Source organism: Pseudomonas sp. L13, assembly GCF_009935965.1.
Classification (GTDB): Bacteria; Pseudomonadota; Gammaproteobacteria; order Pseudomonadales; family Pseudomonadaceae; genus Aquipseudomonas; species Aquipseudomonas lactis.
In genome coordinates, this window is record NZ_QODJ01000001.1 from 56,431 (window position 1) to 114,101 (window position 57,671).

At 61.4% G+C, this 57,671-nt stretch carries 46 protein-coding genes and 4 pseudogenes (2 of these 50 only partly in view); 32 read left to right on the forward strand and 18 right to left on the reverse strand.

Annotated features, from left to right (window positions below; genetic code table 11):
- Together DK871_RS00280 and argB are read left to right on the forward strand one after the other, a co-directional pair.
- Positions 1–962, forward strand: a pseudogene (locus DK871_RS00280) (phosphomannomutase/phosphoglucomutase); its annotated part reaches 445 nt to the left of the window's first position; the annotation flags it as partial.
- A gap of 20 nt (positions 963–982) precedes the next feature.
- The gene (argB, locus tag DK871_RS00285; RefSeq protein WP_003195487.1) at positions 983–1,888 is read left to right on the forward strand and encodes an acetylglutamate kinase; all 906 of its coding nucleotides are present in this window, start codon (positions 983–985) and stop codon (positions 1,886–1,888) included.
- Positions 1,889–2,054: 166 nt separating this feature from the next.
- Here the strand turns inward: argB and pyrE are convergent, their stop codons facing one another.
- Entirely contained in the window at positions 2,055–2,699 is a 645-nt protein-coding gene (gene pyrE, locus DK871_RS00290) for an orotate phosphoribosyltransferase (RefSeq protein ID WP_003195489.1), read from the reverse strand.
- Positions 2,700–2,781: 82 nt separating this feature from the next.
- On the opposite strand from pyrE, the gene DK871_RS00295 reads away from it, so the two are divergent.
- Entirely contained in the window at positions 2,782–3,561 is a 780-nt protein-coding gene (locus DK871_RS00295) for an exodeoxyribonuclease III (protein WP_003195493.1), read from the forward strand.
- Positions 3,562–3,620: 59 nt separating this feature from the next.
- Here the strand turns inward: DK871_RS00295 and DK871_RS00300 are convergent, their stop codons facing one another.
- Both DK871_RS00300 and rph read right to left on the reverse strand, forming a co-directional pair.
- On the reverse strand, positions 3,621–3,989 hold the full coding sequence (locus tag DK871_RS00300; protein WP_032894534.1) for a DUF4870 domain-containing protein: 369 nt from the start codon (positions 3,987–3,989) through the stop codon (positions 3,621–3,623).
- 22 nt (positions 3,990–4,011) lie between these two features.
- A complete protein-coding gene (rph, locus tag DK871_RS00305; protein WP_003195497.1) occupies positions 4,012–4,734 on the reverse strand; it encodes a ribonuclease PH in 723 nt (240 codons plus the stop codon).
- A gap of 287 nt (positions 4,735–5,021) precedes the next feature.
- On the opposite strand from rph, the gene DK871_RS00310 reads away from it, so the two are divergent.
- The 6 genes from DK871_RS00310 (at position 5,022) to DK871_RS00335 (ending at position 10,315) form a co-directional block, all read left to right on the forward strand.
- A complete protein-coding gene (locus DK871_RS00310; protein ID WP_003195504.1) occupies positions 5,022–5,885 on the forward strand; it encodes a YicC/YloC family endoribonuclease in 864 nt (287 codons plus the stop codon).
- A gap of 10 nt (positions 5,886–5,895) precedes the next feature.
- A complete protein-coding gene (gene gmk / locus DK871_RS00315) occupies positions 5,896–6,516 on the forward strand; it encodes a guanylate kinase (RefSeq protein ID WP_161903615.1) in 621 nt (206 codons plus the stop codon).
- 167 nt (positions 6,517–6,683) lie between these two features.
- Positions 6,684–6,947: a DNA-directed RNA polymerase subunit omega gene (gene rpoZ, locus DK871_RS00320; protein WP_003195508.1), complete on the forward strand. Its 264-nt coding sequence runs from the start codon at positions 6,684–6,686 to the stop codon at positions 6,945–6,947.
- 60 nt (positions 6,948–7,007) lie between these two features.
- Positions 7,008–9,113, forward strand: coding sequence for a bifunctional GTP diphosphokinase/guanosine-3',5'-bis pyrophosphate 3'-pyrophosphohydrolase (spoT, locus tag DK871_RS00325; protein ID WP_003195510.1), 2,106 nt, complete (start codon positions 7,008–7,010; stop codon positions 9,111–9,113).
- A gap of 24 nt (positions 9,114–9,137) precedes the next feature.
- Positions 9,138–9,518 (forward strand): RidA family protein, encoded by a 381-nt coding sequence (locus DK871_RS00330; RefSeq protein WP_003176922.1) that lies wholly within the window; start codon positions 9,138–9,140, stop codon positions 9,516–9,518.
- Between the two features lie 56 nt (positions 9,519–9,574).
- Positions 9,575–10,315: a hypothetical protein gene (locus DK871_RS00335; protein WP_161903616.1), complete on the forward strand. Its 741-nt coding sequence runs from the start codon at positions 9,575–9,577 to the stop codon at positions 10,313–10,315.
- Between the two features lie 143 nt (positions 10,316–10,458).
- On the opposite strand, the gene DK871_RS00340 is transcribed toward DK871_RS00335, so the two are convergent.
- On the reverse strand, positions 10,459–11,310 hold the full coding sequence (locus DK871_RS00340) for an SDR family oxidoreductase (protein ID WP_161903617.1): 852 nt from the start codon (positions 11,308–11,310) through the stop codon (positions 10,459–10,461).
- Positions 11,311–11,498: 188 nt separating this feature from the next.
- Between DK871_RS00340 and exbB the strand changes: the two genes are divergently transcribed.
- The 6 genes from exbB to DK871_RS00370 all read left to right on the forward strand — a co-directional run bounded on the left by exbB (position 11,499) and on the right by DK871_RS00370 (position 18,432).
- The gene (exbB, locus tag DK871_RS00345; protein ID WP_161903618.1) at positions 11,499–12,482 is read left to right on the forward strand and encodes a tonB-system energizer ExbB; all 984 of its coding nucleotides are present in this window, start codon (positions 11,499–11,501) and stop codon (positions 12,480–12,482) included.
- Positions 12,483–12,488: 6 nt separating this feature from the next.
- Positions 12,489–12,914: a TonB system transport protein ExbD gene (exbD, locus tag DK871_RS00350; RefSeq protein WP_003195519.1), complete on the forward strand. Its 426-nt coding sequence runs from the start codon at positions 12,489–12,491 to the stop codon at positions 12,912–12,914.
- Positions 12,911–13,657 (forward strand): energy transducer TonB, encoded by a 747-nt coding sequence (locus DK871_RS00355; protein WP_161903619.1) that lies wholly within the window; start codon positions 12,911–12,913, stop codon positions 13,655–13,657. The genes exbD and DK871_RS00355 overlap by 4 nt, the downstream gene beginning before the upstream one ends.
- 156 nt (positions 13,658–13,813) lie before the next feature.
- Positions 13,814–14,734, forward strand: a complete 921-nt coding sequence (locus DK871_RS00360) for a hydrogen peroxide-inducible genes activator (RefSeq protein WP_003195523.1) — start codon at positions 13,814–13,816, stop codon at positions 14,732–14,734.
- 8 nt (positions 14,735–14,742) lie between these two features.
- Positions 14,743–16,818 carry an ATP-dependent DNA helicase RecG gene (gene recG / locus DK871_RS00365; RefSeq protein WP_161903620.1) on the forward strand — a complete coding sequence of 692 codons (2,076 nt, stop codon included), beginning with the start codon at positions 14,743–14,745 and terminating at the stop codon, positions 16,816–16,818.
- A gap of 213 nt (positions 16,819–17,031) precedes the next feature.
- Entirely contained in the window at positions 17,032–18,432 is a 1,401-nt protein-coding gene (locus DK871_RS00370; RefSeq protein WP_161903621.1) for an aminoacyl-tRNA deacylase and HDOD domain-containing protein, read from the forward strand.
- Between the two features lie 238 nt (positions 18,433–18,670).
- Here DK871_RS00370 and DK871_RS00375 read toward each other — a convergent pair.
- Positions 18,671–18,733, reverse strand: a pseudogene (locus DK871_RS00375) (helicase); the annotation flags it as partial.
- A 171-nt stretch (positions 18,734–18,904) separates the two neighbouring features.
- Here DK871_RS00375 and DK871_RS00380 point away from each other — a divergent pair.
- Positions 18,905–19,828 (forward strand): hypothetical protein, encoded by a 924-nt coding sequence (locus DK871_RS00380; protein ID WP_161903622.1) that lies wholly within the window; start codon positions 18,905–18,907, stop codon positions 19,826–19,828.
- 55 nt (positions 19,829–19,883) lie between these two features.
- Here DK871_RS00380 and DK871_RS00385 read toward each other — a convergent pair whose 3' ends face one another.
- The 13 genes from DK871_RS00385 to tagH all read right to left on the reverse strand — a co-directional run bounded on the left by DK871_RS00385 (position 19,884) and on the right by tagH (position 37,376).
- Positions 19,884–20,264 (reverse strand): helicase, encoded by a 381-nt coding sequence (locus DK871_RS00385; protein WP_161903623.1) that lies wholly within the window; start codon positions 20,262–20,264, stop codon positions 19,884–19,886.
- A gap of 124 nt (positions 20,265–20,388) precedes the next feature.
- Complete coding sequence (tagQ, locus tag DK871_RS00390) at positions 20,389–21,312, reverse strand: type VI secretion system-associated lipoprotein TagQ (RefSeq protein WP_161903624.1); 924 nt, start codon at positions 21,310–21,312, stop codon at positions 20,389–20,391.
- Positions 21,313–21,396: 84 nt separating this feature from the next.
- Entirely contained in the window at positions 21,397–23,109 is a 1,713-nt protein-coding gene (locus DK871_RS00395) for an SUMF1/EgtB/PvdO family nonheme iron enzyme (protein ID WP_161903625.1), read from the reverse strand.
- Positions 23,102–24,286 carry an FtsX-like permease family protein gene (locus tag DK871_RS00400; RefSeq protein WP_161903626.1) on the reverse strand — a complete coding sequence of 395 codons (1,185 nt, stop codon included), beginning with the start codon at positions 24,284–24,286 and terminating at the stop codon, positions 23,102–23,104. The genes DK871_RS00395 and DK871_RS00400 overlap by 8 nt, the downstream gene beginning before the upstream one ends.
- The gene (locus DK871_RS00405) at positions 24,286–24,990 is read right to left on the reverse strand and encodes an ABC transporter ATP-binding protein (protein WP_161903627.1); all 705 of its coding nucleotides are present in this window, start codon (positions 24,988–24,990) and stop codon (positions 24,286–24,288) included. Before DK871_RS00405 ends, DK871_RS00400 begins: the two co-directional genes overlap by 1 nt.
- The gene (locus DK871_RS00410) at positions 24,990–27,968 is read right to left on the reverse strand and encodes a serine/threonine-protein kinase (RefSeq protein ID WP_161903628.1); all 2,979 of its coding nucleotides are present in this window, start codon (positions 27,966–27,968) and stop codon (positions 24,990–24,992) included. The genes DK871_RS00405 and DK871_RS00410 overlap by 1 nt, the downstream gene beginning before the upstream one ends.
- Positions 27,965–28,684, reverse strand: a complete 720-nt coding sequence (locus tag DK871_RS00415) for a PP2C family serine/threonine-protein phosphatase (protein WP_161903629.1) — start codon at positions 28,682–28,684, stop codon at positions 27,965–27,967. Before DK871_RS00415 ends, DK871_RS00410 begins: the two co-directional genes overlap by 4 nt.
- Positions 28,685–29,338, reverse strand: coding sequence for a type VI secretion system-associated protein TagF (gene tagF, locus DK871_RS00420; RefSeq protein WP_161903630.1), 654 nt, complete (start codon positions 29,336–29,338; stop codon positions 28,685–28,687). It lies immediately after the preceding gene.
- The gene (gene tssM, locus DK871_RS00425) at positions 29,335–32,835 is read right to left on the reverse strand and encodes a type VI secretion system membrane subunit TssM (protein ID WP_161903631.1); all 3,501 of its coding nucleotides are present in this window, start codon (positions 32,833–32,835) and stop codon (positions 29,335–29,337) included. Before tssM ends, tagF begins: the two co-directional genes overlap by 4 nt.
- Positions 32,832–34,121 (reverse strand): DotU family type VI secretion system protein, encoded by a 1,290-nt coding sequence (locus DK871_RS00430; protein WP_161903632.1) that lies wholly within the window; start codon positions 34,119–34,121, stop codon positions 32,832–32,834. The genes tssM and DK871_RS00430 overlap by 4 nt, the downstream gene beginning before the upstream one ends.
- Before the next feature lie 6 nt (positions 34,122–34,127).
- Complete coding sequence (tssK, locus tag DK871_RS00435; protein ID WP_019818126.1) at positions 34,128–35,462, reverse strand: type VI secretion system baseplate subunit TssK; 1,335 nt, start codon at positions 35,460–35,462, stop codon at positions 34,128–34,130.
- 18 nt (positions 35,463–35,480) lie between these two features.
- Positions 35,481–35,990, reverse strand: coding sequence for a type VI secretion system lipoprotein TssJ (gene tssJ, locus DK871_RS00440; RefSeq protein WP_056790881.1), 510 nt, complete (start codon positions 35,988–35,990; stop codon positions 35,481–35,483).
- Positions 35,991–36,047: 57 nt separating this feature from the next.
- On the reverse strand, positions 36,048–37,376 hold the full coding sequence (tagH, locus tag DK871_RS00445; RefSeq protein ID WP_161903633.1) for a type VI secretion system-associated FHA domain protein TagH: 1,329 nt from the start codon (positions 37,374–37,376) through the stop codon (positions 36,048–36,050).
- A 393-nt stretch (positions 37,377–37,769) separates the two neighbouring features.
- On the opposite strand from tagH, the gene tssA reads away from it, so the two are divergent.
- The 16 genes and pseudogenes from tssA to DK871_RS00525 all read left to right on the forward strand — a co-directional run.
- The gene (tssA, locus tag DK871_RS00450) at positions 37,770–38,789 is read left to right on the forward strand and encodes a type VI secretion system protein TssA (RefSeq protein ID WP_161903634.1); all 1,020 of its coding nucleotides are present in this window, start codon (positions 37,770–37,772) and stop codon (positions 38,787–38,789) included.
- Positions 38,790–38,843: 54 nt separating this feature from the next.
- On the forward strand, positions 38,844–39,350 hold the full coding sequence (gene tssB, locus DK871_RS00455; RefSeq protein WP_003195557.1) for a type VI secretion system contractile sheath small subunit: 507 nt from the start codon (positions 38,844–38,846) through the stop codon (positions 39,348–39,350).
- 2 nt (positions 39,351–39,352) lie between these two features.
- Positions 39,353–40,849, forward strand: coding sequence for a type VI secretion system contractile sheath large subunit (gene tssC, locus DK871_RS00460; protein ID WP_003195559.1), 1,497 nt, complete (start codon positions 39,353–39,355; stop codon positions 40,847–40,849).
- Between the two features lie 169 nt (positions 40,850–41,018).
- On the forward strand, positions 41,019–41,507 hold the full coding sequence (locus DK871_RS00465) for a type VI secretion system tube protein Hcp (RefSeq protein WP_003195562.1): 489 nt from the start codon (positions 41,019–41,021) through the stop codon (positions 41,505–41,507).
- Positions 41,508–41,579: 72 nt separating this feature from the next.
- The gene (gene tssE / locus DK871_RS00470) at positions 41,580–42,095 is read left to right on the forward strand and encodes a type VI secretion system baseplate subunit TssE (protein WP_034129256.1); all 516 of its coding nucleotides are present in this window, start codon (positions 41,580–41,582) and stop codon (positions 42,093–42,095) included.
- Positions 42,092–43,951, forward strand: coding sequence for a type VI secretion system baseplate subunit TssF (gene tssF / locus DK871_RS00475; RefSeq protein ID WP_003195564.1), 1,860 nt, complete (start codon positions 42,092–42,094; stop codon positions 43,949–43,951). Before tssE ends, tssF begins: the two co-directional genes overlap by 4 nt.
- Positions 43,915–44,958, forward strand: coding sequence for a type VI secretion system baseplate subunit TssG (gene tssG, locus DK871_RS00480; protein WP_161903635.1), 1,044 nt, complete (start codon positions 43,915–43,917; stop codon positions 44,956–44,958). Before tssF ends, tssG begins: the two co-directional genes overlap by 37 nt.
- Positions 44,951–47,611, forward strand: coding sequence for a type VI secretion system ATPase TssH (gene tssH, locus DK871_RS00485; RefSeq protein ID WP_161903636.1), 2,661 nt, complete (start codon positions 44,951–44,953; stop codon positions 47,609–47,611). Before tssG ends, tssH begins: the two co-directional genes overlap by 8 nt.
- Positions 47,612–47,767: 156 nt before the next feature.
- Positions 47,768–49,711 (forward strand): type VI secretion system Vgr family protein, encoded by a 1,944-nt coding sequence (locus DK871_RS00490; RefSeq protein ID WP_161903637.1) that lies wholly within the window; start codon positions 47,768–47,770, stop codon positions 49,709–49,711.
- Positions 49,712–49,726: 15 nt separating this feature from the next.
- Entirely contained in the window at positions 49,727–50,161 is a 435-nt protein-coding gene (locus DK871_RS00495; protein ID WP_161903638.1) for a DcrB-related protein, read from the forward strand.
- 12 nt (positions 50,162–50,173) lie between these two features.
- On the forward strand, positions 50,174–54,544 hold the full coding sequence (locus tag DK871_RS00500; protein ID WP_161903639.1) for an RHS repeat-associated core domain-containing protein: 4,371 nt from the start codon (positions 50,174–50,176) through the stop codon (positions 54,542–54,544).
- A complete protein-coding gene (locus DK871_RS00505) occupies positions 54,541–54,981 on the forward strand; it encodes a hypothetical protein (RefSeq protein ID WP_161903640.1) in 441 nt (146 codons plus the stop codon). Before DK871_RS00500 ends, DK871_RS00505 begins: the two co-directional genes overlap by 4 nt.
- A 21-nt stretch (positions 54,982–55,002) precedes the next feature.
- Positions 55,003–55,982: pseudogene (locus DK871_RS00510) on the forward strand (RHS repeat-associated core domain-containing protein); the annotation flags it as partial.
- Positions 55,982–56,572, forward strand: coding sequence for a hypothetical protein (locus DK871_RS00515; protein ID WP_060766385.1), 591 nt, complete (start codon positions 55,982–55,984; stop codon positions 56,570–56,572). The pseudogene DK871_RS00510 and the gene DK871_RS00515, both read left to right, overlap by 1 nt.
- Positions 56,573–56,742: 170 nt before the next feature.
- A pseudogene (locus DK871_RS00520) lies at positions 56,743–57,525 on the forward strand (RHS repeat-associated core domain-containing protein); the annotation flags it as partial.
- Positions 57,525–57,671, forward strand: the 5' portion of a protein-coding gene (locus DK871_RS00525; protein ID WP_161903641.1) for a hypothetical protein. Its footprint extends 513 nt past the window's final position; 147 of the gene's 660 nt are visible here — the first part of the coding sequence; its start codon is at positions 57,525–57,527; its stop codon lies beyond the right edge, outside the window. The pseudogene DK871_RS00520 and the gene DK871_RS00525, both read left to right, overlap by 1 nt.

The following is a 57,671-nucleotide window of genomic DNA, read 5'->3' on the forward strand; positions in this document are numbered from 1 at the left end:
CCAGCGGCACCGGCAGCATCACCAAGGTCGATATCCTCCCGCGCTACTCCGATGAAATCACCCGCGACGTCAAACTCGCCCGCCGCCTGAAAGTCGTGGTGGACTGCGGCAACGGCGCAGCGGGCGTGATTGCCCCGCAACTGCTCGAAGCCCTTAACTGCGACGTGATCCCCCTGTTCTGCGAAGTGGACGGCAACTTCCCCAACCATCACCCAGACCCAGGCAAGCCGGAAAACCTGGTGGACCTGATCGCCAAGGTCAAGGAAGTGGGCGCCGACGTCGGCCTGGCCTTCGATGGCGACGGCGACCGTGTGGGCGTGGTGACCGAAACCGGCGAGATCGTGTTCCCGGACCGCCTGTTGATGCTGTTTGCCCGTGACGTCGTGGCGCGCAACCCCAACGCCGAGATCATCTTCGACGTGAAATGTACTCGCCGCCTCACGCCATTGATCAAGGAATACGGCGGTCGCCCGCTAATGTGGAAGACCGGTCACTCGTTGATCAAAAAGAAAATGAAGGAAACCGGCGCGCTGTTGGCCGGTGAAATGAGCGGCCACGTGTTCTTCAAGGAGCGCTGGTTCGGGTTTGACGACGGTATTTACAGCGCCGCTCGTCTGCTGGAGATCCTCAGCAAGGAGAAATCCACGGCGCAAGAGCTGTTTCAGACCTTCCCGAATGATATTTCTACGCCTGAGATCAATATCCATGTGACCGAGGAGAGCAAATTCAGCATCATTGACGCATTGCACGATGCGCAATGGGGTGAAGGCGCCAACCTGACCACCATTGATGGTGTGCGAGTCGATTACGCCAAAGGCTGGGGCCTGGTTCGCGCGTCCAACACCACACCGGTGCTGGTCCTGCGTTTCGAGGCGGATACCGAGGCCGAGTTGCAGCGCATCAAGGACGTGTTCCACGCCCAGTTGAAACGTGTTGCCCCTGATCTCCAATTACCGTTCTGATTTTTTGCCCGGAGCCCTGAATGACCCTCGAACGCGAAGCCGCTGCCAACACCGCCAAGGTCCTGTCCGAAGCGTTGCCTTATATTCGACGCTACGTCGGCAAGACGCTGGTGATCAAGTACGGCGGCAATGCCATGGAAAGCGATGAGCTGAAAACCGGCTTTGCCCGCGACATCGTGCTGATGAAGGCCGTGGGGATCAACCCGGTGGTCGTTCACGGCGGCGGCCCGCAAATCGGCGACCTGCTCAAGCGGTTGTCGATCGAGAGTCACTTCATCGATGGCATGCGTGTCACTGACGCGCAAACCATGGACGTGGTGGAAATGGTCCTCGGTGGCCAGGTCAACAAAGACATCGTCAACCTGATCAACCGCCACGGCGGCAGCGCCATCGGCCTGACCGGCAAGGATGCGGAGTTGATCCGTGCGAAAAAGCTTACCGTTACCCGCAAGACACCTGAAATGACCCAGCCGGAAATCATCGATATCGGCCAGGTGGGTGAAGTGGTGGGCGTGAACACCGACCTGCTCAACCTGCTGGTCAAGGGTGACTTCATCCCGGTGATCGCGCCGATTGGCGTGGGCGCCAATGGCGAGTCGTACAATATCAACGCCGACCTGGTGGCGGGCAAAGTGGCGGAAGCGTTGAAGGCTGAAAAGCTGATGCTGCTGACCAACATCGCTGGCCTGATGGACAAGGAAGGCAAGGTACTGACCGGCTTGACCACCCAACAGGTGGACGACCTGATCGCCGACGGCACCATCTACGGCGGCATGCTGCCCAAGATCCGCTGCGCGCTGGAAGCGGTGCAAGGCGGCGTCGGCAGCTCGCTGATCATCGATGGCCGCGTGCCGAACGCGGTACTGCTGGAAATCTTCACGGATACCGGCATGGGCACGCTGATCAGTAACCGCAAGCGCTCTTAATCGCCGCAAACAAAAAAGCCCCGCTCAATTGAATTGAGCGGGGCTTTTTGTTTGTACACCGTTCAAATGTGGGAGCTGGCTTGCCTGCGATGACGGCAGTACATGCAAAAATGCACCGCCTGACACACCGCTATCGCGGGCAAGCCCGCTCCCACAGGATTCAGTGTCAGACGCCGAACTGCTCTCGGTATGCACGCACAGCTGGCAAATGCTGCTTGAGCTGCGGGTCATCTTCCAGGAACTGCAACACCTGGTTCAACGATACGATGCTCACCACCGGAATGCCGAAGTCACGCTCCACTTCCTGGATCGCCGACAACTCACCGTTGCCGCGCTCCTGGCGGTTCAAGGCGATCAGCACACCGGCAGCCTTGGCGCCGTCCTGGGAAGCGATGATCTGCATCACTTCACGGATAGCAGTGCCCGCGGTGATCACGTCATCGATGATCAGCACATCGCCGGTCAACGGCGCGCCGACCAGGCTGCCGCCTTCACCATGGGCCTTGGCTTCCTTACGGTTGAAACACCACGGCAGGTCCTGCCCGTGATGCTCCGCCAGGGCGACCGCTGTCGCCGCAGCCAGGGGAATACCCTTGTAGGCCGGACCAAAGAGTACGTCGAAGGAAATACCGCTCTCAACGATGGCTGCCGCATAGAAACGGCCCAGCTGAGCCAGGGCCGAACCTGAGTTGAACAGGCCCGCATTGAAGAAGTACGGGCTGGTGCGCCCGGACTTGAGGGTGAACTCACCGAAGCGTAAAACGCCGCGATCGATGGCAAAACGAATGAAATCGCGCTGATACGCCTGCATGAAAAAAGCCTCAGATACCACGGATTTAGCTAATTGGGTGGACGGCGTGTATCATACACGCACGCGATTTTTGGGGCCATTTATGCGGATCATCAGTGTGAACGTTAATGGTATTCAGGCTGCAGTCGAGCGTGGTTTGCTCAGTTGGCTGCAAGCACAGAATGCCGACGTCATCTGCCTGCAGGACACCCGTGCCTCCGCCTTTGAACTGGACGACCCAGCCTTCCAACTGGATGGCTACTTCCTTTATGCCTGCGATGCCGAAGTGCCCACCCAAGGTGGCGTGGCTTTGTACTCGCGGTTGCAACCCAAGGCGGTCATCAGCGGCCTCGGCTTCGAGACAGCCGACCGCTACGGGCGTTACCTGCAAGCCGATTTCGACAAGGTCAGCATCGCGACCTTGCTGCTTCCTTCCGGGCAGAACGGCGATGAAGACTTGAACCAGAAATTCAAGCTAATGGACGATTTCGCCCGTTACTTGGATAAACAGCGACGCAAACGTCGCGAGTACATTTATTGTGGCTCGCTGTACGTGGCGCAACAGAAGCTGGATATCAAGAACTGGCGCGACAGCCAGCAATCCCCAGGTTTCCTGGCGCCGGAACGCGCCTGGATGGACGAGATTGTCGGCAACATGGGCTATGTCGATGCCCTGCGCGAAGTCAGCCGCGAAGGCGACCAGTACAGCTGGTGGCCGGATAACGAACAGGCCGAGATGCTCAACCTGGGCTGGCGTTTCGACTACCAGCTGCTGACCCCGGGCCTGCGCCGGTTCGTGCGCAGTGCACGCCTGCCGCGCCAGCCGCGCTTCTCGCAGCACGCGCCGCTGATCGTGGACTACGACTGGACATTGACCATCTGAGGTCATTCTCCAGGCACAAAAAAACCGACAGTGATGTCGGTTTTTTTGTGGCCGCTCGGTTACTTGACCAGGCGCCAGGTCCACGGATACCGGTAGGCAATGCCTTTGTTGGCCTTGATACCGGCGATGATCGTCAGTATCAACGCCCCGATCACCAGCACGGTCATCAGCAAGAAGCCGACCACCACAAAGCCCAGCAACAGGCACACCAGCCAGGCGATCGCCACGGTGATCTGGAAATTCAGCGCCTCTTTGCCCTGGTCATCGACGAGCGGGTCCATGTCCTTCTTGAACTGCCACAGGATCAACGGCCCCAGCAAGCTGCCGAAGGGGAATACCAACCCCAGGAATGCCGCGAAATGACACAACATTGCCCACTGGCGTACTTCCTTGGACGGTGCCGGAACCGGCAACTGGCTGTCATTCATGGCACTTCTCCTTGGGGCCGGCTCAGTCAGCCAGCGCGGCGTTCTGCAATTCAAAAATTTCGGTCATGCCCTTCTGGGCCAAGGCCAGCATGGCGTTCAGCTCAGCCGGCTGGAATGGCGCGCCTTCGGCAGTGCCCTGCACTTCGATGAAACCACCGGTGCTGGTCATGACCACGTTGAGGTCGGTCTCGGCGGCCGAGTCTTCCAGGTAGTCCAGGTCCAGCACAGGCTCGCCCTGGTACATGCCAACCGACACAGCGGCGATCATCTGCTTGAGCGGGTCACCCGCTTTCAGGCCGCCGCGTTTCTTGATCACTTTCAAAGCATCAACCAGGGCCACCATGGCGCCGGTGATGGACGCGGTGCGGGTACCGCCGTCAGCCTGGATCACGTCGCAGTCAACATAGAGGGTGACGTCACCCAGCTTGGACATATCCAAAGCGGCACGCAGGGAACGACCGATCAAGCGCTGGATTTCCAGGGTGCGCCCGCCTTGCTTGCCACGGCTGGCTTCACGCTGGTTACGCTCGCCAGTGGCGCGCGGCAGCATGCCGTATTCAGCGGTCAACCAACCCTGGCCCTGGCCCTTGAGGAAGCGCGGCACGCCGTTTTCGACGCTGACAGTGCAGATGACCTTGGTATCGCCAAACTCGACCAGTACAGATCCCTCGGCGTGTTTGGTGTAGTTGCGGGTGATGCGGATCGAGCGGAGCTGATCGGCAGCGCGACCACTTGGACGTTTCATAGGGGATACCTGTACTGAGGACGAAAAACTGCCGAGCATTATAGAGCCGCAAGCCGGTTCGGGGCACTTCTAAAAAATCTGGTTACCAATGCCCATGTTTGGGTGCCCCCCTCCCACTGCGCTACAATCCTGCGCCTCCAGACGGTAGGAGCGAGCTGGCTCGCGAAAAACGTCAACGATTACGGGGCCTTCCTGATTCAACGCGGTGCCCTTGCGTTCTTCGCGAGCCAGCTCGCTCCTACAGGTCGGCCTGGCCAATTTCTATTTATCCAACGCGAGGTACCTCCATGGTGCACAGCATGACCGCCTTCGCCCGTGTCGAAAAAGCCGGGGCCCAAGGCACCCTCAGCTGGGAACTGCGCTCGGTCAACAGCCGTTACCTGGAGCCGCACCTGCGCCTGCCAGAGTCGTTCCGCGACCTCGAAGGAGCGGTGCGTGAAGCGCTGCGCCAGGGCATCTCCCGTGGCAAGCTGGAATGCACCTTGCGCTTTACCGAAGAAACCACCGGCAAGCCGCTGCAGGTTGACCGTGACCGCGCCGCCCAACTGGTGGCTGCGGCCGAAACCATCGCTGGCCTGATCAAGCAGCCGGCCGCATTGAACCCTCTGGAAGTATTGGCCTGGCCCGGCGTGCTGGTGGCCGACGCGGCAGACCCACAGGCCTTGAATGCCGAAGCCCTCGCCCTGTTCAACCAGGGCCTGAAGGAGCTCAAGGCCGGCCGTGAGCGCGAAGGCGCCGAACTGGCGCGCCTGATCAACGAGCGGCTGACGTCGATCGAAGCCGACGTAGTGACCCTGCGCGAACTGGTACCGCAGATGCTCGCCACCCAGCGCCAGAAGGTCCTCGACCGCTTCACCGACATGAAGGCCGACCTCGACCCGACGCGCCTGGAACAGGAAATGGTCCTGCTCGCGCAAAAAAGCGACGTGGCCGAAGAACTCGACCGCCTGAGCACCCACATCCTTGAAGTGCGCCGCGTACTCAAGTCCGGCGGTGCCGCCGGTCGGCGCCTGGACTTCCTGATGCAGGAACTCAACCGCGAAGCCAATACACTGGGCTCCAAGGCGTTCGACCCGCGCAGCACCACGGCGGCGGTCAACCTCAAAGTGTTGATCGAGCAAATGCGCGAACAAGTACAGAACATTGAGTAAGGCACCCTCCATGACCCACAGCACCGGCACCCTTTACATCATTTCCGCCCCTTCGGGCGCGGGCAAGAGCAGCCTGGTCAAGGCGTTGACCGACGCCGACGAGCAGATCCGCATTTCGGTCTCCCACACCACCCGTGCCATGCGCCCGGGCGAAGTGGATGGCGTTCACTATCATTTCGTCGAGCGTACCGAGTTCGTCAAAATGATCGAACACGGTGACTTCCTGGAGCGCGCCGAAGTGTTCGGCAACCTTTACGGCACCTCGCAGAGCCACCTGCAGCAGACCCTGGACGAAGGCCACGACCTGATCCTGGAAATCGACTGGCAGGGCGCCGAACAAGTGCGCCAACTGATGCCCAAGGCACGCTCTATCTTCATCCTGCCGCCCTCGCTCCAAGCCCTGCACCAGCGCCTGACCAACCGCGGCCAGGACAGCGATGAGATTATCGAGGGGCGCATGCGCGAGGCCGTCAGCGAAATGAGCCACTACGTCGACTACGACTACCTGATCATCAATGACAACTTTGCCCACGCACTGGACGATTTGAAGGCGATTTTCCGCGCCAACCAGCTGCAGCAAAAGCGCCAACAGCAACGTTTCGGCAAATTACTCGCCGAATTGCTCGGCTGATTGGCTCTTCCCAAAACAGCTGCAAGGGCCTTACATTGGCACTTGTAGCGGTTTTGCGAAGGCCTGCGAAAAATCAGCGCTTCCCTAAACGCTGGTGATTTTTTAAACTGCTCAGTCCGCTCGCCCAACCGGGCAGCGCGCATCTTGCATTCGCTCCGAGGAATACCATGGCCCGCGTAACCGTTGAAGACTGCCTAGAACACGTGGATAACCGCTTTGAGCTGGTCATGCTCTCTACCAAGCGTGCCCGTCAACTGGCCACTGGCGGCAAAGAGCCCCTGGTCCAGTGGGAAAACGACAAGCCTACCGTTGTAGCGCTGCGTGAAATCGCTGAAGGCCTGATGAGCTACGAGTTCATCGCCAACGCCGAAATCGTTGAAGACGAACCGCTGTTTGCAGCGTTCGAAGGCGAGTCCAACGAGGACGTCTAAGCCTATGCCTGGTCGACGTAGCACGGCGCGGGGTCACAGCCATCGGCAGGAGTTCACACTTTGCCGAGCATAGACGCCCTCGCCGATCGCTTATCGGCCTACCTCGGCGCAGACCAGGTCAACCTGGTTCGCCGAGCGTATTTCTACGCCGAACAAGCCCACGACGGCCAACGCCGCCGTAGCGGCGAGGCGTATGTCACCCATCCTCTTGCGGTGGCCAATATTCTTGCCGACATGCACATGGACCATCAGAGCCTGATGGCCGCGATGCTGCATGACGTGATCGAAGACACCGGCATTGCCAAGGAAGCGCTCAGTGCGCAATTTGGCGAAACCGTGGCCGAACTGGTCGATGGGGTCAGCAAGCTGACCCAGATGAACTTCGAGACCAAGGCCGAAGCCCAGGCGGAAAACTTCCAGAAGATGGCCATGGCCATGGCCCGAGACATTCGGGTGATCCTGGTCAAGCTGGCCGACCGGCTGCACAACATGCGCACGCTGGAAGTGCTGTCCGGCGAAAAACGCCGACGCATCGCCAAGGAAACCCTGGAAATCTACGCGCCCATCGCCAACCGGCTGGGCATGCACGCCATTCGTATCGAATTCGAAGACCTTGGCTTTAAAGCCATGCACCCCATGCGCTCGGCGCGCATCTACCAGGCGGTCAAGCGCGCACGGGGCAACCGCAAGGAAATCGTCAACAAGATCGAAGAGTCCCTGAGCCATTGCCTGGCGATCGACGAGATCGAGGGCGAGGTCAGCGGCCGGCAGAAGCACATCTATGGTATCTACAAGAAGATGCGCGGCAAGCGTCGGGCCTTCAACGAGATCATGGACGTGTATGCATTCCGGATCATCGTCGACAAGGTCGATACCTGCTACCGCGTACTGGGTGCTGTACACAATTTGTACAAACCCCTGCCAGGCCGCTTCAAGGACTACATCGCAATTCCCAAGGCCAACGGCTACCAGTCCCTGCATACCACCCTGTTTGGCATGCACGGGGTGCCGATCGAGATCCAGATCCGCACCCGTGAAATGGAAGAGATGGCCAACAACGGCATCGCCGCCCACTGGCTGTACAAATCCAGCGGCGACGAACAGCCCAAAGGCACCCATGCCCGTGCGCGCCAATGGGTCAAGGGCGTGCTGGAAATGCAGCAACGTGCCGGCAACTCCCTGGAATTTATCGAAAGCGTGAAGATCGACCTGTTCCCGGACGAGGTCTACGTGTTCACGCCCAAAGGCCGCATCATGGAGCTGCCCAAAGGCTCCACGGCGGTCGATTTTGCCTACGCGGTGCACACCGATGTCGGCAACAGCTGCATCGCCTGTCGCATCAACCGGCGCCTGGCCCCGCTGTCCGAACCGCTGCAAAGTGGTTCCACGGTGGAGATCGTCAGCGCACCGGGCGCTCGCCCGAACCCGGCCTGGCTCAACTTCGTGGTCACCGGCAAGGCACGTACGCATATTCGCCACGCGCTGAAATTGCAGCGCCGCTCCGAGTCCATCAGCCTGGGCGAACGCCTGCTGAACAAGGTACTTAACGGCTTCGACAGCGCCCTGGACAAGATCCCGCAAGAGCGCGTGCAAGCGATGCTCCACGAGTACCGCCAGGAAACCATCGAAGACCTGCTGGAAGATATCGGCCTGGGCAACCGCATGGCCTACGTGGTTGCACGCCGCCTGCTGGGCGAAGGCGAACAGCTGCCGAGCCCCGAAGGCCCGCTGGCGATTCGCGGCACCGAGGGCCTGGTACTCAGCTACGCCAAATGTTGCACGCCGATCCCGGGCGACCCGATTGTCGGCCACTTGTCCGCAGGCAAAGGCATGGTGGTGCACCTGGACAACTGCCGCAACATCACCGAAATCCGCCACAACCCGGAAAAATGCATCCAGCTCTCGTGGGCCAAGGATGTCACCGGCGAATTCAACGTCGAGCTGCGGGTGGAGCTGGAACACCAGCGCGGCCTCATCGCCCTGCTGGCCAGCAGCGTCAACGCCGCCGACGGCAATATCGAGAAAATCAGCATGGACGAACGCGATGGTCGCATCAGCGTGGTCCAACTGGTGGTCAGCGTGCACGACCGCGTGCACCTGGCCCGCGTGATCAAAAAGTTGCGCGCCTTGACCGGTGTGATCCGCATCACCCGCATGCGTGCATAACCGATCCATTACAAGGAGTCATTCATGACCAAGACAGTTATCACCAGCGATAAAGCTCCAGCTGCCATCGGCACTTATTCCCAGGCGATCAAGGCGGGCAACACCGTCTACATGTCCGGCCAGATCCCACTGGACCCAAAGACCATGGAGCTGGTTGAGGGCTTCGAAGCCCAGACCGTACAGGTCTTTGAAAACCTCAAGTCCGTGGCTGAAGCTGCCGGTGGTTCGTTCAAGGACATCGTCAAGCTGAACATCTTCCTCACCGACCTCAGTCACTTCGCCAAGGTCAACGAGATCATGGGCAAGTACTTCGAACAACCTTACCCAGCCCGCGCCGCCATCGGCGTTGCCGCCCTGCCAAAGGGCGCACAGGTTGAGATGGACGCCATTCTGGTCATCGAGTAAAACACCCGGCGCAGCCCCAACAGGCTGCGCCGGCTTCGTTTCATAAGGATTTCGTAATGCGCAAAGCGCTTGTAGCCTCTTCGTTGATCGCCCTGTTGCTCGGCGGCTGTGCCAGTAACCCCGCCGACCTGGATGTGAGCGGCACCTGGATCAACCAGGCCGCCATCGACGCGGCGGCCAAGGGCGGCCCTTTGCGTGAAGCCCTGCAGTCCTATGGCCCCAACCTTGAGTGGGAGGTCAACACCAAGGCCTTGCAGGCGCGCTACTACAACGGTTTTGAGGTGGCGGAAGGCAAGTTGTCGGGTGAAAAGCCCGGCGCGTGGAACGTGGATTTCTATGGCAGCTCTGCCACCGAACTCAAGCGCAAAGGCAAGCAACTGCTGCAAGTGGCCAACGACAACGAGCCCGAGCAGCTGTTTGCCCGCGCCAAAGACCCAGCCCCAGAAGGCGCGCCACTGGGCGCCAACTTCGAACGCGCACTGTACGCGGCCTACATGGGCGGCGACTGGAAAATCAGCGACGGCACCGGCAGCGGCGCCACGGTGCAGTTCCAGGCTGACGGCAAGGTCGCCGGCCTGCCGGGGGTTGATCGCTATTCACTCTGCCTGGCAGGCGACTGCGCCTCCATGAGCGGCGGCTACGACAGCATCTGGCTGCAACTGAACGGCCAGGGCAATCCTTGGATCTTCGCGCGCAAGGGTGAGCAACTGGAGATCTTCCAGGCGATCAATACCGCGCAGGCCGATGAAGTGCCTTCGTTTACGCCAGGCCCGCGCCAATGGTTGCTTGAAAAGTAATAACCGCCTCAACATGGATACCAAGCCCAGTGTAGGAGCGAGCTTGCTCGCGAAAAACCCCTAGGCGCCGCGTTGAGTCAGGAAACACGCGCTATCGTTGAAGTTTTTCGCGAGCAAGCTCGCTCCTACATTTTTGATCGCATTCAGCCTTTTAGGATCGCCGCATAGCCTTCCCGGTAAGTCGGGTATGTCGGCGTCCAGCCAAGCGCCTTGATACGTGCATTACTGCACTGCTTGCTCCCCGCACGCCGCACACTGGCGTCCTCGGCCCACTCGGTCACCCCCAGGTACTCGCGCAACCAGGCCACCACCTCGGCCAGCGGTGCCGGTGCATCGTCAACGCCGATATAGACCTTGTCCAGCGAACCGCCCTTTTCCACATGCCGCAGCAAAAAGGCGAGCAGGCCCGCGGCATCATCAGCATGGATACGGTTGCCATACAACGGCGGGTCAACCGCTACGCGATAGCCTTGGCGAACCTGAGTGAGCAGCCATTCACGACCCGGGCCGTAAATCCCGGTCAGTCGCACGATGGTCGCTGGAATACCGCTATTGAGCGCAACCTGTTCAGCCTCCAGCATCACCTGCCCCGAATAGCCCTTCGCTTGCGTCTCGGACGTTTCGTCGACCCACTCGCCGTTTTGCTGCCCATACACACTGCTGCTGGAGACAAACAGCAAATGCTTGGGCGTCTGACCGTAGTCTTCCAGCCACTCCAACACATGCAGCAACCCTTGCACGTAAGCGGCGCGATAGCCGGCTTCGTCGTGGTCAGTGGCAGCGGCGCAGTACACCAGGTAATCCACCCCGCCGATGGGCCAGGTGTCAGGGCAGTCCTTTTTGAACAGGTCGCCGGCGATGCCGATCACCCCGTCGGGCAAGCGCGAAATATCGCGGCGCAGGCCGTGAACCTCCCATTCCGAGGCCAGCAATTGGCTAGCCAGCCGACTACCCACATCACCGCAACCGGCAATCACAACAGAAGGCGCAGACATCATAAAACTCCATTCTTAAAGGCGCAGATTAGCCGCGCGAGTGGATCAACGGCCAGTAAAAAGCGAAATAAAGTAACAGTGCCACTTTAGTTAACAAGAATTACTTGCAATAATAACCGCCCATTTGTCCTCGACCCGAAATGGTCTGGAAGGACGATTACCCATTTTTTCTCTCAGGTCCGGCCAGCATGACACGTCATACAACCCCCGCTTCGCCAACCAAGCTTCGCAGCCCGTCCCGCGCCTGGCGTGCGATTGCTGCGATGCTGTTCAGCGTACTGCTGGCACCGACCGCCGCATTCGCTGACGCCACCGCCCCCGTCGCTCCAGCAGCCGCCGAGCAAAATGCCGCGACCCCGGCAGCGCCTGCCGTCGCGCCAGTGGCCACCGACCCGGCCCAGGCCGCCGGCGCTGCCGCACCTGCCGACGAAACCGGCGTGGTACTGGAAGAAGACAACACCCTGGGCATGGCCCACGACTTGTCCCCATGGGGCATGTACCAGAATGCTGACGTGGTGGTGAAAGCCGTCATGATCGGCCTGGCCATCGCCTCGATCATCACCTGGACCATCTGGATTGCCAAAGGCTTCGAGCTGTTGGGCGCCAAGCGTCGTCTGCGTGCTGAAATCGTCCACCTGAAAAAAGCCACCACCCTCAAGGAAGCGAGCGAAACCGCGACCAAGAAGGGCACCCTGGCCAACCTGCTGGTGCACGACGCGCTGGAAGAAATGCGCCTTTCAGCCAACACCCGCGAAAAAGAAGGCATCAAGGAGCGCGTCAGCTTCCGCCTGGAGCGCCTGGTTGCCGCCTGTGGCCGTAACATGAGCAGCGGCACCGGCGTACTCGCCACCATCGGTTCCACCGCACCCTTCGTCGGCTTGTTCGGTACCGTGTGGGGCATCATGAACAGCTTCATCGGCATCGCCAAAACCCAGACCACCAACCTCGCCGTCGTTGCCCCCGGCATCGCCGAAGCCCTGCTGGCGACCGCCCTGGGCCTGGTTGCCGCGATTCCTGCGGTGGTCATCTACAACGTCTTCGCCCGTTCGATTGCCGGCTACAAGGCCCAGGTGTCGGATGCATCAGCTGAAGTCCTGTTGCTGGTCAGCCGTGACCTCGATCACCTGCCTACCGAGCGCAGCTCGCAACCGCACATGGTGAAAGTGGGGTAATCGGCCATGGGCCTGCATTTGAATCAAGGCGACGACGAACTCGTCGAGAACCACGAAATCAACGTCACGCCGTTTATCGACGTGATGCTGGTGCTGCTGATCATCTTCATGGTGGCCGCACCGCTGGCGACCGTGGACATCAAGGTCGACCTGCCCGCGTCCAGCGCCAAGCCGGCGCCGCGGCCAGAGAAACCGATCTTCCTCAGCGTCAAGGCGGACCAACGCCTGTTCCTGGGCGAAGAAGAAGTCAAGGCTGAGACCCTGGGGCCGGTGCTGGATGCCAAGACCCAAGGCAAGAAAGACACGACGATCTTCTTCCAGGCCGACAAAGGCGTGGACTACGGTGACCTGATGAGCGTGATGGATGCCCTGCGGGCAGCCGGCTACCTCAAGGTAGGCCTGGTCGGACTTGAGACGGCAGCCAAGAAATGATCACGACGCGCCACAAACTGACGCGTTATGGCACCAGCCTCGCCGTCGTGCTGGGCGTGCATGCCGTCGCGATCATCATCGCGCTCCAATGGTCTGCGCCGCAGGCGATCCAGCTGCCACCCGCCGCCATGGTCATCGACCTGGCGCCGCTGCCAGCGCCACCGCCGCCTCCAGCACCGCCCAAGGTCGTTGCGCCGCCGCCGCCACCGGTCGAAGAGCTGCCCCTGCCGAAGCTGGCCGAGGCGCCCAAGCCAACCATCCAGGTGCCCAAGCCGGTCAAGCCCAAGCCTAAGCCACAACCGCCAAAGCCGGTGGAGAAGAAGCCCGAGCCGCCCAAGGAGAAACCTTCCGAGGAGCCACCGAGCGAAACGCCGCCGAGCAACGCACCTGCGCAAAAGTCCGCCCAGCCTGCGCCTGGCCCGTCGGCACAGCAGCTGGCCGCCCAGGCTTCCTGGCAAAGCACGTTGCTGGCGCATCTGCAGAAGTACAAGAAGTACCCGCCTGGCGCCCAACGCAGTGGCAAGGAAGGCATGAACCGCTTGCGCTTCGTGGTCGATGGCGAAGGTAATGTGCTGTCTTACGAACTGGAGGGCCGCTCCGGCAACGCCGACCTGGACCGTGCAACCCTTGAGATGATCCGCAAGGCTCAGCCGCTACCCAAGCCGCCTGCCGACCTGTTGAAAAACGGCAGCGTCGAACTGGTCGCACCGTTTGTTTACAACATCGACAAGCGTCGCCGCTGACAACGCAGTGTGGGAGGGACTTGCTCCCTCCCACATGCGCTTTATTACCTCAGTAAAATTCCGACATTCCCCACTCAATCCCCAGCAAAGTTCTGATAACGTGCGTCTATCGATTGCAGCCGGTATGCTTGGCCCGCAACCTCATGGACGCCCGCTATGACTCTCACAGAATTACGCTACATCGTGACCCTCGCCCAAGAACAGCACTTCGGCCATGCAGCCGAGCGTTGCCACGTCAGCCAGCCGACGCTGTCGGTGGGTGTGAAAAAGCTTGAAGACGAACTCGGTGTGCTGATTTTCGAGCGCAGCAAGAGCGCCGTGCGCCTCACCCCGGTGGGCGAAGGCATCGTTGCCCAGGCTCAGAAGGTCCTGGAACAAGCGCAAAGCATTCGCGAACTGGCCCAGGCCGGCAAGAACCAGCTGACCGCACCACTCAAGGTAGGCGCGATCTACACCGTCGGCCCGTACCTGTTCCCGCATCTGATCCCGCAACTGCACCGCGTCGCGCCGCAGATGCCGCTGTATATCGAAGAGAACTTCACCCACGTGCTGCGCGACAAACTGCGCAACGGCGAGTTGGACGCGATCATCATCGCCCTGCCCTTCAACGAGGCGGACGTGCTGACCCTGCCGCTCTACGACGAGCCGTTCTACGTGCTGATGCCGGCCTCCCACCCGTGGACCAAGAAGGACACCATCGACGCCGGCCTGCTCAACGACAAGAGCCTGCTGCTGCTCGGTGAAGGCCACTGCTTCCGCGACCAGGTGTTGGAAGCCTGCCCGACCCTGACCAAGGGCAACGACGGCGCCAAGCACACCACGGTGGAATCCAGCTCCCTGGAAACCATTCGCCATATGGTCGCGTCCGGCCTGGGCATCTCGATCCTGCCGCTGTCTGCGGTGGACAGCCATCACTACGCCCAGGGCGTGATCGAAGTGCGCCCACTCACGCCGCCGGTGCCGTTCCGTACCGTGGCGATTGCGTGGCGCGCCAGCTTCCCGCGCCCCAAAGCGATTGAGATCCTCGCGGACTCGATCCGCCTGTGTTCGGTGGCCAAGCCGCCCGTTGCGAGCTAAGCCACGGTATGACTGAGCTGTCGCAGGTGTCGGTGACGGCACTCAAGGGTGTCGGTGAGGCCATGGCCGAGAAACTGGCCAAGGTCGGCCTGGAGAACCTTCAGGACGTACTGTTCCACCTACCCCTGCGCTATCAGGACCGCACCCGCGTGGTGCCCATCGGCCATTTGCGCCCTGGGCAGGACGCGGTGATCGAAGGCACCGTCAGTGGCGCCGACGTGGTGATGGGCAAGCGCCGCAGCCTGGTGGTGCGCCTGCAGGACGGCACCGGCGGCTTGAGCCTGCGCTTCTACCACTTCAGCAACGCGCAGAAGGAAGGCCTCAAGCGTGGCACCCGCGTGCGCTGCTACGGCGAGGCACGCCCAGGCGCATCGGGCCTGGAAATCTACCACCCGGAATACCGCGCAATTACCGGCGATGAGCCGCCACCGGTCGACACCACGCTCACGCCGATCTACCCGCTGACCGAGGGCCTGCCCCAGCAACGTCTGCGTCAGTTGTGCATGCAGACCCTGACCATGCTCGGCCCGCAAAGCCTGCCCGATTGGCTGCCCTTGGAGCTGGCCCGCGACTATCAATTGGCGCCGCTGGCCGATGCGATTCGGTATTTGCATCACCCGCCCGCCGATGCCGATGTGGACGAACTCGCCCTCGGCCATCACTGGGCCCAGCATCGCCTGGCCTTTGAAGAACTGCTCACGCACCAGCTGTCCCAGCAACGCCTGCGCGAAAGCATGCGTTCCCTGCGCGCCCCGGCGATGCCCAAGGCCACGCGGCTGCCCGCGCAATACCTGGCCAACCTCGGCTTTGCACCGACCGGCGCGCAACAGCGTGTGGGCAATGAAATCGCCTACGACCTCAGCCAGCAAGAGCCCATGCTGCGGCTCATCCAGGGCGACGTAGGCGCCGGCAAAACCGTGGTTGCCGCCCTCGCCGCCCTGCAAGCCTTGGAAGCTGGCTATCAGGTGGCGTTGATGGCACCGACGGAAATCCTCGCCGAACAACACTTCATCACCTTCAAGCGCTGGCTCGAACCCCTGGGCCTGGAAGTGGCGTGGCTGGCTGGCAAGCTCAAAGGCAAGAACCGCGTGGCCGCCCTGGAACAGATCGCCGCCGGCGCACCGATGGTGGTGGGCACCCATGCACTGTTCCAGGACGAAGTGCAGTTCAAGAACCTTGCGCTGGTGATCATCGACGAACAGCACCGCTTTGGCGTGCAACAGCGCCTGGCCCTGCGCCAGAAAGGCGTGGGCGGGCGCATGAACCCGCACCAGCTGATCATGACCGCCACGCCGATCCCACGCACCCTGGCCATGAGCGCCTACGCCGACCTCGACACCTCGATTCTCGACGAACTGCCGCCGGGGCGTACCCCGGTCAACACCGTGCTGGTCACCGACACGCGGCGCGTCGAAGTGATAGAGCGCGTGCGCGGTGCCTGCGCCGAAGGCCGCCAGGCGTACTGGGTGTGCACCCTGATTGAAGAGTCCGAAGAACTGACCTGCCAGGCCGCCGAAACCACCTATGAAGACCTTACCAGCGCCTTGGGTGAGCTCAAGGTCGGGTTGATCCATGGCCGTATGAAGCCGGCGGAAAAAGCCGCGGTGATGGCCGAGTTCAAGGCCGGCAACCTTCAGTTGCTGGTGGCTACCACCGTGATTGAAGTGGGCGTGGACGTCCCCAACGCCAGCCTGATGATCATCGAAAACCCCGAGCGCCTGGGCCTGGCGCAACTGCACCAGTTGCGCGGGCGGGTTGGCCGGGGCAGCGCCGCCAGCCACTGCGTGCTGCTCTATCACCCGCCACTGTCGCAGATCGGTCGCCAGCGCCTGGGCATCATGCGCGAAACCAATGACGGTTTTGTCATCGCCGAAAAAGACCTCGAACTGCGCGGCCCCGGTGAAATGCTCGGCACGCGCCAGACCGGCCTGCTGCAATTCAAGGTTGCCGACCTGATGCGCGATGCCGACCTGCTGCCCGCCGTGCGCGATGCCGCGCAGGCCCTGCTCGAGCGTTGGCCCGATCACGTCAGCCCATTACTCAACCGCTGGCTGCGCCACGGCCAGCAATACGGCCAAGTCTGACCCCCATCCTGTAGGAGCGAGCTTGCTCGCGAAGAACCCCAACCATAACGCGGACATTCTGGTTGATCGCGCCGTCAGGAAGCTCTTCGCGAGCAAGCTCGCTCCTACAGGGGGATCGGCGCACAGCCAACCTCGTCACAAAGACCACTTATCCGACCAACACCCGTATCAAGCTGGTTATACTCCAATGAATGTAAGAAATTGGATCAGGCCATGTCAGAAGTTGCCCTCGCCACAGCCCCACTGACCGCCCCGCCGGTCATTCGGGCGCTGCTCGCAAAGCTCGCCATCCCCTACACGGAAGTCATCGAACAGCCTGGCCTGAACCCTGCCCGAAAGGTCCAGGCGGTGTTGCTTGAGGATGCGGTTGGCGCGCTCATGGTGCTGTTCCCCCAAAGCCAGTTGCTGGACCTCAACCGCCTCGCCGAACTGACCGGTCGCCGCCTCACGGCCGTAGCCCCCGAGCGTGTCGAGCGGATGTTGGGCAAGCATGACCTGAGCCTGCTGCCAGGCTTGCCGCCCCTGACCAGTTCGCCATGCCTGTACGAAGGCCGCTTGCTCAATGAGCCGAGCCTGCTGGTGCATTCGGGCGAAGCCGGGCTGTTGCTTGAAATCCCCACCGACGCTTTCAAGAGCCTGCTCACCAAGGCCAGTGCCGCGCAGTTTGGCGAACCCTTGAGCAACATCCGCCCGAACCTCGACCGCCCCAATGATGACCGCGAGGAAATCACCCAGGCGATGCAAGCCTTCACCGCGCGCCGTATCCAGCAACGCCTGGAAGCGACCATCGAGATTCCGCCGCTGGCCGACACCGCGCAGAAGATCATCAAGCTGCGGGTCGATCCAAACGCCACCATCGACGACATCACTGGCGTGGTGGAAACCGACCCAGCCCTTGCCGCCCAAGTCGTAAGCTGGGCCGCGTCGCCCTACTACGCCTCGCCGGGCAAGATCCGCTCAGTCGAAGACGCCATCGTGCGCGTGCTGGGTTTTGACCTGGTGATCAACCTGGCGCTGGGCCTGGCCCTGGGCAAAACCCTGAGCCTGCCCAAGGACCGCCCGCACCTGTCCACGCCGTACTGGCACCAGTCGATCTACACCGCCGCCGTGATCGAGGGCCTGACCCGCGCCATGCCCCGCGCCCAGCGCCCGGAAGCCGGCCTGACCTACCTGGCAGGTTTGCTGCACAACTTCGGCTACCTGCTGCTGGCCCACGTGTTTCCGCCGCACTTCTCGCTGATCTGCCGACACCTGGAGATCAACCCGCACCTGTGCCACAGCTACGTCGAGCAACATTTGCTGGGTATCAGCCGCGAACAGATCGGCGCCTGGCTGATGCGCTACTGGGACATGCCGGACGAACTGTGCACCGCCCTGCGCTTCCAGCACGACCCCACGTACGACGGGCAATACGCCGAGTACCCGAACCTGGTGTGCCTGGCGGTGTGCCTGTTGCGCAGCCGGGGGATCGGCTCCGGGCCGGATGAATCCATTCCGGACGCACTGCTTGAGCGCCTGGGCTTGAGCCGCGAGAAGGCCGAGGATGTGGTCGGTAAAGTGCTGGATGCCGAGGTGCTGTTGCGCGAATTGGCTTCGCAGTTCAGCCAGGGGTAAATCTGGCGCTTGTTACACCGCTATCGCAGGCAAGCCAGCTCCCACAATGACCGCGTTCCACCCTTGAAATGCGGTCAACTGTGGGAGCTGGCTTGCCTGCGATGAATTCAACGCGGTCTATCTGAACACCCCCCTCAATGTAGGAGCGAGCTTGCTCGCGAAAAACGTCAACGATGGCGCGGGGTACCTGGTGCCCCGCGCATGTTCTCAGGTTTTTCGCGAGCAAGCTCGCTCCTACGGTCAACCCCTGGAACCAGATCACCAGCGCCGGGTTGCCCTTGACCTGGATCGACTTGTCCTGATTACGATGAACGCGTACTACATAGCCACAGGTAGGGGCAGTGGGAATTAAGTCCATAGCCCACAGACTCAGAACATTCAGAAACATACAAAATGGAACTGTAACGCTTAGTCGGCTCACACAGTATAAGCACGTAATTTGTCCTACTTGACTAACGCGGAGCTTCTTACTATGTCCATGCCCATTAACCAGTTTCGTAACGCGTCACAACGCCCTGACCTTGGCGATCTTTCCTACCCCCTGCCTTCATCAACCGAGAACGTGGGAGGCCCCAACAATAAAATCAGAATAAGTCATTACGGACAAACAACTGTTGTTTCGCACAAAGATCCGGGCGCGGTCTTCAATGAGCGCGGCTTCCACCCGGCCTCGACAGTAAAGATAAATACAGGTAACTCGGATGACCTTATCTATATAAAAAAGATTGATGATCGGCTAACTGCAATTGTGAACGGTGTAGCCATTAAGCTAGATATTGATGAGTCCAATCCCAATGGCAACCAATCCAAGCTCTTTATTACGACCTACGGGGGCAAAGATACAGTAATCGTCGACCCTGACGTCAAAACAGATATACACATTGACACAGGGGCTGGTGACGACCAGGTCGAGACCGGCGGTGGGCATGCTCAAGTCTATCTTGGGAATGGCACAGATATAGGCCAACTCGGCGCGGGGGGAGGAGAGCTATATGGCCAAGACGGCGATGACGAGTTACATGGTGGCACCGCTGGTTCCGCCCACCTTGTCGGTGGTTCAGGAAGTAATACCATGATGAGCAACCTCCAGCGTTCTGACGATCAAGCAACCTGGATAGTGGCCCAAGGAGAGAACGACAAAATAAGGTCGCGCTCCTTTACAACCATTAAAATTGAATCACAATCTGCATACGTCTTGGTAAACCCCGAAGCCCCAACACACATCGACATTGCAGAAAACGCGGGCAACACTGAAACCGTAGCCTTATGGGCAGGCGATGAAGAGGAAAATGTAGACGTCACCTATACCGGCCGGCAGGACGATGAAAAAGATATTAAACGCACTCAACAGGGGCCACGAAATGAGAGCGAAGAAAATGCCGTGTGGCCCAATTAATCCTTAAAGTTGATGCCGCTCCCGGAGCCTTCAGCGCTTCGGGAATCAACAGTAACTAACGTACCTTTTTTTTGCGCGGCTTCAGATACTTGGTCAGCCCCTGGAACCAGATCACCAGTGCCGGGTTGCCCTTGATCTGAATCGACTTGTCCTGAATCCCCGTCATGAACGCCAGTTGCTTGTTCTTCGCCTGCATCGTAGCGAAGCCGTAGGCGGCATCCTTGAAGGCAATCGCGAAGGCCGGCGCCGGGTGTACGCCTGAGCGGCTGGTGATGCGCTGGTCTTTGACGATGAAGTGACGGGCAACCTTGCCGTCGAGGGTCTGCAGCTGGAAGGCCAGGTCTTTGTCACCCAGTTGCTGCTGGAAGGCGGGGTTGGTGCGGCTGGCTTTGCCCATCATCAGGCCCAGCACCCACAGGAGAAGACGAAATTTCATGCACACGGCCTCGGTGTATTTATTGGAGTGGCCGCAGCAGTGTAACGATTTGCAAAAAGAACGCCACCGATCTCGCGCTTTAGGCGCAGATCGGTTGGCGTTTAACGCTTATAGCAACAAGTACTCAAACGTTAGGGCATGGCACTGGCGCCCAGTCGGCCAGGTTTGGATTGCGGCAGGTTGCTTCGATCTGGGTTTTGCCCACAGTGGCCACCTGCTTGCTTTCAGCTTGCTTGGCCTGCACGGTCTGGATGCTGCGCTCAGTAGTTACCGCTTCTTTCGGCACTGTCGGCAGCACCGGCTTCTTGGCCGGTTTGACGGCTTTCTTGCCCTTGGCCGGAGCGACCACTGGCGTGGTGTCGGCGGTGGCCACGGTCACCACATCGCTGCGCTGTACGCCGACCTGTTGCAGGTCTTTCTCGTACGCCTGGGTGTAGTTGTTCAGGTCTTCGCTGGCCTTGCCGTTGACAGTCACGATCAGATCATTGGACTCCTTCAGGCCCGCGACGATTTCCGCCAGGCGCTTGCGGCCTTCGGTGTCGTTGACGGTCTTGGCCTTGCGATCAGCCACCAGCTTGGTGAATGCGCTCTGGTAGCACTGCTGCGAGGCCTTGGCATAGGCGGTGCTGCGGTCGATGTCCGAGGCGCTTTTGTTGAAGTCGGTGGAGTAGGACGCGATGCGCTGGTTGTCATCGGTGATCTGTTTCTGGCGCTCGGTGTAGTAACCCGCTGCGCCGCCAGCCAGGGCGCCGCCTGCGGCACCGATCGCGGCATTGCGGCCGCGGCTGTCCTTGTCGCCGGTCAGCGCGCCCAGCAGGGCACCGCCGGCCGCGCCGATCGCTGCACCGGTGACGACCGACTTGGTCATGTCCGAATCGGTGGCGCGCAGGTGCTGTACCGGCTCGTAGCAGTTGGGGTAGTACTCGACCTTGGTGCTCGACGCCACCTTGGACGCAGGCGACGTAGCGCAACCAGTCAACACGGTGCTGAAACCAGCTGCGATCAGCAGCAGGTGACGCTTGGAAACCGCCTTACGGGAAAAAAGCATAGGTGTGATCTCTGTTAAGTTTGACTTGCCCAGCACGGCCCACCGCCGCCTGAGTCCCTTCCAAGCTCGCTAGACAACCAACGATCAAGACCGCTGACCGCTCGCTGCGAGCAATTCCTTCAAGATCGTTGCCGGGTCGGCCCGCTGTTGCTTGCGGTAGTTGCCGACATGGCGAACGAACAGTGTCGCGCGCGTCACCAGGCTCTTGCCGAGCACTGGCTTGCGATCCAACTCTTCCTTGACCCGTTGAAACTGCGCCTGGATCACCGCATCGGTGTAGCGCGTGCCGGTGGCCAGGTTGTCGATGTAAATCGCCACCGCGCCGTCCAACGCGCTGCGCCCATTGGTGATGGCCATGTCGAACAGCTGCGCGCTGGCCTCGTCCTTGCTGTCCACCGCCTGCTGGCGACTCTTCTGCAGGTTGGCCAGGCGGATGTTGTAGTTGCTGATGGTCTCGGCCACCAACGCCGCCGACTGGATCAAATTGCCCGCGGCTTCTTCGCGTTGCTGGGCGATCAGCGACACATTGCGCTTGAGCTCTTCGTTGACCAGGCCCAGCTCGGCTTGCAGCTTGGGATCGACACTGGCGGCAATGATGCTGTCCAGGCGTTTGGTCGGGTCCTGGGCGTCGTCGATGGCATCAGTCAGCGCGGCCAGGCGGCCTTCCTTCTGCCACTGGGCGAACAATTCCTTGTAGCGTGAGCGCGGCGCCGACAACGCGCCAATCGCCACGCGAAAACCAGTGGTCTCGTTGCTTTGCTCGGTGCCATCAGCGGCAAACAGCGGGTATTCGCGGCGCATGCCGGTGAACAGCGTGCCCTCGCCTTCCAGGTAGTTGCCGCCCTTGACCACAAAACCGCCGTAGGTGCCCTGGCGGCGGCCAGCGTGTACCAGTTGGAAGGATTCCTGGACCATTTCCGCGGCGTTGCCGATCACGTCGAACATGCCGATAGGGTTGGGCAACTTGGTACCGATGGGCATCAACCGCGCCGCCTGGCCGGTGCCGCCGGCCACTTGGTTGAACACCGCGTAATCAGCCAGCGGGCCATCACTTTCACCGCCTTCGGCCCGGCGTGGATACAGGCGGCCTTCGAGGTCCTGCCGGCTCACCGCCTGGCCGCCGCGTGCGGCGTACTCCCACTCCACTTCGGTGGGCAGGCGCACAAAGCCCAGGCCGCCGTCTTCGGCCGACGCACCGCGCCCGCTTACCGGCAACAGTTCGCGGTGATATTTCATCAGCCAGGCGCTGTACACCGCCGAGAAACGCTCGGCTTCAAAGCGCGACAGTTTCACCTTGGGCAAACGCCCGGCCATGCCCGTGGGCGCCTCACATGCGGGAGCCGGTTCACCGCTGGCCAGGGATTGCGCCTGAGCCATCACCTGGGCGTATTGGCGGGCGGTCACTTCGTATTTGCCGATGAAGTACAGCATGGGTTTGAGCGGGGTCTTGGCGTCGGTCTTCGGCATCTGCGGCGCGATGACCTTACTCCAGTCCTTGGGCAAGTCCTTGAGGGTGAACTGGCCGTTGATGAAGTCGCGGCGGTAACCGGAAATAAACGACTGCTGATAACCCGCCTCGCCTTCGGCAAAGGGGTAGCCCAGGCTGATTTCACGGTCATCCAGGGTGCCCTGGGCCAGGATGTAGGCGTAGCGGAACACCATGTTGCCTTCGCAGGGCAGCGGCAGGCTCACGTCGTCCGGCAACGGTTTGGGGTTGTCGAGCTTGTCACTTGCCTCATCGGCCCAGGCCAGGGAGGCCAGGCTCAGCGCCACGCAGGCGCCCAGTAATTTATACATCTCTGATTCCTTCAGAAGCCTGGATACGTGCCACCCGCCAACCGCCACAGGCGGCCGCCACGGCACTGACGCCGAGCACCGCCATCAGGGCCAGGGCGTAATGGCGCGCCAACAGGTGGCTGGCGTACTCGCCCGGCACCTGCACAAAAAGCTTGTTCAACGCGGCTTCAGCCAGGCCATACAGCCCAACGCTGAGCACAGCGGCAAAACCCGCGCTGTAGAGCGCTTGCAGCAGCACAAACAGCAACAAGGCGGCGGTGGAAAACCCCAGCAGGCGCAACACCGAGAGCTCCCGATGCTTGCGCGCCACCGCTGCCAGGGTGCCCGCGAAGATCGCCGCAAACGCCCCGGCCAACGCCAGCCCGGCGATGATCCAGAACACCATCGACAGGTTGCGGCTCAACGATTGCACTTGAGCGATGGTGTGCGCCTGGGTTGAAACCAACAGGTTCTGCCCGGCGAAATACACCCGCAACGGTTCCACATCACTGAGGCTGCGCGCATACAGGCGAAACGCCGGGTAGATACGCTGTTCGCTCACGCTCGCCGCCTCACCGGCCCAACCCAATGCCGGTACCGCACGACCATCGCGGTAATCTTCCGCCGCTTCCAGCAGCGCCAAATCGGCAAACAATCCCTCTCGAGCAAAAGCTTCCAGCGGCAACACCGCCAGCACCTGCAACCGCGTGCGCTGGGCCTCGACGCGCCCCGCCACTTGCCGCGCAAAGCTGGTTTCCAGCCAGTCACCGGGCCTTGCCGCGAGCTTTTCAGCGGCGGTATGGCTGAGCACGATCTGGTCCAGGCCGTGGGGCAGCGGCAAGCCTGCCAACAGCGGGTCCCCGGCCGCAGTCGGCAGCATTTCCAGGGTCAAGGTGCCCACCTGCGCCGTGGCCGCAATCTGCCGCGTGCGCGGTACAACAAAGGCCACATCGCTGCGCTCACCCAGTTGCGCGATAAACGCCGCGCTGAATCGGCCACCGCCCAATGGGATGATTTCACGGCTGGCGGGGTCGGTCTCCAAGCGTTCGGTCAAACTGCTAACCAGTCCAAATTTCAGCCCGAATAACACCAGCAATGGCGCGATAACCGCCACCAATGCCAACACCGAGCAGGCCGACAGCCACCCATCGTTGCGGTAATCCTGCCAGGCGAGCGAGGCAACCAGGCCGATGCGCATCAGCACGCCTCCCCGAGGGTTGCGGTGACGCCGCCGTCTGGATCGCGCTGGCAACTGATACGTCGCACCTGCAAGCCACTGGCGCGGGCCAGCGGTTCGTCATGGGTGGCGATCACACAGGCCGTACGGTGTTCGCGGGCCTGGGCCAGCAGCGCCTGCATCACGCGCTCGGCGTTGAGCGGGTCCAGGGACGCCGTCGGCTCATCGGCCAGCACCAGTTGCGGCCCATGGGCCAGAGCCCGCGCACAGCTGACCCGCTGGCGTTGGCCCACCGACAACGCCGCCGGGCGCTTGGCCAACTGATCGCTAATCTGCAACTGCTCGGCCAGGCGCGCCACGCGGCCGTCGTCCTGCAAGCCCAGCAGTTGACGCGACAGCGCGATATTGCCGCGCACATCCAGAAACCCCAGCAAGCCCCCGGTCTGCGGCACATAGCCCAGGTGCTGGCTGCGCAACGCGGCCAGCGCCGATTGCCGGTCGGCACGCCACAGCGCGCCGATGTCGTGTTGGTTGAATGCAAACTGCCCGACCTGATCCGGCGCCAACACCAGCGCCAGCAGGTCGAGCAAGGTGCTCTTGCCGCAACCGCTGGGGCCAACAATTGCCAGTTGTTCACCCGCGCCCAGCTGCAACGCCGGTATCACCAGGCTGTAACGCTGGCTACCGACGCCCCGGCTCTTGTGCACCGCGCTCAGGTTCAACATTACGGCAGCGTCGACAGTGGCACGCGGTACAACGCATCGCCCGGTTCGGCATCGCCGAACCGGACCCAGTTGGCCACGTCGTTATGGAAGGTTTCATACAGGCGGATTTTCGAATCCAGCTCGTCGATAAAGTCTTCCTGCTCGGCCACGCTCAATGACAACCACAGGTCCTGGGTCATGTTCAGCGACTTGCTGCGGTACGGCAGGCCCTCCAGGTATTCACCGAGCAGGCCGCCGTCAGCCAGGTTGCCGCCCTTGCGCAGGGCCTGCGGGTCGCGGCTCATATACGCCGAGGCGCTGGCGATTTCCTGGAAGAAATCCTTGGGCGAGCTTTGGGTCTTGCGCGCCGCATCCACAATCAACTTCAACGATTGTTGCAGGTCGTTGAGTTGCAGCTTGGTCAACATCACGCACACCTGGAACGCTGGCAGCGCCGGGTTGGTCAGGTCGCGGTCGGCGGTCCAGGCGCTGACCAGTTGCGGTGCCTGGCTCGCGGTTTTGCGTCCGAGAAAGTCCATGTGCATGGCATAGCCGACGGCGGCGGACTTGTCCGCCAGACTCGGCGCGGCACTGAGCAACGGCACTGGCTGCGGCGTGTTGCTGCGCACCTGATGCACCAGGTTGGCGAACACCGTGCCAATCTCATCGACGCGCTCACCCAGCTTGCGCACATCGCCGCCTGGCACTGGCGTGTACAGGTCGCCGATCTGCGGGTTGGCGTCGGCGGTGAGGACGCGATACTGGCTCTCGGCGCCGGCATGGGTTTTCTTGCCGGCGTCGGTGCGCAGGTGCAGCGCGTAGATCTTGATCTGCTTGCCCAGCGCCGCCTGGCGCACCTCGGCTTCGTTCATCTGGGTGGCGGCGAACGGGTCGTTCTTGCGCAGCGCGCCGGCATCGGAAACCAGCAGGATGATGCGCCCGCCGTAGCCGGACCAATCCATGCCGTCCACCGCCTGCATCACCCCGGCAAACGCGTCTTCGTTGAACGAGTGGCTGGACACCGTCGACGCTTTGACCTGGCGCGCCATATCCAGAAAGCGCTGCGGATCGCGGCCTTGGTCGAGGGTAATGAGGGTCTTAGCGACATATTCAAGGCCCGGGGTTTTCTGGATACTGCTGCGAAAGCCGACCATGCCGAAGCTGACGCTGTCCAACTCGCCGCGCTCGGCAATGCGGGTTTGCAGCTCGTGCACCACGTCGCGAATCTGGTCGATGTAGGGCTGCATCGACACGGTGGTGTCTACCACCAGCACCACGGCCGTGCGGAACGCGTCGGCATTGGCACTGGGCGTCGGGCTGGCCGGTTTGGCCGTGGCGCGGCTGCCTGGGTCGATGGAGGCCACGTTGAGCAACTGCACCGGCTGGCCGTTGTCGTCGAAGCTTTCTTTGGAGTCGAAAATCGGCAACAGGTAGAACTGGTTTTGCGGCACCGCGCTGGCGGTCGGTTCCAGGGCCAGGACTTGCTGGTTGTCTTCACGGTTGTTCTGCGCCTTGGCCAAGGCGCTTTTCGCTGCGGCGGGGTCGGCCAGCAGTTTTTCCACCTCTGCGGGCTGGCGCAGGAACATCACGGGCGCACGCCCCGAGCGCTCGGTGAACTTGAGCACCAGGCTTTGCTTCCAGTCGCTGACCTGGGAGGCTGGCAGCCAACCGTCGCTGCGACCATCGGTGGCGGCGCCGACGCGCACCCACGGGCTGCCGTCGACGTCTTTGCGCTGGTACACGTAGAGCACGGAAAACGCCGGCAGCGCTTTACCCGACGGGCTCCCTGCGTCCGCTGAAAGCTGGGCGCCGGGTTTGCTGAGTACGCGCTGGAACAAGGTTTTCTTGCCTGCCATCAGCAACGGGCGTTGACCGCCATCTACTTCAGCGACAGCCACCGGTGGCGTCACCTTGGGCACCACGGCGGCTGGCGGCTGGGCCGGTTCATCGCCGCCGCTCAACCACCAGTAGCTGGCGCCACCAATGGCCAACGCGACGGCGACCGCCACGGCGGCCAAGGCCAATACCGGCCCACGGCGCTGCTCGGACGGAGCATTGTGCTGCGTCGGCGTGACCACCGGTTGACGCACTATTGGCTGCGGCTGCGGTTTATCCGTCGGAATGTCGATGGTGACAGGGGTCATGCCCGCCAGATCAAAACTCAATGGAATCGGCAGCGGCCGCACCAGCGTGGCATCCGATTCATCCGCCGGCAGTTGATCCAGCGCCAACAACAACGCTGCCGCATCCGGATAACGTTCCGCTGGGTCCTTGGCCAACAACTTGCGCAGCACGCCCTGATAGCGCCCATGGTGCACCGGCAATTGCGGCAAGGGTTCGGTCAGGTGCGCCAGCGCGGTGGAGAGCGCATCGGTACCGTTGTAAGGCAGCTTGCCGACGAGGATTTCATACAGCACCACGCCCAGCGCGTAGAGGTCGGCGCGGCCATCGATCTCCTGGCCCCGCGCCTGCTCGGGGCTCATGTAGCTTGGCGTGCCCACGGCAAACCCGGCCTGGGTGAATTGGGTGCGATCGTCCAGCGACTTGGCAATCCCGAAGTCCGACAACACCGCCGTGCCATCGGCGCGAAACAGAATGTTCGCCGGCTTGACGTCGCGGTGCACCAGCCCTTGGGCATGGGCATAGCCCAGGGCCGAGGCAATCTGGCGGATCAGCGTCACGCCCTGCTCCGGGGTCAGCCCAGCGGCAATGCGCTCCTTGAGCGTGCCGTTGGGCAGGTATTCCATGGCCATGTAATACAGCTCACCGACGTTGCCGATGTCATGGATAGTCACCGTGTGCGGGTGCGACAAGCGCGCCAGGGTCTTGCCCTCGCGCAGGAAGCGTTCGCAGAAACTCGGGTCGGCTGCCAGCGCCGCCGCCATCACCTTCAGCGCCACCTTGCGCTCCAGTGAGCGCTGGGTCGCCAGGTACACGCTGGCCATGGCGCCTTCGCCAATCTCGCCTTCGATGTCATAACCCGGGATGACGATGTTCATGACGAAACCTTCACGACGAGGGTGGTGATGTTGTCTGGTGCGCCGCGATTGAGGCCCAAGTGCACCAGGCTGCGCACGATTTCATCCGGTGCGTCATGGCTGAGCACCTCGCGGATTTCGTGGTCTTCGACGGTCTTGTTCAGGCCATCGCTGCACAGCAAATAGCTGTCGCCGGGCGCGATCAACAGGTCCACTGAGGCGACATCCAACTGGGCCTCCACGCCAATGGCGCGGGTGACGATATTGGAGCGCGGGTGTGTACGGGCGTCGGCTTCGCTGAGCAGGCCGCTGTCTTGCAGGTCTTGTACGTAGCTGTGGTCGCGGGAAATGCTTTCCAGCACGCCGTCGCGCAGGCGGTACAGGCGGCTGTCGCCGGCCCACAGGCACACCCCGCGCAAGCCGCGCGCGGCGAACACCACCACGGTGCTGCCCATCATGGTCACGCCACGGTTGGCGGTTTCTTCGCGCACAGCCGCGTTGATGCGCAGCAGGTCATTGCGCAGCGCCGCCGAGTATTCGTCCAGGGAGCGGCCCAGCGGCACAAGGCGCAGGCTGTCGACGATCAAGCTGCTGACATAGTCCCCCGCCGCGTGCCCGCCCATGCCATCGGCCACCACCCACAAGCGGTTTTCCGGCAGGTCCAGAAAGGCATCTTCGTTGACTTGGCGAACCATGCCCACATGGCTTTTGCTCGCGGATTCGTACGTCACGCCCATCTACACCACACCTTCTTGTCCGAGCAAAAACTGCGCAAAATCGCTGGCGGCAGGCAAGCCCTGGCACCGTAATAAACCGGGGGAGATACACTGCGAACCTCGCCCCCACCACAGGCTTGCGCCCTCGCACGCCTGTTCGGCCAGCGCGGTCATACGCTGGTGTGGCACGGTGGCTGCCACCCTTTGCAGGCCGGCGAAACGGCTGTCTACCGCCCGCGGCTCGCTGGCCGGCACGCCCAACTCGTCGAGCCCGGCGTTGAAGCTTTCGAAGGTCGCGCCGTTGTCGAGGGTGCTGAGCAACAAGGTTTCCGCCTGCTCGAACCAGGCGTCCGAACCGCCCACCAGCGACGCCGGGTTGGTGTCGTGATCCAGCAAGGTCACCACCGCCAGCGGAAAGTAACGCCCGACCCGGTCAATGCTCGGCATCACCACGCCCGCCGCCGCGTCCGGCCCGCACACGCCCGGGGCCAGCACAAAGCGCCACAACGGGCTGACCAGGTACGCATTCAGCCAGTCAGCGCCGAGGCTGTTCTGGCTGGCAAGCAAACCCGCCGCCAGCCAGCTGTCCCACGGGCCGATAAAGCTCTGGGGCAAGGCGCGGCTGACAAAGTCGCCGCGGCTGGCCAACTTGCCGTAAAAACCCAGAGCCGTCATAGCCGCTCCGGCAGGCTGAAGCCACTGAGCACGCGGCTCTTGAACGGGTTGAACGCACTGTTGGCGCGCAACTCGTAGGCGATGCTCGCGCCATCGACCCGCAGGCGCAGGTTGAAACGGTCCGGCGAGTTGCCTGCGGTGAGGTCTGATTGCTCCAGTAGGCGGAACCAGGCCCACGGGCCGTCCAGGGTGATGCCGGAGCGACCACTGGCCGACGGCGGCATGATGGAAATACGCACCACCCCAATGCTGCCGGGGTTCGGCCATTGCATCGCCACCGGGCGGCTCGGGCCGTGGTCGTAGCTCAATTGCTGGCCGTCCAGGTCAAGCAGGAACTGGGTGATGGTGGGGTCCATCGACACCGGCTTGAGCTCGAAACGCACGATGGGCTGGGTGCCACCGGAGCGGAAGAACGCGTCCCGAATCGTCGCCGCACGCTGGAAGGTTTGCAGCACGCCCGGGGCAATCCCCAGCTTCTGCGCCGCACCCGGCTGCCAGCGCCAGGTCTGTGCCGAGGTATCCACATAGGGTTGCAGGTATTTGCGGAAGTAGTTATCCATCACCCCGCCCACGCCGAAGAACTGGCCGAAGTCATCCAGGGTGGCGTCCCGCGCACTGCCCGGCGACATCGGGTAACGCCCGGCCAATGACTGGCGATACACGTTGACCACTTCACTGACCCAGGCGGCGTTTAGCTGGTTACGCACCCCGCCCATCATGCTGTTGGTGGTGGAGTTGACCACCGACTTGACCATGCCCTGCACCAGCGGCGGCTGGCGCTCGGCGTTCAGGCTGACCCGCGTGGCCGCAGCCGCCGCCTGGTTCTTGGCCTCGCCGAGCAAGGCATCGCCGCTGGCACCGACCATGGCGCTGACCTGCACATACAGTGCATTCATGTCCGACAGCAGGCCGTCGATGGCCGCGGGTTCGCCTTCGTTTTTGCTGACGATGCTGTTGAGTTCGGCAAAGTGCGCGGTCACGGGATCATCCGCCGGTGCCGGTGCATTCGCCGTCGGTTGCGCCTCGCCCAGCAAGCTGCCGAGGCGCTCCTTGAGCTTGTCCACGCCGCCTTCCACTGGCACGCCTTTGGCGGCCAATTGGCGTTCTTCGGCTTGCAGGTCGGTTTCCCTGGCGACCGCCACCAGCAGTTTTTTCAGCGGCGAGGTGGGACCGGAAATCACCCGCAGCACATCGGCGGCCTGGGCCACGCTGGTGATCGGCACAAAGTCGATGTCGGCGAGCAACGCGTCCCACTGGCGCTGGTAATCCTGGAAGTATAAGCGGCGCACGTCGGCGGCCAGGCTCACCACGTTCTGCTGGTCGGCCTGTTCATGGCCCAGCACCCATTGCTCTTCGGCCAGGGTGCCGGTCTGGTTCAAGCTGCTGAGCAAGAACGCCTGGCGATAGCCCTTGGCGGTAAAGAAGCCACTCAACGGCTCACCCAACGGCTTGCCGCTCTTGCGGCTGAACACCAGCGCGGCATCGCGACCGGCGGCCTCATTGAGGCGAAAGTCCGGGATACCCTCGGGCAGTTTTTGGCGTTTGACGCGGTCGTACACGCGCTGGGCTACCGGCAGTTGCTGCAATTGGCGACGCAGGTCGTCGATCAGGCGTGGGTCCAGGCGCGCACTCGGCGGGTGGCGTTCGAACAGCGCCTGCAAGTGCCCGGCCAGGGCCTGGCGTTGATCGGCCGGCAGGTCGCGGGGCAGGTTGCGGTCCCAGTCCAGGGCGATCCAGGCCTTGATGAAGTCCGGGTCGTAATGCTCGGTGTCGGCGAGCATCAGGTAAGCCTTGAGGCCCTCGTAGAGGAAGTCCGAGTTACCGCCGCCGTGCAGTTGCTCTTCGATACGCGTCGCCAGGCGTGGCGCGAACACGGCGACCAACAGTTTGCGGTACACGCTGGCGGACTCGGCTTCGAGCATATCGCCCTGGTACAGCCCCAGCCCTTCGGACCAGCTCGGCGAATCCCCCGCCAGGTTCTTCACGGCGTTGAGCAACGGCAGCACGGCGAGCACTTCCCGCTGTGCCGGGCTCAGGTTCTGTACGGTCTGGCCCAGGGGCGCGACCTTCTGATCGACCTGGGCGATATACGCCTGGTTGGCGCGATAGCTCACCCACCACAGGCTGCTGACCACCACCACCAGCGCGACGGTGGCCGCCAGTACGCCACGGGCGATCCACTTGCGGCGCCGCTCGACTTTCGGGTTCACCCCCACCAGGCCGCGCTCGGCAAAGGCCACGGCGGTGAAGAGTTTTTCGATGAAGTAACTGCGCCCGGTGCCGCTCTGGCGCGCCAGGTGCTGGCGGTCCAGGTTCATGCTCTGGGCCATGGCACCGATCAGGCGGTCAATCGGGCTGCCTTCCTGGGTGCCGCTAGTGAAGTACACGCCACGCAACAACACGCGCTCTTCAAAAGCATTGGGTTTGAACACGCCTTCGAGGAAGCTTTGCAGGCAATCTTTCAACGCGCCGAACTGTTGCGGGAAGCCGTAGATCAGGTCGCGTCGCGCCGGGTCGCGTTCCTGTTGCAGGCGCTCGACCAAGCGTTCGTTGAGACGCTGCTCCAGGCCCGCGAATTCGCTTTGCAGGTGCGCCAGCGGGCTGTCGCTGTTTTTGCCGTCGTCCAGGGCAAAGGTCATGCCCCACACCTGGGCGCGCTCTTCCTTGCTCAGGTTGTCGAAGAACTCCATGAAGCCTGGCACCAGGTCGAGCTTGGTGAGCATCAGGTAGATCGGGAAACGTACGCCCAGTTGCGTATATAGCTCCTGGATGCGCAGGCGAATCGCGGCGGCATGGGCGGCGCGCTCGGCGTCGGTGCCCAGCAACAAGTCCGAGAGGCTAATGGCGATAAAAGCACCGTCGATAGGCCGGCGCGAACGCTGCTTTTTCAGCAAGTCGAGAAAGCCCAGCCAGGCGGCTTTATCCACTGTGGAGTTGCTGTCCTGAGTGGTATAGCGGCCAGCGGTGTCGAGCAATACGGCCTGGTCGGTAAACCACCAGTCGCAGTTGCGCGTGCCGCCCACACCCCGCACCGCACCGGCGCCCAATTGCGCCGCCAGCGGGAAATGCAGCCCGGAATTGACCAGCGCGGTGGTCTTGCCCGAACCCGGGGGGCCGATGATCACGTACCACGGCAACTCATAGAGGTTGCGGCGCTCATCGCCGCCCAGCTTGGCTTTTTTCAGCAGCGCCAGGGCTTCGTCCATGCGCTGGCGCAGGGTGGACAGCTCTTCGGCAGTCGCAACGCTGTTGGGGTCGACCGGGGTTTCTGCGGCCAGGCTGCGCATCACTTCGGCGGCCTGGCGACGGGCCTGGATGATGCGGAACACGCGGTAGGCCACCCACAGCGCAAACACCAGCACGATCAGCGCCCAACGGCGCCCTTCGGGCACCAGCACGTCCAGCAGCGGGCCAACAAACCAGATGATCAGGCTCAGGGCAATCAGGCCCAGCACGGGGATCACCCAGCGAATCATGAAACTGAAAAACGCCTTCACTCGACGCCCTCCGCCAATACGGTGATTTCAACCCGACGATTGCGGGCACGGCCTTCGGCAGTACTGTTGGTGGCCAACGGCTCGGTGTCGCTGCGACCTTCGGCACTGAAGCGCTCGGCCTGGCCGGTCTTGGCCGCGAGCATTTCCAGCACCGACTTGGCCCGGGCTTCGGACAACGCCCAGTTGGACGGGAAGCGCAACGTGGCAATCGGGCGGTTGTCGCTGTGCCCGGTGACACGCACCTGGCCCTTGACCTTGCGAATGGCGTCAGCGATGCGCAGCATCAGCGGTTGGTAGTCATCGACGATGCTGGAGCTGGCCGAGGCGAACAGCTCATCGCCACGAATGGTCACGACAGAGCGGTCAACCTTGTCTTCCACCGCCACGCGGCCGGCCTTAATGTCATCGGCCAGGAACCCGGCCAGGCGCGGGCGCTCAATCACTTTGGGCTGCACCACCGGACGGTCGATGGCCTGCACGGGAATCTCGCCCAGGGCATGGATGTTCTTGAACACCGGCTCGGCATCCGCCGCCAGTTTCAGGCGCAGGCCGAACAGCAACGCCAATAGCAACGCCAAGCCAATCGCCACGGCGATCCATGGCGGCATGAATTGCGCCAGGCGATCACGGGCTACGGTCACACCGCGCCAGTGCGGCGACAGCTCACGCTCGTGTTCGCCACGGGCGCTGCGAATTGCCGCGGCGGTGCGTTCCCGCAAGGCTTCCAACTGGCTGCGCCCGTCGGTCATCACGCGGTAACGCCCTTCGAAACCCAGACACATGCACAGGTACAACAGCTCCAGCAGGTACAGGCGTTCCCGTGGGCTTTGCAGGCAGTGGTCAAGCAACTGGAAAACCTTTTCGCCACCCCAGGCTTCGTTGTGCACGGTGATCAGCAGGCTTTGTTTACCCCAGTCACTGGTGCTGCCCCACGGCGTGCTCAGCACCGCTTCATCCAAGGCGGTGCACAGCGCGTAACGGGCCAACAGCACTTCATTGCGTGCCACACCGGCCGCTTCGGCGCGTTCTTCAAACTGGCGCAGGTACGCCAGCAACTGCGCACGCAGGCTCGCCGGTGCGGGGTGGGCGATGGTGTTGCGCAGCCGCGTCAACAACGCCAGCAACGGGCCCGCGGCGCTTTCCAGCGGGTTGAGGCCCTGGCTCTTGCCGGTGAGGATCGGCGCTGCCGGCATCGACAGCGGCGCAGGTTCGGCACGCGCGGGTGCAGGCTCTCGGCCACCCGGGCGCGGCATGAATTGGGTGCGGTCATCATCATTGGGATGCATCGCCAATTATCCTCGGATCGCCCAGAAGGCCAGGTTCAAGCCCGGGAACTGCCCGGCGATATGGAAGGCGAAACCGCCGGAATTATTCAGCTGCTGCCAGTGCTCGCTGCCACGGTCCAGCTCGTAGTAGGTGCTGCCTGCGTGGTAAGGCAACTGGCGTGGCGCCACCGGCAACGGCAGCAGGCCGATGCCCGGCAGTTGCAGGTTGACCATGTCGCGGATGTGCTCCACCGAGCCGACCTTGCTCTGCTGGCCGAAACGCGCACGCAGGGTTTCGCCGGGCACATCGGCGCGTACCACGAGGATGAAACTGGCGTTGTCGAGCAGGGTCTTGTCGGCCAGCATCGCCACATGGATGCCGTAGGCTTTCTCCACAATCGGGATCGGCGTGGCCTTGCTGTCGATGAGCATCGACAGCGCCTCACGCAAGGCCGCCATCACCGGCATGAAGCTCAGGGCCAGGTCGTCGTGCTGGTACTGCGGGTATTCGTGGGGACGGCGGCTGGAGGTTGAGAAGGTGGAAAACTCACCGGCCAGGCTGACCAGTTCGCTGAAGAAGCGCTCCGGGTGCAACGGGCTCAACTGGCTGAAGTGCTGGATCAGCGGCTGGGCGCGGTTGACCAGTTGCAGCAGCATGAAGTCGGCGATCTCCGAGGCACCACCGGCCCCCGAAGCCACCACGCGACCGGCCAGCGCTTCGCCACGCTGGTGCAACAGGCCCAGCAGTTCGCTGCGAAAGGCCGTCAGCGGTTTGCTCGCGGCCACGTCCAGCACCGGCGGGATATAGGTGTCATCGAGCACCAATGCGCGGTCGGCGCGTTTTTCCTTGATGCGTACCAGGCCGATGGCGGCGTAGTCGCTGATGCCATCCTGCGCTGTCAGCAGGCGCAATGCCCGCGAGCCCACGGCCACCGGTGCGCGGTTTTCGAACGGGGCGTTGTCGTCGCGCACTTCGCGCACCTGGCTCACGTAGCGCGCCGCTTCCAGGGCTTCACCCTCGTCCACCGTGTCACGGGCGCCGGCGCGCTTGAGCGGCAGGGCCAGGTACACCAGGCCGTCGCGCAGGTTGTCGTCGATGTTCAACGGGCTCGGCGCCAGGTCGTCCTGGGGAATATTGAACGGCGTGCCATCGGGCAACAGGCCGCGGGCCGACACGATCGCCAGCTTGCCCTGGGCCAGCAGGCCCTGGTCGATCAGCAACTCGGAGAACCCCCAGGCACCCGCCGACAATGGGCGGCTGCGGGCGTCGATCAGGTTTTCCAGGTAACGGTCATGCTGCTGGAAGTGCTGCGTTCCGATGAACATGCCTTCCGACCAGACCACGCGATTGTTCCAGGACATGGGGGCTCCGATTGCTTGTTATTGGGCTGGGCTGGATGGGGAAGCCACGACGTCGGCGCGCACGGCATGCACGTCGAGGCTGATCTGGTATTCGCTGTATTGGCGCGGCGGCACGTTGATGACGGCGCGCCATTGCGCGCGGTCCAACTCGCGATAGCCCACCAGCAAGCCGATCTGGCGCGTGGACGGGTCGAGATCGCGCTGCACGCTCAGTTGTTGGCCGGGCTGCACCATCACTTCGTCCTGGTCCAGCAGGTCCAGGCCCAGGGTGGATTGCGCACGGTCAGCCAGGGCGAAGTAATCGGAGCGTGAAAAGGTCGCGGCGTTTTTCAATTCGAAAATGCGCACCCGTACCGGCGCGGCCTGGCCGTTGGCACCGGGGTTAAGCCCGGCAATCGCGTGAAAATGCAGCTCAACGGCGGCCGTGTCAGCTTCGGCCTCGGCAGCCGCCTGGGGTTTGACCGCGTCGTTGGCACACGCCGTCAGCAGCAGCGCAGTGGCCGCTGCAAGTAAAAACCTGGGAATCATCCTGCGTCCTCAATGACGTATTTAGCTATCCGTTTTATCCATTAATGCGAGGCGTTTTCAGCGTCGCTGGCGTGCACTGTGTTCTTCGTAGGCCCGGCTGAATTCGCGACCGAACAGGTCCTGGAAATCGTCCTGGGCCTCGCGGGAAATGTTGCTGTAGAGCTCGGTGAACTGCTGCCAGTACTGGGCCTGACGCGAACCGTTGAAAAGACTCGAGAGCCCGCCGGGCTTGCCCATGCGCTCCTCCAATTGCGCCGGTTCAAAGCGCGTGAGCAGGTGCTTGATCGCCGCTTCCACGCCAGCCATCACGGCCAACTGGTGGGCGCGCAGGTCGTCGAAACTGTCACGTACGGCGAGGTCCGGCGCCATGAACGCCTGGTTGCCATGACGCAGCAACAGCAGTAACGCTTCGTCGGCATTCGGGGCGAATTTCAATGGGTTGTTTTCGGCGGGGCGGATCATCGTCTGCTGCATGCGAAACTCGCCCTTGAGGCTGGCACGGGCGCGCAAGACGTCGATCAGGCCCTCGACCATCAGCCGGTAGCTGCGGCCGATGCTTTCCATCTGCGCGCAGGCGTCGGCTTTATCCAGGCGCAACTGGTCCAGGCCCGCACCGCGCAGGAAGGCTTGCAGAAGGTCCGGTTGTGGCTCGGCATTGGCCACGGGGAGCGCAACAGGCTCGACCTCAGGTGGCGGCGGGATGATCGGGTCTGGGGCGGGCGCAGCATTGACCACGGGCGCGGGCGCGTCGCTGAACAGGTCCCAGTCTTCGGGAATCACCGAGCCTTGCACCGCCGGCTTTTCGGGCGCCGGTACGGCCACCGGAGCCGGGGGGCGAAAATCGTGTTGCTCGGACGGCACATGGTCCGCCACGGTGGGCGGCGGCACGGCGGTGGGGCTGAGGAAGTCGAACAGGTCTGGCAGGGTTTCCATGGCCGAGGCGCCCTGGAACTGCGGCGCGATCATCGGCGTGGGCGCAGGCTGGCTCGCCACGGCGCCCATCAGCGCTTCAAAGCTGTTGGGTGAGTCACCGGCAAATGGCTGGCTGTCGATGGTTTGCACGTTGAAGTCGATGCGCGCCTGGATTTCGTAGTCACCGATGCGGATCAACTCACCGTCTTGCAACGGCTCGCTGTTACCCCGACGCATACGAATACCCGCCTTGACCAATTCCACACCATTGGTGCTGTTATCGGTTAAGTAGTAACGGCCATCTTTGTATTGAATAACGCAATGTTGCGAAGAGACGAGACGCTCAGGGTCGGGTAATACCCAGTCATTGTCAGAACTGCGGCCAATAGCCATCACGCCCTGATCCATGGACTTTTCGGGGCATTGCCCAGGGGTGATCTTGTGATAACTAGTGATAGTCAAACACAGCGACATCTTGCCTCCTTGCTGATACATCGCGCGCAGTCTACCCAGAAGGCAGTGCCACCCTGGAGAGTCCCGTCCTGTCGTACAAACGACCGCCAAAATCTGCTTTTACCAGCATGATCGCTGATCTTAACCGGCTTCCATGACAAAAATCCGCTCTGGGCGCGCCTTTCGACCCGCCAGTCGCGCAGGTTGTTAAACACCGCACATCTGTCACAGAGGGCGAATAGCTTACCTTGACAAGCCATAAGTACTACACCAAAAATGCACAACTTCTTGAACATCAGTGATGGCGCAGTAGTGGCACGCTGAGTATATGACCAAGAAAACATGCACAGTTCATTACGCAACTAGTGCATGCATTGCCCGCCGTCCAGCGGGCCGATAAGGAGATCGAATTCAGTGGATGTGCCGTTGCTGCTCACCGCCGTTTCCGCGACGTCGCCCTGTGGCGAAGACATGGAATATGACGCGCAATTTCTGCAGTTGGAACGTGATGCCAAGGGCCAACCCGAACGCAGCATGGGCGACTCGATCCTGCCCGCTGAGCCGCCCGAGTGGCGCAGCATCCAGCAGCAAAGCCTCGACCTGTTGCAGCGCAGCAAAGACCTGCGCATCACCCACTTTCTGCTGCAAAGCACCCTCGCCCTCCAGGGTGTGGCCGGGCTGGCCGAAGTCCTCACGCTGATCGACGCCTTGCTGCGCCAATACTGGGCCGAGCTGCACCCGCGCCTGGATGCCGACGATGACAACGACCCCACCGTACGCATCAACGCCCTTACCGGCCTGACCTGCGAGACCAATATTCGTCTGCTGCGCGAAAGCATCCTCACACGCTCGCGCACCTTCGGGCCCGTGAGCCTGCGCGCAGCGCTCAACGCCAGCGGCCTGCAAAGTTTTGCCGATGAGCAGTTGGGCAACCAGCAACTCAACGCCGCGTTCCTGGACAGCGACCCCGAACAACTGCAAGCCACCCGTGACGCCTTGAGCGCCGCGCGGGCGGCGTGCGAGGCCATTGAGCAACAGGTCAATGACCAAGTCGGTTCCGCCCAGGGCGTGGACCTCAGCGCCTTGAAGCAGCCGCTCAAACAGGCCCTGCAACTGCTCAACCAAGCAGTGCCAGGCACCGACAGCAGCAGCGATCCCGAGGCCGTCAGTGAAGACAATGCCCCCTCGGTCGATAACGCCGCCGCGCCCGCAGCCCCTCGCCCCACTGGCGACATCGCCACCCGCGACGATGTGCTGCGCAGCCTCGACAAAATCCTCGCGTACTACACCCGCCACGAGCCTTCGAGCCCGCTGCCGGTGTTGTTGAACCGAGCCAAGAATCTGGTGCATGCCGACTTTGCGGCCATCGTGCGCAATCTGATTCCCGATGGCATGTCCCAATTTGAAAACCTGCGCGGCCCCGAAAGCGAGTAAGCCGCCGGACCGTGCAGTAACAACACCGTCGCTCAAGCGACCAGGAGCAGCAACGTGGCGAAGCAAAGTTCTCAGAAATTCATCGCGCGCAACCGTGCGCCTCGAGTGCAGATCGAGTACGACGTCGAGCTTTACGGCGCCGAGAAAAAGGTCCAGCTGCCCTTCGTAATGGGCGTGATGGCCGACCTCGCCGGCAAGCCTGCCGAGCCGCTGGCACCCGTGGCCGACCGCAAGTTCCTTGAGGTGGACGTCGACAACTTCGACTCACGCCTCAAGGCCATGCAGCCACGCGTGGCGTTCCACGTACCCAATGAGCTGACAGGCGAAGGCAACCTGAGCCTGGACATCACCTTCGAAAGCATGGACGACTTCAGCCCGGCCGCCGTGGCCCGCAAGGTCGACTCCCTGAACCAGCTGCTCGAAGCCCGCACCCAATTGGCCAACCTGCTGACCTACATGGACGGCAAGACCGGCGCTGAAGAAATCATCATGAAGGCGATCAAGGACCCGGCATTGCTTCAGGCACTTGCCAGCGCGCCCAAGCCTGCAGGGGAGCAGTAATCATGACGGACAATACCGCCCGCGAAGGCAGCCAGATCCTGGGTACCACCGAAGAAGCCAGCGAGTTTGCGAACCTGCTGCTGCAAGAATTCAAACCCAAGACCGAGCGTGCCCGCGAAGCCGTTGAAACCGCGGTGCGCACCCTGGCTGAACAGGCCCTGGCGCAAACCGACCTGGTGTCCAACGACGCGATCAAGTCGATCGAGTCGATCATCGCCGCCATCGACGCCAAGCTCACCGCCCAGGTCAACCAGATCATCCACCACCAAGACTTCCAACAACTGGAAAGCGCCTGGCGTGGCCTGCATTACCTGGTCAATAACACCGAGAGCGATGAGCAACTGAAGATTCGCGTGCTCAACATCTCCAAGCCAGACCTGCACAAGACCCTGAAGAAATTCAAGGGCACCGCGTGGGACCAGAGCCCGATCTTCAAGAAGATGTACGAAGAAGAATACGGCCAGTTCGGTGGCGAACCGTACGGCTGCCTAGTGGGCGACTATTACTTCGACCAGTCGCCGCCCGACGTGGAACTGCTGGGCGAGCTGTCGAAAGTCTGCGCCGCCATGCACTCGCCGTTCATCGCGGCGGCCTCGCCGACTGTGATGGGCATGGGCTCGTGGCAGGAACTGTCGAACCCACGCGACCTGACCAAGATCTTCACCACCCCGGAATACGCCGGCTGGCGCTCGCTGCGTGAATCGGAAGACTCGCGCTACATCGGCCTGACCATGCCGCGCTTCCTGGCACGCCTGCCGTACGGCGCCAAGACCGACCCGGTGGAAGCCTTCGCTTTCGAAGAAAACACCGACGGCGCCGACAGCTCCAAGTACACCTGGGCCAACGCCGCCTACGCCATGGCGGTGAACATCAACCGTTCGTTCAAGCACTACGGCTGGTGCTCGCGCATCCGCGGTATCGAGTCTGGCGGTGAAGTGGAAAACCTGCCGGCCCACACGTTCCCGACCGATGACGGTGGCGTGGACATGAAGTGCCCGACCGAAATCGCCATCAGCGACCGCCGTGAAGCGGAACTGGCGAAGAACGGTTTCATGCCGCTGCTGCACAAGAAAAACACCGACTTCGCCGCGTTCATCGGCGCCCAGTCGCTGCAAAAGCCTGCCGAATACGACGACCCGGACGCCACCGCCAACGCCAACCTGGCCGCGCGCCTGCCGTACCTGTTCGCCACGTGCCGTTTCGCCCATTACTTGAAGTGCATCGTGCGCGACAAGGTCGGCTCCTTCAAAGAGAAGGACGAAATGCAGCGCTGGTTGCAGGACTGGATCCTCAACTACGTCGACGGCGACCCGGCACACTCCACCGAAACCACCAAGGCCCAGCACCCGTTGGCGGCGGCCGAGGTGATCGTGGAAGAAGTCGAAGGCAACCCGGGGTATTACAACTCCAAGTTCTACCTGCGCCCGCACTATCAGCTTGAAGGGCTGACGGTTTCGTTGCGTTTGGTATCGAAGCTGCCTTCGGCAAAAAGCGCCTAAGTAACGGTTGAGCTAGCTCTTCTGTGGGAGCCGGGCTTGCCCGCGATGCAGGCGATGCGGTCTGCCAGTCAGACCGCGTTGATGCCATCGCAGGCAAGCCAGCTCCCACAGAAAAGCACTGCCCTCTGGGCATAACACATTCGTGGCCTGAGCCACACAGGGAGAAAACATGGCTGTTGATATTTTCATCAAGATCGGCGACATCAAGGGCGAGTCCATGGACAAGGCCCACAAGGACGAAATCGATGTGTTGAACTGGAGCTGGGGCATGTCCCAGTCCGGCAACATGCACGTCGGCGGTGGCGGCGGCGCGGGCAAGGTGAATATCCAGGACCTGTCGCTGACCAAGTACGTCGACAAGGCTTCGCCTAACCTGATGATGCACTGCGCCAGCGGCAAGCACATCGACAAGGTCAAGCTGACCGTGCGCAAGGCCGGTGGCGAGAGCCAGGTCGAGTACATGGTGATCAACCTGGAAGAAGTGCTGGTCACTTCCTTGAGCACCGGCGGTTCGGGCAGCGATGACCGCCTGACCGAAAACGTCACCCTGAACTTCGCCCAAGTGATGGTCGACTACCAGCCGCAGAAAGCCGACGGCACCAAAGACGGCGGCGCGATCAAGTTCGGCTGGAATATCCGTTCCAACACCAAACGCTGATAGCCCTTGTGGCCGTGGCCTGGTGCCACGGCCATTGTGTCCCTCTCGCAACCCGTCCGTGGAGCTGCTTTGGTGGTAACTGAAATCGCTTCCCGCGACCGTCTGCAACCGTCCCTGCTGGACCGGTTGACCGACGAAGACCCGACCAACCCCAAGGAAAGCGCCGACAAACGCGTGCTGTCCCTGACCCAATTGAAGGCCTCGGTGCTGCGTGACCTGGCGTGGTTGCTCAACACCACCTCGTTACTCGATACCGATGCCACGCTGCACACCCCGGCCGGCACGTCGGTGGTCAATTACGGCCTGCCGGCACTGGCGGGCAACAGCGCTTCGAGCGTTGATATCAAAGCCCTGGAAGCCTTGATTTACCAGGCCATCGCCACCTTCGAGCCGCGTATTTTGCGCCATACGCTGCGGGTCAAGGCGCGTATGGGCCATGGCGAGATGAATCACAACGCCCTGAGTTTCGAGATTGAAGGCGACCTGTGGGCACAGCCGGTGCCGTTGCGCTTGCTGTTGCAGACCGACGTGGACCTGGAGTCCGGCCATGTGCGCGTGCTCAATGCCGACCAGCGGAGGCGCCCATGAACCCGCGCCTGCTGGAGCTGTACAACCAGGAACTGCACCACGTGCGCGAAAGCGCCGCCGAGTTCGCCAAGGAATACCCCAAGATCGCCAGTCGGCTGACCCTGTCCGGCATGGACTGCGCCGACCCGTACGTCGAACGTTTGCTTGAAGGCTTCGCCTATCTCACGGCCCGCGTGCAGCTCAAGCTCGACGCCGAGTACCCGACCTTCACCCACAACTTGCTGGAAATCGCCTACCCGCACTACCTGGCACCGACGCCGTCGATGACCGTGGTGCAATTGCAGACCGACCCCGATGAAGGCTCCCTGGCCGGCGGTTTCCCGTTGCCCCGTGACACGGTGCTGCGGGCCGCCCTGGGCCGTGAAACCCAGACCTGCTGCGAGTACCGCACCGCGCACCCGGTGACGCTGTGGCCGTTGCAGGTCAGCAACGCCGAATATTTCGGCAACCCCGCCGCCGTGCTCGGGCGCCTGGCCGCCAGCGAACCGAAAGCCAAGGCCGGCCTGCGCCTGACCCTGCGCACTGGCGCCGAACTGCCGTTCAACAGCCTCGACCTGGACACCTTGCCGCTGTACCTGAGCGGCGCCGATGAACAACCGTTTCGCCTCTACGAACAACTGCTGGGCAACGCCTGTGCGGTGTTTGCGCGCCAGCCCGGTGGCGATTGGGTCGAGCGCCTGCCCCAGGGCGCGTTGCGCTCGCGGGGGTTCGACGATGCCGATGCGGCCATGCCGGTGGTGGCGCGGGCATTCCAGGGCTATCGCCTGTTGCAGGAATACTTCGCCCTGCCCCATCGCTTCCTGTTCGTTGAGTTCGCCGAACTGAGCCGTGCGGTCAAACGCTGTGACGGCCAGGAGCTGGAACTGATCGTGCTGTTTGACCGCCACGAGCCAAGCCTGGAAGGCAGCGTCGGCGCCGCGCAGTTCTTGCCGTTCTGCACACCCGCCATCAACCTGTTCCCCAAGCGCGTGGACCGCATCCACTTGTCCGACCGAGTCAATGAACACCACGTGATCGCCGACCGTACGCGGCCGATGGATTTCGAGATTCACTCCTTGAGCGGCATCACCGGCCACGGCACCGGGCCGGAGCAACCGTTCTTGCCGTTCTATGCGGTGCGCGATCCGTCGCGCTATGGCCGCGACCAGGCGTATTACAGCGTGCGCCGCGAGCCGCGAGTGCTGTCCAGCGACCAACGCCGCAATGGCCCACGCTCCACTTATGTGGGCAGTGAAACCTTCGTCAGCCTGGTGGACAGCCGCCAGGCGCCGTATCGCCATGACCTGCGCCAACTGGGCGTGACGGCGCTGTGCACCAACCGCGATCTGCCGCTGTTCATGAGCGTGGGCAACGGCAAGACCGACTTCACCCTAGCCGACAGTGCGCCGGTACTGGCCGTGCGGTGTGTGGCGGGGCCAAGCCGTCCGCGTGCCAGCCATGCGCATGACGCCAAGGCCTGGCGCCTGATCAGCCAGTTGTCGCTCAACTACCTGTCCTTGAGCGAACAGGGCCAGGGCGCCGGCGCCTTGCGTGAACTGCTGCGCCTGTACGGCGACAGCAATGACGCCGCCCTGCAATTGCAGATCGAAGGCCTGCGCGAAGTCAGCAGCAAGGCGGTGACCCGACGCCTACCGATGCCCGGCCCGATTGTGTTTGGCCGCGGCCTGGAAATCACCTTGGAGTTCGATGAAAACGCGTTTCGCGGCACCGGCGTGTTCCTGCTCGGTGCAGTGCTGGAGCGCTTCCTGGCACGCTACGTGTCGATCAACAGTTTTACCGAGACGGTGATCCGTACCACCGAACGCGGCGAGATCATGCGATGGAAAGCCAAGCCCGGACGGCGTCCGACCCTGTGAGAACCCTGGACGCGATGCACCAGGAGCCCTGGGAATATGACTTCTTCCAGGCATTGCGGCGCATCGAGTGCGAAACGCCCGAGCTGCCACGCCTGGGCCACTCCCTGCGCCTGGCCGATGATCCGCTGCGCCTGGGGCAGCAGGCCGATTGCACCTTCGCACCCGCCACCCTTGCCTCGGTCGACCCCGGTGGCGACGACAAGCCGGCGCGGTTGGAGCAGTTCTTCTTCGGCCTCGGCGGCCCCAATGGCCCGCTGCCGCTGCACATCACCGAGTACGTGCGCGAGCGCCAACGCAACAACGCCGACAGCACCAGCAAGCAGTTCCTGGATGTGTTCCACCATCGCCTGCTCACCCTGTTCTATCGGGCCTGGGCCGAGGCGCGGCCAACGGTCAGCCATGACCGCCCGGACGATGACTACTGGTCCGCCCGCCTCGCCGCCCTGAGTGGCCGCGGGATGCCGAGCCTGCTCAATCAAGGGCTGATTCCCGATACCGCGAAGCTGCATTACAGCGGCCATCTGTCGGCGCAAACCCGCTACCCGGATGGCTTGAAAGCGATCCTCGGCGAGTACTTCGGCCTGCCGGTAGAGATCGAAGAATACGTCGGCCAATGGCTGGAACTGCCCGAACGCAGCCGCGTGGGGGTCAGCGCCAACCAGCTGGGCGTGGACTTCTGCCTGGGCAGCCACGTGTGGGACCGCCAGCACAAATTCCGCATCCGCCTGGGCCCGCTCACGCTGGATGACTACATGGGCATGCTGCCCGGCCAACAGCCGTTCAACGAGCTGGTGGCGTGGGTGGCCGAGTACCTGGGCCATGAATTGGACTGGGACTTGAACCTGGTTTTGCAACAACCCGAAGTCCCGGCGCTGCAACTCAACGGCCAGTTCCGCCTGGGCTTCAACACCTGGCTCGGCCAACCTGCGCATGACGCCAACGACCTAATCCTGGCCCGGCATTACGCCGACCACGCCACCACCTCAAGGAATCCAGAGCATGGGTGAAATCAGTCGCGCCGCACTGTTCGGCAAACTCAACAGCGTGGCCTACAAGGCCATCGAAGCCGCCACCGTGTTCTGCAAGTTGCGGGGCAATCCGTATGTGGAACTGGCCCACTGGTTTCACCAGTTGCTGCAACTGCAGGACTCGGACCTGCACCGCATCATCCGTCAGTTCAACGTGGAGCCGGCGCGCCTGGCCCGCGACCTCACCGAAGCCCTGGACCGCCTGCCGCGTGGTTCCACGTCGATCACCGACCTGTCCTCCCATGTGGAAGAGGCCGTAGAACGCGGCTGGGTGTATGGCAGCCTGATGTTTGGCGAAAGCCAGGTGCGCACCGGTTATCTGGTGCTGGGCATCTTGAAGACGCCGAGCCTGCGCCATGCGCTGCTGGGTTTGTCCGGCGAGTTCGACAAGATCAAGGCCGAAGCCTTGAGCGAGCGCTTTGATGAATACGTCGGTGACTCGCCGGAAAATGCCTTGAGCGCCAGCGATGGCTTCAATGCCGGCGTCCCTGGCGAGGCCAGCGGTGCCATGGCGCCCAGCGCGATGGGCAAGCAGGAAGCGCTCAAGCGCTTCACTGTGGACCTGACCGAACAGGCCCGCAGCGGCAAGCTCGACCCAATCGTGGGCCGTGACGAGGAGATTCGCCAACTGGTGGATATCCTCATGCGTCGGCGCCAGAACAACCCGATCCTCACTGGTGAGGCCGGGGTGGGCAAGACCGCCGTGGTCGAAGGTTTCGCCCTGCGTATCGTCGCCGGTGACGTGCCACCCGCCTTGAAAGACGTGGAGCTGCGCAGCCTCGACGTGGGCCTGTTGCAAGCCGGCGCCAGCATGAAAGGCGAGTTCGAACAGCGCCTGCGCCAGGTCATCGAAGACGTGCAGGCTTCGCCCAAGCCGATCATCCTGTTTATCGACGAAGCCCATACCCTGGTGGGTGCCGGTGGCGCTGCCGGCACTGGTGACGCGGCCAACCTGCTCAAGCCTGCCCTTGCCCGTGGCACCTTGCGTACCGTGGCCGCCACCACTTGGGCCGAGTACAAAAAGCACATCGAAAAAGACCCGGCCCTGACCCGCCGCTTCCAGGTGGTACAGGTTGCCGAACCGTCGGAAGACAAGGCATTGCTGATGATGCGCGGCGTGGCGTCCACCATGGAAAAACATCACCAGGTGCAGATCCTCGATGAAGCCCTGGAAGCCTCGGTGAAGCTCTCCCACCGCTACATTCCGGCGCGCCAGTTGCCGGACAAATCCGTGAGCCTGCTGGACACCGCCTGTGCCCGCGTCGCTATCAGCCTGCACGCGGTGCCCGCAGAAGTGGACGACAGCCGTCGCCGTATCGAGGCCCTGGAAACCGAGCTGCAAATCATCGCCCGTGAGCATGCGATCGGCATCGCCACGGGTACGCGTCAGAGCAACAGCGAAGCCTTGTTGAGCGCCGAGCGCGAGCGCCTGGCGCCCTTGGAAAGCCGTTGGGCTGAAGAGAAAGCCTTGGTAGATGAACTGCTCGCCACCCGTGCCACCTTGCGGGAAAAAGCCGGTGTGGTGGACAGCGGCAACGATGCGTTGCGTGCGCAATTGGTCGACCTGCAACAGCGCCTCACCGCCCTGCAAGGCGAAACCCCGTTGATCCTGCCGACCGTGGATTACCAGGCCGTGGCCTCGGTGGTCGCCGACTGGACCGGCATCCCGGTGGGCCGCATGGCGCGCAATGAGCTGGAAACCGTGCTCAATCTCGACCAGCACTTGAAGAAACGCATCATCGGCCAGGACCATGCCCTGCAGATGATCGCCAAGCGCATCCAGACCTCCCGCGCCGGCCTAGACAACCCGAGCAAGCCGATTGGCGTGTTCATGCTGGCCGGCACCTCAGGTGTGGGCAAGACCGAAACCGCCCTGGCCCTGGCCGAAGCCATGTATGGCGGCGAGCAGAACGTCATCACCATCAACATGAGCGAGTTCCAGGAAGCCCACACCGTGTCCACGCTCAAGGGCGCGCCTCCAGGCTATATCGGCTACGGCGAAGGCGGCGTGTTGACCGAAGCGGTACGGCGCAAACCCTACAGCGTGGTGCTGCTCGATGAGGTGGAGAAAGCCCACCCGGACGTGCATGAGATTTTCTTCCAGGTGTTCGACAAGGGCGTGATGGAAGACGGCGAAGGCCGGGTGATCGACTTCAAGAACACCCTGATCCTGCTGACCACCAATGCCGGCACCGAGCTGATCTCCCACGTCTGCAAAGACCCGGCGAACATCCCCGAGCCCGAGGAAATCGCCAAGGCCCTGCGTCAGCCACTGCTGGAGATTTTCCCACCGGCCTTGCTCGGCCGCCTGGTGACCATCCCGTACTACCCGCTGAGCGACGAGATGCTCAAGGCAATTACGCGTCTGCAATTGAACCGCATCAAGAAGCGTGTGGAGAACACCCATAAAGTCGCGTTCGAGTATGACGACGCCGTGGTCGACCTGATCGTCTCGCGCTGCACCGAGACTGAAAGCGGCGGGCGCATGATCGACACCATCCTCACCAACAGCCTGCTGCCGGACATGAGCCGCGAGTTCCTCACGCGCATGTTGGAAGGCAAGGCGTTGGCGGGAGTGCGGATCAGCAGTCGGGATAATGAATTGCACTACGACTTCAGCGACACCGAATAACTATTGTTGGAATACGGTCAGTGTGGGAGCTGGCTTGCCTGCGATAGCGGTCTGACATTCAGCATTGATGTTGACTGATCCACCGCTATCGCAGGCAAGCCAGCTCCCACAGTTGATCCGGTTTCGTCAGTAATGACGGTATTTACGGGACTACCGATGCTATTCAACCAAGCCTCACGCCTGGCCAAGATCACCAGCCCCCTCGGGCCGGATGTGCTGCTGCTCAATGAAATGGGCGGCGGTGAAGAGCTGGGCCGGCTGTTCAACTATGAGCTGCAACTGACGTCCCTGGACGCCAACATCGACCTCAACCAGTTGCTGGGCAAACCGATGAGCGTGGGCCTGCAATTGGCCGACGGTGGCGAACGGTACTTTCATGGCATCGTCGCTCGTTGCAGCCAGAACATCGACCAGGGCCAGTTCGCCAGTTACCAGGCCACCCTGCGCCCGTGGCTGTGGTTGCTCAGCCGCACCTCCGACTGCCGCATCTTCCAGAACCTGAGCATTCCGCAGATCATCAAGCAGGTGTTCCGCGACCTGGGCTTTTCCGACTTCGAAGACGCCCTCAGCCGGCCGTATCGCGAGTGGGAATACTGCGTGCAGTACCGCGAGACCAGCTTCGATTTCGTTAGCCGCCTGATGGAACAGGAAGGCATCTATTATTTCTTCCGCCATGAACAGGACCGCCATGTGCTGGTGCTGGCCGACGCCTATGGCGCTCACACCAGCGTGCCCGGCTATGCGTCGATCCCCTACTACCCCAAGGACGAGCAACAGCGCGAACGCGACCATATGCATAACTGGCACCTGGCGCAGGAGGTGCAGCCGGGCTCGCTGGAGCTGAACGACTACGACTTCCAGCGCCCCAGCGCAAGCATCGATGTGCGCTCGGCCATGCCGCGCCCGCACACGGCAGGCGACTACCCGCTGTACGACTACCCCGGCACCTACGTGCAAAGCGCCGACGGCGAACACTATGCGCGCACCCGCATCGAAGCCCTGCAAACCCTGCATGAACAGATCGAGTTCAGCGGCAACGCGCGCGGCCTGGGCTCGGGCCATCTGTTCAGCCTCACCGGCTTCAGCCGCCAGGACCAGAACCGCGAATACCTGATCGTCGGTTGCCGCTACTTCATCGTGCAGGAAAGCCTGGAAAGCGGCGGCGGTTCAGGCTCGGCGCAGTTTGAAAGCAGCCTGACCTGCATCGACGCCCAACAGAGTTTCCGCCCACTGGCCAACACCCACCGCCCCATCGTCAAAGGCCCGCAGACCGCGCTGGTGGTAGGCCCCAAGGGCGAGGAAATCTGGACCGACCAGTATGGCCGCGTGAAGGTGCACTTCTATTGGGACCGCCACGACCAATCCAACGAAAACAGCTCGTGCTGGATTCGTGTGTCGCAATCCTGGGCCGGCAAGAACTGGGGCTCGATGCAGATTCCACGGATCGGCCAGGAGGTGATTGTTAGTTTTCTTGAAGGCGACCCCGACCGACCGATCATCACTGGGCGCGTCTACAACGCTGAGCAGACGGTGCCCTACGACTTGCCAGAGAACGCCACCCAGAGCGGCATGAAAAGCCGCTCCAGCAAAGGCGGCACGCCGGCCAACTTCAATGAAATCCGCATGGAAGACAAGAAGGGGCTGGAGCAGTTGTATATCCATGCCGAGCGTAACCAGGACATCGTGGTGGAGGTGGATGAGAGCCACTCGGTGGGGCATGACCGGAATAAGAGCATCGGTCATGACGAGGTAGTGACGATCGGCAACGACCGGATGCGTGCAGTCAAGCACGACGACATGCTCATGGTGGGGTTCAGCAAGACAGACGCCATCAGTAAAAGTTACCTGATTGAAGTGGGCGAAAACCTGCGCCTGGTCTGTGGCAAAAGCGTGCTGGAGCTCAATGCCAGCGGGCAGATCAATCTCACCGGCGTTCAGATCAATGTGTACTCCGAAGGCAGCTCCGAGATCAACACCGGAGGCAATCTGCATTTGAACATTGGCGGCAAAGGCGGCACCACTCCCATGGGCCAGGGGGTCAAGGGCGACATTGACGCCGCCGTCAACGCCATGTTTCCCAAGCCGTCTTCCGGCCAATAACGAGACTCCGTTTCAATGACCTATCGACTCAATGAATTTCAATTCACCCTGCCCAGCGATGAAGTTCAGGATGCTTCCATCAATATCCTGAAGTTCGCCGCGCTGGGTACGTCGCTGATCGTTAGCCGCAGCCTGCTGGGTGATGGCGAGACGCTGCAGAGCAACTTCGAAGAGCAACTGGCGAAGCTGGAAAAGCAGGTACAGGACTTGCGCTACCAACCGGCCAAGGCTCTTCGTGTAGGCGCGGCGCAGGATATAGACGCCATCGAAGTGCATAACCAGTTCAGCAAAGGCACCGAGCGCATCCATCAATACCAGTTAGCACTTGTGATACCCGGCACTCGGCAGATGCTTGCCCTGAGTTATGTCAAAGCCCAACCCCTGGGCGATGCTGAAAGCGCCCATTGGGCAACCATCAAAAGCACCCTGCAGCTGAATCCCAAACCTTGAAGCCTCTAATCCATGTCTGACGCTCTCTGGGCGGCACGCCTCGGCGACGGCCTGCTGCACACCTCGGCGATGGCCGACATCCTGGGCGGCGTGCTGGAAATTGCGGCCAACATCGCTATTACGGCCGTCGCCACGGCTGCGATTGTGGCCGCCACCGGTATTACGGTTGTAACCGGCGGGCTAGGCTGCTTTGTACTGGGCGCCGTGGTGGGCATCATCGTCGGCATTGGCATGAGCAAGACGGGGGCAGACAAGGGACTGACAAAAGTTTGTGACTGGATAGGCAATGCGTTATTCCCGCCGGTGGTGATGGCGACCATTGCCACCGGCTCACATAACACCTTCACCAACGGCATACCCGCTGCGCGTGCCGCAGGCGCAATCGGCCCGGTCAGCCCGCAACCTGCCGAAGGTGGCAATCCCGAGGAAGCCAGCTACCTGGACATGGCCAAGGGATTTTTCTCGCAGATGTGGCGCCCCACCGTGGCGGTTCCTGCGCCGGGCGCAGTCCCCAAACCGCTGGACATCGTCATCTGCACCAAGCATCCACCCATGCCACCGCAGTTTATTGCCGAAGGCTCCAGCAAGGTCACAATTAATGGTCAGCCGGCCGCCCGCAGCGGTGACCGAAGTACCTGCGACGCATCGATTGTCGAGTCGGGGATGATCTCCAGCAACGTGCGTATTGGCGGAAGCCCCGTGGTGGTGCGCGAGATCCGCAGCGGCAAGACACCCGGTGTCGGGCTGGCGGTGACCGCGCTGTTGATGCTGCGCGGTGGTGGCTCCAAGTTTTTCAGCAAGCTGCCGTGCATGGTCGTTGGTGGACTGGTGTCGTGGGGCACCAGCCAAGTGACCAATGCCATTACCTCCGCGGTAGCAGGCTCGCCTAACCCGGTACACAGCTCCACGGGCGCGAAAATTCTTGATGGGGAAGACGATCTGGACTTCGCCCTGCCCGGCCTGCTCCCTATCGAGTGGCAGCGCTACTACAGCAGCCGGGACGAGCGTCGCGACGGTCTGTTCGGTGCCAGCTGGAGCGTGATCTACGAGGTCTGCGTCGAGATCGGCGTACACCCCGAAGGTGGGGAACGGCTGGTCTATACCGATGAGCAAGCGCGACGGATCGACATGGGCGTGATCCCGCTGGGCGGTGCCGTATTCAGCGCAGGAGAAGGCTTGAGCGTACGGCGCAACACCAATGGCCAACTACTGATTGAAAGCGTTGATGGGCTCTATCGGCTATTCGAACCAACGCCAGGCAACGCCTCACACCTGCGTCTTAGCCAATTGGGGGATCGCAACGACAACCGCATCTTCCTTGACTATGACATTCAGGGTCGGCTGAGCCACTTACGAGATACGTTCGACCATGTGCGTGTCGAACTTGTTTACAGCCAGCAATGGCCTGCGCGAGTAGAGCAAGTCAAACGGCTATACCCCGATCACAGCCAAGAAACCCTTGTCAGTTACGGCTACGATGCTCGTGGCGACCTGGCCGAAGTTCGCAATCCCGACGCAAATGTGCAACGCCGCTTCACCTACGACAGCGGCCAGCGCATGGTCGAGCATCAGCTGCCCACCGGGCTGCGTTGTTACTACCAATGGGACTGTGTGGACGGCAGCGAATGGCGCGTGGTGCGGCACTGGACTGACGAAGGTGACGAGTACCGGTTCGACTATGATTTGCCGGGTGGCGTGACGCGCATTACTGATGGCTTGCAACGGGTCAGCACACGCCGCTGGAACCCGCAGTACCAGATAACCGAGTACACCGACAACCTGGGAAAAACCTGGCAGTTTGAATGGAATGACGAGCGTCAGCTGCTCAGCGCCACCGATCCACAAGGCGGCGAATGGCAGTTCGGCTACGACGAGTCCGGCAACCTGTGCAGCACCCGGGATCCGTTGGGGCGTATCGAATCGACGTTGTGGCTGGAGCATTGGTCGCTGCCGCTGGTGGAGACCGATGCAGCAGGCCACGCGTGGCAATATCAGTACGACCAGCGAGGCAATTGCGTCAGTGAAATCGACCCGTTGGGGCATGTCACACGGTATCGCTACGATACGTTTGGACAGGTGGTGGAGATCATCGATGCCACGGGCAAAAGCAAAACCCTGCGCTGGAATGAAACCGGACAGTTAATCCAGCATATCGACTGTTCGGGGTACCCCACAGCGTTCGAGTACGACCGCCAGGGTCATTTGCAGGTAGTCATCGACGCTTTGGGTGAGCGCCAGCGCTATCAACACGACAGCCAAGGCCGGTTGCTACAGAGCGAAATGCCGGACGGCCGCATCGAGCAGTACCTGCGCGATACCAGCGGTCTGTTGATCGGCTATACCGATGCCGCAGGTCACACCACCCGCTACCAGTACGGACGCCGCGGGCAAGTGCGCCAACGAATAGATGCCCATGGCCGGCAGATTGAGTTCCGCTACGACGCCTACGGACACCTCCAAACCCTGACCAATGAAAACGGTGAGAGCTACCGCTTTACCTGGGACCCGTGCGACCGTCTGGTAGAGCAACAAGATCTCGACGGCAGCGCCCGACGTTATGCCTACGACCTTCTGGATAACGTAGCCGCCGTTGAGTACGTGCCCACGGGGCAGACACCCGAGCCTTCAATTGTGCATCGACTCGAACGCGATGCAGTGGGCCGCTTGCTGTTGAAACAAACCGATGACGGTCGCACCGAATACGCCTACGACCCGTTGGACCAACTCACCGCTGTCACCTTCATCGGCACTGACGAAACCACCCAGGCACTGGCCTTCGCCTACGATGCGCACGGCCAATTGCTCATCGAACAAAGCGCCGCCGGCAGCCTGAACTACCACTACGATGAGCTCGGCAACCTGATCCAGACGCAGTTGCCCGACGGCCGTTGGCTCAACCGCCTGTACTACGGCAGCGGCCATCTGCACCAGGTCAACCTCGACGGGCGCGTCATCTGCGACTTCGAACGCGACCGCCTGCACCGTGAAGTCCTGCGTACCCAAGGCCAGATCACTACGCGCAGCGAATACGACCGCAGCGGCCGCCTGCGCTCACGGATACGCCGTCCCAACGGCCAGCCCACGCAACTGCCGGCCGCCCAGCAAAAACACTTTGACTATGACCCGGCCGATAACCTGATCGGCCGCCTGGAGCGTGACCGCGAAAACCGTCGGGATCAGCGCCAACTGCTCCACTACGACGCGACCGGGCGCGTTATCGCCAGCCAGGACAACGCTCAGGGCCAGCGAGAAACGTTTGCCTACGATGCCGCCGCCAACCTGCTGGACGCTCCGTCAGCCAGTGCGGGACTGGTGGTGCATAACAAGCTGTTGACCTATCAGGACAAACGCTATCGTTACGACGGTTTTGGCCGAATGATCGAAAAGCGCAGTGCCCTACGCGGCGTACAACTCTTTGCCTACGACGCAGAGCATCGCCTGATCGAAGTCCGTAGCCAGAAGGATGGACGCGAAACGGTCGTGAAAATGACCTATGACCCCCTCGGCCGGCGCATCGCTAAAACCGAACATGACAGCAACGGTTATCCGTTGGGTGAAACCCGCTTTGATTGGGAGGGGTTGCGCCTGCTGCAGGAGCATCGGCATAGCCAGACCAGCCTCTATCTCTATGAAGAAGACGGCTATGTACCGCTGGCTCGCGTGGACGGCACGGGCGAGCATCAAAGCGTGCGCTACTACCACAACGACCTGAATGGTTTGCCTGAGCAACTGACCGAAGCTGATGGGAAAACGGTGTGGCAGGCGCGCTATCAGGTGTGGGGGAACGCGGACGAAGAAGTGCGTGAAGCGTACTTTATCGAAGAGCAGAATTTGCGGTTCCAGGGGCAGTATCTGGATCGAGAGATTGGGCTGCACTACAACACGTTTCGGTTTTATGATCCGGATGTGGGGCGGTTTACGACGCCGGATCCGATTGGGTTGATGGGTGGGGTCAATCTTTACCAGTACGCGCCGAATCCTATCACGTGGATTGATTCCCTGGGCTGGGCACCGGCAAAACCGGGGGACGTTATAAATTACGGAAAAAGCGCGCCTGGTTTCGAAAAACATCACGGGATACTCGACGCGTGGTCCAAGCACAACATCAAGGACTACGTATCTCGAAACGGCCAGACGCCAACGGTTGTGATGACTGTAGATCAACACAATGCGACCAAGGAGGTTGCTAAAGACTGGGTCCAGAAGAAAACCGGGAAACGGGGCTTTAACGGTTTCGATTGGAAAAAGGTGTCGAAATTCGAAATACTCAGACTTTCCAATAAAATGTTTAAGGCCGCCGAAGCTAAAGGTTTCCCGAAGGCTTCACGCGGCTTGTACAACAAAGCAATGAAAAACTACCTGCGTAAGGGATGCGGAAGATGAGCCTGATTAAAATCGTTGATTTGATAGAGAATTCTGACTGCACGACAGCACCTTCTACTGGGTTGCCGAGTAATCCCATCCCCGATGACTTGGCCGATTTTTATAACCATTACAGCAGCGCTGTTTTCTATCCAAAGGCACAGTACAGCTTCACGATTCAGGCGCCAGAACTTGAACGTTCCGACTTTGTCGTTATGAACGAAGACTTGGAGGACCCAGACTCAGCTAACTGGTACGCGCTCGTTAAATGTGAGGACCAAATAATTTCAATTGACCTGAAACCCGGTCCGCAATTTGGCTACTGCTACGACTCGTTCTGGGACAGTTACCCGACCGCCGATGAGAGCACACTGATCGCAAAATCATTTACTGAGCTGATTGAGAAGATCATTAAATCCAGAGGTAAAAGTTTATTCTGGATACCAGGCCACACTTGATAGAGAGACCAGACTATATGACCCGACGGCCGTTGGCTCAACCGCCCGTACTACGGCAGCGGCCACCTGCACCAGATGAATCTCGACGGCCGCGTCATCTGCGACTTCGAACGCGACCGCCTGCACCGTGAAGTCCTGCGTATCCAAGGCCAGATCAATACGCGCAGCGAATACGACCGCAGCGGCCGCCTGCGCTCACAGATACGCCGTCCCAATGGCCACCCCACGCAACTGCCGGCCGCCGTCTGTTGCAGGAGCATCGGCATAGCCAGACCAGCCTCTATCTCTATGAAGAAGACGGCTATGTACCGCTGGCTCGAGTGGACGGCACAGGTGAGCATCAAAGCGTGCGCTACTACCACAACGACCTGAATGGATTGCCTGAGCAACTGACCGAAGCTGATGGGAAAACGGTGTGGCAGGCGCGCTATCAGGTGTGGGGGAATGCAGACGAAGAAGTGCGTGAAGCGTACTTTATCGAAGAGCAGAATTTGCGGTTCCAGGGGCAGTATCTGGATCGGGAGATTGGGCTGCACTACAACACGTTTCGGTTTTATGATCCGGATGTGGGGCGGTTTACGACGCCGGATCCGATTGGGTTGATGGGTGGATTCAATCTTTACCAGTACGCGCCGAATCCCATTGGTTGGATTGACCCGTGGGGTTGGAGTTGTGTCCAGTTCAAACGCTGGAAAAGAGGCCAAGCCATAGACAAGCCCCTGCCCAGCGGTAAAGCTCCCGCATGGGATGTGGTAAGAAATCGATACTGGAAAAATCGCTATGAGGCTTCAAAAGCCTCAGGTGAGTTCAGCCCCGCCAACATGAGCCGTATGAAGCGCGGCTCTGCGCCGCTGGACGCAAACGGAAATTGGATGGAGTTGCATCATCACAACCCTCAACGTAATGGTGGTGTAGATGTGAACAACCCTCGAAACCTACGCGAAGTCACTCGGGAACAGCACGCCGCGCTTGATGAATTTAGACATTTAGGAACCAAATAATGACAGCTATAGAAATCATCAAGCAATTCGTCGAAGGGGCAATTTCGCCTAAAGCATTTGAAGAAAAAATATACGCAGACCCGGCAGTCGAAGCATTGCTCAGGAGTGAGAACAACCTCCCTGCTTATGTTACGGAACCTGATCTCTACACCTACACAATCAGTCAGAACTATCAGAACTTAGAATCTATCTACAACGTTCAGACACTTCTATCTACTGTTCTTTCCAAGAAAAACATCACCCACACGGTGGAAAAAAAGTACGAAAACCTATTCAACCTAACGCTAAAAGTTCAGCCAAAATGGCTGTCGCTACCATCGGACTATCTGTCCAAGCTGGTCGAAGAGCGAAAAAATCTCAGTTCTAAAGAGTTGCAGGCCTGGCTGAAGGAAAAAATAAAAATTGATTTTCGGTACTTGAAAGTCCCACCGAAATGGCTTCAAAGCCCCGCATGGCCAATGGTGGATGGGAAGCCTATGGTTTTCCTGGGCCAGCTCGACATAAGCGAGCTTAGCCACGACAACGCTCAGGCTTATCTGTTTTTTGATGAAGGAAAACAGAGCTTTTATACCGTCACCCAAGCTTGCTGAGCTATGTTACTGCACCAGCCCTTGCTAAATATTCGCTTTGCTAACAGAGCTCTGTAGCTAATTAATCAGACACAATTGCCCGGCGGCCGTTGGTTCAACTGCCTGTACTACGGCAGCGGCCGGCTGCGCTCACGGATACGCCGTCCCAATGGCCAGCCCACGCAACTGCCGGGCGCCGCCTGCTGCAGGAGCATCGGCATAGCCAGACCAGCCTCTATCTCTATGAATAAGACGGCTATGTACCGCTGGCTCGCGTGGACGGCACAGGCGAGCATCAAAGCGTGCGCTACTACCACAACGACCTGAATGGTTTGCCTGAGCAACTGACCGAAGCTGATGGGAAAACGGTATGGCAGGCGCGCTATCAGGTGTGGGGGAATGCGGACGAAGAAGTGCGTGAGGCGTACTTTATCGAAGAGCAGAATTTGCGGTTCCAGGGGCAGTATCTGGATCGGGAGATTGGGCTGCACTACAACACGTTTCGGTTTTATGATCCGGATGTGGGGCGGTTTACGACGCCGGATCCGATTGGGTTAGCGGGAGGCAGCAATCTTTACCAATACGCTCCTAACCCGACGGGTTGGATAGACCCCTGGGGCTGGGCCTGTTCCTCAGCACAAAGGAGGCAGAATAAAGTCAACGGTAAAGCCGCTGAAAACCTGGTGCATCAGAAGCTATTAAATAATCCCAAAGTGACCGTGCTCGGTACGCAGGTTTATGTCAAAACTCCAGGTGCAGGGAGAGGCCGCTACGTAGACATTTTGATAAAAAATAACAAAACAGGGAAAGTCGTCGCAATTGAGGTCAAGTCAGGTGGTGCTGTACGGTCTAAAGCCCAGCTTGCAAAAGACAAAATCATCGCCGATGGGAAAGGCATATTTGGTAATTCTGGAAAGAGCACAAAAGGCGTAACCGTTAGCGAAGCCAGGGTCCCACTATGGAGGTTGCCGTAATGACTGAGACTGTAAAAGATATATTGAAGTTACTGACCTCATTCTTAGCAGAACCCTTTGCGAAACATGGGTACGCGCTAAAAAAAGGCAGAATTTTTGAAACGAATGGCGAGCGTGGTCGAGTTCGTCGCTACACGATAAATCTA

What these genes read in the sequence shown, in the direction of transcription:
- DK871_RS00495 (WP_161903638.1), top strand. Translation starts at nt 49,727, where the DNA reads ATGACCTATCGACTCAATGAATTTCAATTCACCCTGCCCAGCGATGAA.
- rph (WP_003195497.1), bottom strand. Translation starts at nt 4,734, where the DNA reads ATGAAACGTCCAAGTGGTCGCGCTGCCGATCAGCTCCGCTCGATCCGC.
- DK871_RS00400 (WP_161903626.1), bottom strand. Translation starts at nt 24,286, where the DNA reads ATGCGCATCGGCCTGGTTGCCTCGCTCGCCTGGCAGGATTACCGCAAC.
- DK871_RS00430 (WP_161903632.1), bottom strand. Translation starts at nt 34,121, where the DNA reads ATGCATCCCAATGATGATGACCGCACCCAATTCATGCCGCGCCCGGGT.
- DK871_RS00335 (WP_161903616.1), top strand. Translation starts at nt 9,575, where the DNA reads ATGCGCAAAGCGCTTGTAGCCTCTTCGTTGATCGCCCTGTTGCTCGGC.
- tssC (WP_003195559.1), top strand. Translation starts at nt 39,353, where the DNA reads ATGACGGACAATACCGCCCGCGAAGGCAGCCAGATCCTGGGTACCACC.
- exbD (WP_003195519.1), top strand. Translation starts at nt 12,489, where the DNA reads ATGGGCCTGCATTTGAATCAAGGCGACGACGAACTCGTCGAGAACCAC.
- DK871_RS00360 (WP_003195523.1), top strand. Translation starts at nt 13,814, where the DNA reads ATGACTCTCACAGAATTACGCTACATCGTGACCCTCGCCCAAGAACAG.
- tssH (WP_161903636.1), top strand. Translation starts at nt 44,951, where the DNA reads ATGGGTGAAATCAGTCGCGCCGCACTGTTCGGCAAACTCAACAGCGTG.
- DK871_RS00340 (WP_161903617.1), bottom strand. Translation starts at nt 11,310, where the DNA reads ATGTCTGCGCCTTCTGTTGTGATTGCCGGTTGCGGTGATGTGGGTAGT.
- DK871_RS00310 (WP_003195504.1), top strand. Translation starts at nt 5,022, where the DNA reads ATGGTGCACAGCATGACCGCCTTCGCCCGTGTCGAAAAAGCCGGGGCC.
- gmk (WP_161903615.1), top strand. Translation starts at nt 5,896, where the DNA reads ATGACCCACAGCACCGGCACCCTTTACATCATTTCCGCCCCTTCGGGC.
- tssG (WP_161903635.1), top strand. Translation starts at nt 43,915, where the DNA reads ATGGAAAGCCAAGCCCGGACGGCGTCCGACCCTGTGAGAACCCTGGAC.
- DK871_RS00380 (WP_161903622.1), top strand. Translation starts at nt 18,905, where the DNA reads ATGTCCATGCCCATTAACCAGTTTCGTAACGCGTCACAACGCCCTGAC.
- rpoZ (WP_003195508.1), top strand. Translation starts at nt 6,684, where the DNA reads ATGGCCCGCGTAACCGTTGAAGACTGCCTAGAACACGTGGATAACCGC.
- DK871_RS00370 (WP_161903621.1), top strand. Translation starts at nt 17,032, where the DNA reads ATGTCAGAAGTTGCCCTCGCCACAGCCCCACTGACCGCCCCGCCGGTC.
- tssF (WP_003195564.1), top strand. Translation starts at nt 42,092, where the DNA reads ATGAACCCGCGCCTGCTGGAGCTGTACAACCAGGAACTGCACCACGTG.
- pyrE (WP_003195489.1), bottom strand. Translation starts at nt 2,699, where the DNA reads ATGCAGGCGTATCAGCGCGATTTCATTCGTTTTGCCATCGATCGCGGC.
- DK871_RS00465 (WP_003195562.1), top strand. Translation starts at nt 41,019, where the DNA reads ATGGCTGTTGATATTTTCATCAAGATCGGCGACATCAAGGGCGAGTCC.
- tagH (WP_161903633.1), bottom strand. Translation starts at nt 37,376, where the DNA reads ATGTCGCTGTGTTTGACTATCACTAGTTATCACAAGATCACCCCTGGG.
- DK871_RS00330 (WP_003176922.1), top strand. Translation starts at nt 9,138, where the DNA reads ATGACCAAGACAGTTATCACCAGCGATAAAGCTCCAGCTGCCATCGGC.
- DK871_RS00515 (WP_060766385.1), top strand. Translation starts at nt 55,982, where the DNA reads ATGACAGCTATAGAAATCATCAAGCAATTCGTCGAAGGGGCAATTTCG.
- tssJ (WP_056790881.1), bottom strand. Translation starts at nt 35,990, where the DNA reads ATGATTCCCAGGTTTTTACTTGCAGCGGCCACTGCGCTGCTGCTGACG.
- DK871_RS00385 (WP_161903623.1), bottom strand. Translation starts at nt 20,264, where the DNA reads ATGAAATTTCGTCTTCTCCTGTGGGTGCTGGGCCTGATGATGGGCAAA.
- recG (WP_161903620.1), top strand. Translation starts at nt 14,743, where the DNA reads ATGACTGAGCTGTCGCAGGTGTCGGTGACGGCACTCAAGGGTGTCGGT.
- tssK (WP_019818126.1), bottom strand. Translation starts at nt 35,462, where the DNA reads ATGTCCTGGAACAATCGCGTGGTCTGGTCGGAAGGCATGTTCATCGGA.
- exbB (WP_161903618.1), top strand. Translation starts at nt 11,499, where the DNA reads ATGACACGTCATACAACCCCCGCTTCGCCAACCAAGCTTCGCAGCCCG.
- DK871_RS00355 (WP_161903619.1), top strand. Translation starts at nt 12,911, where the DNA reads ATGATCACGACGCGCCACAAACTGACGCGTTATGGCACCAGCCTCGCC.
- DK871_RS00505 (WP_161903640.1), top strand. Translation starts at nt 54,541, where the DNA reads ATGAGCCTGATTAAAATCGTTGATTTGATAGAGAATTCTGACTGCACG.
- DK871_RS00490 (WP_161903637.1), top strand. Translation starts at nt 47,768, where the DNA reads ATGCTATTCAACCAAGCCTCACGCCTGGCCAAGATCACCAGCCCCCTC.
- DK871_RS00410 (WP_161903628.1), bottom strand. Translation starts at nt 27,968, where the DNA reads ATGAACATCGTCATCCCGGGTTATGACATCGAAGGCGAGATTGGCGAA.
- DK871_RS00300 (WP_032894534.1), bottom strand. Translation starts at nt 3,989, where the DNA reads ATGAATGACAGCCAGTTGCCGGTTCCGGCACCGTCCAAGGAAGTACGC.
- tagF (WP_161903630.1), bottom strand. Translation starts at nt 29,338, where the DNA reads ATGACGGCTCTGGGTTTTTACGGCAAGTTGGCCAGCCGCGGCGACTTT.
- DK871_RS00500 (WP_161903639.1), top strand. Translation starts at nt 50,174, where the DNA reads ATGTCTGACGCTCTCTGGGCGGCACGCCTCGGCGACGGCCTGCTGCAC.
- argB (WP_003195487.1), top strand. Translation starts at nt 983, where the DNA reads ATGACCCTCGAACGCGAAGCCGCTGCCAACACCGCCAAGGTCCTGTCC.
- DK871_RS00295 (WP_003195493.1), top strand. Translation starts at nt 2,782, where the DNA reads ATGCGGATCATCAGTGTGAACGTTAATGGTATTCAGGCTGCAGTCGAG.
- DK871_RS00415 (WP_161903629.1), bottom strand. Translation starts at nt 28,684, where the DNA reads ATGGGCGTGACGTACGAATCCGCGAGCAAAAGCCATGTGGGCATGGTT.
- DK871_RS00405 (WP_161903627.1), bottom strand. Translation starts at nt 24,990, where the DNA reads ATGTTGAACCTGAGCGCGGTGCACAAGAGCCGGGGCGTCGGTAGCCAG.
- DK871_RS00395 (WP_161903625.1), bottom strand. Translation starts at nt 23,109, where the DNA reads ATGTATAAATTACTGGGCGCCTGCGTGGCGCTGAGCCTGGCCTCCCTG.
- tagQ (WP_161903624.1), bottom strand. Translation starts at nt 21,312, where the DNA reads ATGCTTTTTTCCCGTAAGGCGGTTTCCAAGCGTCACCTGCTGCTGATC.